We start from the raw sequence: 57671 nt of genomic DNA, 5'->3' as shown, positions 1-57671 counted from the left end.
GCGTGCGTGGCTCGACAGCTATGCGGCGCTCGTCGGCGCGGCCGCGCACGCTCCGCAGCATACGACGGCCGCGCTGCCGTGCGATGCGTCGGCTGCATCGCGCCAGCCGCGCGACGGTCGCGCGCTGCGTATCGAGCATGCCGACATCGTCGCCGCATTCGCGCGGCAGGCGGCTGCCTATCCGCATCGCGTCGCGCTGTCGGACGCATCGACTTCGCTGACGTTCGCGGAACTCGACGACGCATCGAACCGCATCGCGCGGGCACTGGCGCAACGCGGCGTGGCCGCCGAAGCGGCCGTCGTGGTCTGCATCGAGCGCTCGACACGGTTCGTCGTCGGCCTGCTCGGCGCGCTGAAAGCCGGCGCGCTCGCCGTGCTGCTCGACCCCGCCCAGCCCGCCGCGCGTCTCGCCGCGGCTGCCGCCGACTGCGACGCGCGCTGGGCGCTCGTCGCGGAACCGGCCGCGTGGCCGGCCGGCATCGACGCGCAGCCGCTCGACGTCGACGCGCTCGCGCAGGACGCGACGCTCGCTCATGCGGCCGGCGTGCGCGTTGCGCCGCACCCGGAACAGGGTGCATACCTGATCTATACGTCCGGCTCGACCGGCACGCCGAAGGGCGTCGTCGTATCGCATGGCGCGCTGGCCGACTATGTGCAGGGGATGCTCGACGAACTCGCGTTCGCGCCCGATGCGTCGTTCGCAATGGTGTCGACGGTCGCGGCCGATCTCGGCCACACGACGCTGTTCGGCGCATTGTGCGCGGGCCGTACGCTCCATCTGCTGCCGGCCGCTTGCGCATTCGATCCGGACCTGTTCGCCGACGAAATGCGCCGCCGTGAAGTCGGCATGCTGAAGATCGTGCCGAGCCATCTGCAGGCGTTGCTCGACGCGCGCGTGCCGGCCGACGTGCTGCCGCGCCACGCGCTCGTGACGGGCGGCGAAACGCTCACGTGGGCGCTCGTCGCGCGCCTGGCCGCGCTCGCGCCGGCGTGCCGCGTGATCAACCATTACGGGCCGACCGAAGCGACGGTCGGCGCGATCGCGTGCGACACGGCGTCGATTGCCGCCGACGCGCGCGATCCCGCGAGCGGCGTGCCGCTCGGGCTGCCGCTGCCGAATGCGCGCGCGCTGGTGCTCGACGCGTTCGGCGCGTGCGTGCCGGCCGGCGCGACGGGCGAGCTGTATCTGGGCGGGCCGGGCGTCGCGCGCGGCTACCTCGGACGCCCGGCGCAAACCGCCGAGCGCTTCGTGCCCGATCCGTTCACGCCCGGCGCACGGCTGTATCGCACGGGCGACCGCGTACGGCTGCGTACGGACGGACGCCTCGCGTTCCTCGGCCGGATCGACGATCAGGTGAAGATCCGCGGCTACCGCGTCGAGCCGGGCGAGGTGAGTGCGGCCGTGCGTGCGGCCGGCCCGATCGCGCAGGCCGAAACGCTCGCGATCGAGCACGATGGCCGCCTGCGGCTCGCGACCTTCGTCGTGATGCGCGACGGCGCGGCATTCGACGAAGCCGCGGTGCGCGCGGCGCTCGCCGCGAAGCTGCCCGACTACATGGTGCCCGCGCAGTTCGTCGCACTGGCGCGCCTGCCGGTGACCGCGAACGGCAAGATCGATCGCGCGGCGTTGCGCGAACTCGCAGCCGTGCCGGTTGTAGTCGCATCCAGCGATGCGCCGCAGGGCGCGGTCGAAACGGTGCTCGCCGACGTCTGGCAGGCCGTGCTGAAGGCGCCGAAGGTCGGCCGCGACGACAACTTCTTCGAACTCGGCGGCGATTCGATCCTCGTGCTGCAGGTGATCGCCCGTGCGCGCAAGCGCGGCGTGCGCTTCACGCCGAAGCAACTGTTCGACGGGCCGACCGTCGCCGAACTCGCGCGCGTGGCGAAAATCGATGACACGGCCGTTGCCGCGCAGCCGGCGAGCGCGGTTCCGACCGCGACCGCGACTGCCACGGCCTCGCCGGCTGCCGCCGCGATCCTGACGCCCGCGCAGCAGCGCTTCTTCGCGCTCGATATGCCGCACCGCGGCCACTGGAACCAGTCGGTGTCGTTCGATGTGCGGGGCGCGTTCGATGCAGACGCATTCGCCCGCGCATTCGACGCGGTGCTCACGCATCACGATGCATTCCGCCAGCGCTTCGCACGCGGCGCCGACGGCACGTGGCACGCGAGCGATGCGGCGAAACCGTACGATGCGCTGCCGTTCATGGAAGTCGCCGCACGCGACGAAGCCGACGCGCTGGCACGCTTCGACGCGCTGCAGCGCCGTCTCGACCTCGGCAACGGGCCGCTCGCGTGCGCGTGCGCGGCACGGTTGCCGGACGGTTCGACCCGGCTTTATCTCGCGATTCACCACGCGATCGTCGACGGCGTGTCGTGGCGCATCCTGCTCGACGACCTGGACAGCGCCTATCGCGCCGCATGCGAGCGCACGCCGGTTCGCCTGTCGCAGCCCGGCCTGCGCGCGGACGCCTGGGCCGCACGGCTCGCCCGCGCGGCAACGGAACCGGCGTCGCCGTTCGCGGCCGAAGCCGCCTACTGGGCCGGCATGGCACAGGGCGACGACATCGTGGCCGATCACCCCGACGCGGCGGCGACGAACGCCGATGCGGCCGTCGTCGTGCAGACGATCGACGCGGCATTGACGCGCGCCGCGCTGACCGACGCGCACGCGGCCTATCGCACGCAGACGATCGAGCTGCTCGGCGCGGCGCTCGCGCTGGCGCTGGCCGGTGCGCGCGGCGCCGCATCGTGCCGGGTCGAACTGGAAGGACACGGCCGCGAAGCACTGTTCGACGATGCGGACGCCAGCCGCACGATCGGCTGGCTGACGAGCCATTACCCGGTGACGCTGCCGGTCGAAGAGACGGCCCGCGACACGCTGTACGCGGTCAAGGACACGCTGCGCGCGGTGCCGCACAAGGGGCTAGGCTTCGGCGTGCTCGCACACTATGGCGATGCAGCCACGCGCGCGGCGCTGGCCGCCGTGCCGCGCCCGCGCGTCACGTTCAACTATCTCGGCCAGTTCGACGCGCCGCGCGAGGCGACGCTCGTGCCGCGTTTCGGCGGCACCGGCACCGAGCGCGATCCGAACGGACCGCTCGGCAACACGCTCGCGATCCATGCGTACCTCGACACGGACGGCGACGGCGCGCGCACGCTGAAGGTCCATTGGGTCTACGGTGCGCCGCAATTCGAACGCGCGACGATCGACGCATTCGCCGAACGCTTCGCGGCCGCGCTGCGCGAACTCGTCGACGCCTGCGCGTCACGCGTCGCGCATCGCGGCGCCGGCGCGACGCCGGGCGATTTCCCGCTCGCGCAGGCCGCCGGCCTCACGCAGGGCGCGATCGAACGCGCGCCGCTCGACTGGCGCACGATCGACGACGTGTATCCGCTGTCGCCGATGCAGCAGGGCATCCTGTTCCATGCGCTGTTCGCGCCCGGCCACGCGAGCTACGTGAACCAGCTCGTCGCGACCGCGACGGCGCTCGACGCCGACCGGCTCGTGGCCGCGTTCGACGCGTCCATCGCGCGTCACGACATCCTGCGCACGAGCGTGATGCCGGACGAAGCCGCGCCGCTGCAGTGCGTGCATCGTCACGCGCGCATGCCGGTCGAACAGCTCGACTGGCGCACGCGCGGCGACACGCTCGACGCCGATTTCGACGCCTGGCTCGCGGCCGACCGCACGCGCGGCTTCGACTGGCGCGAGCCGCCGCTGATGCGGCTCACGCTGATCCGCGTGACGGACGACGCGTGGCGGGTCGTCTGGACGCGTCACCACGTATTGCTCGACGGCTGGAGCACCGCGCGCCTGCTCGCCGACGTGCTGCGCGACTATCGCGACCCGGACGCCGTGTCGCCGTTCGCGAGCCGTCCGGCATTGCGCTATCGCGATTTCATCGCATGGCTCGGCACGCGCGACCGCGACGCCGACGAACGCTTCTGGACCGGGCGCCTGGCGCGGCTCGACGCACCGACGCTGATCGCGGAACGCACGGCCGACCGCGCGGAAGCCGAGATGGCCACGTGGCGCGCGACGCTCGATGCCGACACGATGACGCGCGTCGCGCAGACTGCCCGCGCGCTGAAGCTGACCGTCAACACGCTGGTGCAGGGCGCGTGGGCGCTCGCGCTGCAACGGATGACGCACCAGCCGGCCGTCGCGTTCGGCGCGACCGTCGCGGGCCGTCCCGATGCGCTCGCGGACGTCGATTCGGTGCTCGGTCTTTTCATCAACACGCTGCCGGTCATCACCGCGCCGGCGCCGCAGCAATGTGCGGCCGACTGGCTGCACACGCTGCAGCGCGAGAACGCGGCCGCCGCCGAACACGCGCACACGCCGCTCGCCGACATCCAGCGCTGGGCGCGCGGGTCGGGCGGCGCACTGTTCGACACGCTGGTCGTGTTCGAGAACTATCCGGTCGACGAGTCGGTGCGCGACGCCGATCCGCGCGCGCTGGCGTTGAGCGGCGTGCGCAGCATCGAAGCGACCGATTTCGCGCTGACGCTCGTAATCGAGAGCGGCGCCGAACTGACGATCGACTACGGGTACGACACCGCACGCGTCGATGCGCGTCAAGTCGAGACCTGGCATCGCGCGTTTGCCTGCGCGCTCGATGCGCTGGCCCGCACGCCGGACGCGCGGCTCGGCACGTTGTCGATCGCCGATGAGGCGACCCGCGACGCGCTGGTACGTGCGCAGGACACCGCGCGGACCTGGCCGCCCGGGCAACGGCAGCCGCTGCACCTGCAATTCGTCGATGCGGCACGCGCGACGCCCGACGCGATCGCACTCGAGTACGCGGACACTCACGGCCGCGTGCAGCGCGCGACCTATCGCGAACTCGACGCCGCCACGTCGCGCATCGCGGCCGCGCTGCGCCGGCGCGGCGTGCGGCCCGACACACCGGTCGCGCTGTGCGTCGAACGTTCGTTCGACATGGTGATGGCGCTCGTCGGCGTGCTGAAGGCCGGCGCCGCGTACCTGCCGGTCGATCCCGACTATCCGGCCGAGCGCATCGCATACCTGCTGCGCGACGCGCGGCCGGCCGTCGCGATCACGCAGGCGCATCTGCGCGAGCAGGTCGAGGCCGCGCTGGGCGAGGACGCCGACACGCAACTGCTGACGGTCGCGGATCTGCTGGCCGACGAAGCGGACGATGTCGCCGATGAAACCGCGGCGATCGACGACGCGCAGCTCGCGTACCTGATCTACACGTCCGGCTCGACCGGCAAGCCGAAGGGCGCAGGCAACACGCACGGCGCGCTCGCGAACCGGATCGCGTGGATGCAGCATGCGTACCGGCTGACGCGCGACGACGTCGTGCTGCACAAGACGCCGTTCGGCTTCGACGTGTCGGTGTGGGAATTCGTGTGGCCGCTCGCGATCGGCGCGAAGCTCGCGATCGCCGCGCCCGGCGACCACCGCGATCCGGCGCGTCTGGCTGCCGCGATCCACGCGCACGGCGTGACGGTGCTGCATTTCGTGCCGTCGATGCTCGCCGCGTTCGCCGCGCATCTCGACGATTTCTCGGCCGCCGCGCAATGCGACAGCGTGCGCCTGATCGTCGCGAGCGGGGAGGCGCTGGCGCCCGAGCTCGTCGCGAAGATGGCGCGCCTGTTGCCGAACGCGACGCTCGTGAACCTGTACGGGCCGACCGAGGCCGCGATCGACGTGTCGCACTGGACCTGCGGGCCCGACGACGCGCAAGCGGTCGCGGTGCCGATCGGCCATCCGATCGCGAACCTGCAACTGCACGTGCTGGATGCCGCGTGGCAGCCGGTGCCGGCCGGCGCGACCGGCGAACTGTATCTCGCGGGCGCGGGCCTCGCGCGCGGCTATCTCGGCCGTCCCGCGCTGACCGCCGAGCGGTTCGTACCCGATCCGTTCGTGCCGGGCGCCCGCATGTACCGCACCGGCGACCTCGCGCGCCGGCGCGCGGACGGCGCGCTCGACTACCTCGGCCGGGTCGACACGCAGGTGAAGCTGCGCGGTCAGCGGATCGAGCCGGGCGAGATCGAGGCGCTGCTGCGCGCGGCGCCGGGCGTCAACGATGCGGTCGTGATCGTGCGCGACGAGCAACTGATCGGCTATGTCGCCCGCGGCGAGGCCGGCCCGCTCGACCGTGCGGCGCTGCTCGACGCGCTGCGCGCGCAACTGCCGGCGTACATGGTGCCGTCGCAGCTGATCGAGCTCGACGCTTTACCGGTCACGCCGAACGGCAAGTGCGATCGCCATGCGCTACCCGCGCCGGTGCGTGAAGCGGCCGACGCCGTCGAACTCGCGACCGACACCGAGCGCGCGCTCGCTGACATCTGGCAACGCGTGCTGCACGTGGACGCGATCGGCCGCGATGGCGATTTCTTCCTGCTCGGCGGCCATTCGCTGCTCGCGACGCAGGCCCACGCGCAGGCCAACCTGCACTGGGGCCTGGCGCTGCCGCTGCGCACGCTGTTCGACACGCGCACGCTGGTGCGCTGCGCGGAAGCGATCGACGCGGCCTGCGCGGCACGCGGCGCGACCGATGCGGCGAGCGCGATCGACGCGCTGCTCGGCGAACTGGAAACCCAATAAGGACGACGGATGACGAAGGTGCAACCCGACTGGCTCGCGCTCGCGACGCGTTTCGCGCAACTGCCCGACGCGCAGCGCGCGGTCTTCATCGACAAACTCGGCGCGGCCGGCATCGACTTTCGCGTGCTGCCGATCCCGCCGCGCACGCCGCGTACCGACCGCGTGCCGGCGTCGTTCGCGCAGACGCGGCTGTGGCTGCACGCGCGGCTGATCGATGCGCCGGACGCGTATCACATCACCGAGCGCCTGGCGCTGACGGGCCCGCTCGACGTACATGCGCTGCGCCTCGCGTGCGACGCACTGATCGCGCGCCATGAAGCGCTGCGTACGACTTTCGACGAAGCGCAGGACGGCGTCGCGCAGACGATCCACGCACCGCTGCGCTGCCCGTGGCGCGAAACCGATCTCGAAGCGTTGCCGGACGCGCAACGCGTAGCGCGCGCGGAAGCCGTCGCGACGGCCGACGAGGCCGAACCGTTCGATCTCGGCACGGCGCCGCTCGTGCGCGCGCATCTGGTGCGCTTCGACGCGACGCATCACTGGCTCGCGCTGACCGTCCATCACATCGTGTCGGACGGCTGGTCGTCGGGCGTGATGCTGTCCGAACTCGCCGCGTTCTATCGTGCGTATGCGTCGGGCGAACCGGTGCCGCTCGCGCCGTTGCCGATCCAGTATGCCGACTACGCGCTGTGGCAGCGCCGCTGGCTCGATGCCGGCGAGCGCGACCGTCAGCTCGCGTTCTGGCGCGAACGGCTCGATCCGCAGCGCGGTGTGCTGACGCTGCCCGGCGCGAGCGCCCGGCCGGCCCGGCGCAGTGCGCGCGGCGCGCGTCATGTGTTTTCGCTCGACGCGCGCCTCGGCGCGCAGCTGCGCGCGTTCGCGGCCGCATCCGGCGCGACGCCGTTCGCGGTGCTGCTCGCCGCGCTCGATGCGCTGCTGGCGCGCGCGACCGGCGACGCGCGGATCTGCGTCGGCGTGCCGGCCGCGAACCGCGAGCGCGCGGAAGTCGCCGGCCTGATCGGCTTCTTCGTCAATACGCTGGCGATCGACGTCGACGTGCCCGCGCACGGCGATTTCTCGTCGCTGGTCGAACGCACGCAGCGCGCGCTCGTCGACGCGCAGATGCACCAGGACGTGCCGTTCGAACAGGTGGTCGACGCGCTCGGCGTGCCGCGCAGCGCGAGCCACCATCCGCTGTTCCAGGTGATGGCCGCGTATGGCGAACGCCGCGCGCTGCCGGCGCTCGGCGCGGCGTCGGCCGCGTTGCTGCCGTCCGGCACGCCGTCCGCGAAGTTCGACCTGACGCTGTCCGTCGAAGCGACGCCGGACGGCACCTTCGACGCCGCCTTCATCTACGCGCTCGACCTGTTCGATGCGGACGCGATCGCACGGCTGGCCGCGCGCTTCGTCACGCTGCTGACCGATGCGCTCGCGCGTCCCGACCTGCCGATCGGCGATCTCGACTGGCTGCCGGCCGACGAACGTGCGCAGCTGTTCGCATGGAACGCGCCGGCCGGCGCGACCGATGCCGAGCCGTTCGTGCCGGTGCATGCACGCATCGCCGCGCATGCGCACGCACGGCCCGACGCACGCGGCGTCGCCGACGTCGATCGCGCGTTGACGCGCGGCGAAGTCGATGCCCGCGCGGCGCGCCTCGCGCGCCATCTGGTGGCGGCCGGCGTGCGGCCCGAGATGCGCGTCGGCGTCGCGCTGCAGCGTTCGGTCGACCTGCTCGTCGCGCTGATCGCGGTGCTGAAGTCGGGCGCCGCGTTCGTGCCGCTCGATCCGGCGCATCCGCGCGAACGGCTCGCGCAGATCGTGGGCGACGCGAACATCGCGCACGTGCTGACCGACGGCGCGAGCGCCGCGTCGTTGCCCGAATTGCCGGAACTGCGCGTGTGGCGCGCGGACGCAATCGATACACTCGACGAAGCCGCGCACGTCGCGCTGCCGGACGTGCTGCCCGGCCATGCGGCGTATGCGATCTACACGTCGGGTTCGACCGGCAAGCCGAAGGGTGTGATCGTCGACCACGCGTCGTTCGCCCTGCATTGCGCGGCGATCGCCGAGCGCTACGGCGCGGGCGAGAACGACGTGTTCCTGCTGTTTCAGTCGGTCAATTTCGACGGCGCGCACGAAGGCTGGTTTTCGCAATACATGTCGGGCGCCGCGGTGTCGGTGACGGCCGACGTGCTGTGGCCGCCCGCGCAGACCTGCGCGATGATGATGCGCGACGGCGTGACGATGACCTACGTGCCGCCCGGCTGCGCGGCACAGCTCGCCGAATGGGCGCTCGCGCACGGCGCACCGCCGACGCTGCGTTCGCTGACCGTCGGCGGCGAGGCGACGTCGCGCGAGGCGTTCGCGATGCTGCGCCGCGCGCTGCCGAACGTGCGCGTGGTCAACGGTTACGGCCCGACCGAAACGGTCATCACGCCGACGCTGTGGATGTTCCGGCCCGGCGACGATCTCGCGAAACTCGGCGACGCCGCGTATCTGCCGATCGGCACGCTGGTCGGCGCGCGCACCGCGCACGTGCTCGACGCGCGGCTGCATCCGCTGCCGGTCGGCGTGATCGGCGAACTGTACCTGGGCGGCGAGGGCATCGGCGTCGCGCGCGGCTATCTCGATCGCCCGGCGCTGACGGCCGAGCGTTTCGTGCCCGATCCGTACGGCGCGCCGGGCGCGCGGCTGTACCGTACCGGCGACCTCGTGCGGCGCCGCGCGGACGGCGTGTTCGATTTCATCGGCCGCGTGGATCACCAGGTGAAGCTGCGCGGCCTGCGCATCGAACTCGGCGAAATCGAAGCGCAGCTCGCCGCGCACGACGCGGTGCGGGAAGCCTGCGCGGTCGTGCACGGGCAGGGCGCGCTCGCGCAGCTCGTCGCGTATGTCGAATTGACCGCGGAGGCGCAGGCGGCCGCGCAGCCGGTCGAAGCCGCGACGCTCGACGCGCACCTGCGCCGCACGCTGCCCGATTACATGGTGCCCGCGCAACTGATCGTGCTCGATGCGCTGCCGCGCAACGCGAACAGCAAGGTCGACCGTGCGCGGCTGCCGGCGCCGGTGCGCGTCGAACGCGCGTACGAGGCGCCGCACGACGGCGACGAAGCCGCGCTCGCGGCGATCTGGTGCGACGTGCTGAACCTGGAACGCGTCGGCCGCGGCGATCACTTCTTCGATCTCGGCGGCCATTCGCTCGCGGCCGTGCGTGTCGCGACGCGCGTGGCCGAACGGCTCGGCCGCGACGTGCCGGTGCGTGCGCTGTTCGAGGCGCCCGTGCTCGCGCAATACGCGCGGCAGGTGGCCGATGCGCCGCGCGCCGCGCATACCGGCGCCACGGCGCCAGGCGTCGCCGTGGTCAAACCGGACGCCCACGGCGTGTGGCCGCTGTCGCCCGCGCAGCTCGGCCTGTGGTTCCTGTGGCGCGCGCAGCCGGACAGCGCCGCGTACAACATTCCGGTTGCGTTGCGCGTGCGCGGGCCGCTCGATGTCGATGCGCTGCGCGCCGCGTTCGCGGAGGTGGCAGCCGGGCATCCGGCGCTGCGGGCACGGCTCGTCGTCCGCGACGGCGCGCTGCCGGGCCAACGGATCGACGCAGACGTTGCCGTCGCGCTGCCAGTGATCGACCTGTCGACGCAAGCCGATGCACTGGCCCGCGCGGCCGCGCTGACCGATGAGGATGCGCTCGCGCCGTTCGACCTCGCGACCGACGCGCCGCTGTGGCGCGCCCGCGTGCTGCGGCTCGCGGCGGACGATCACGTGCTGTCGGTGACGATCCACCACATCGTGTCGGATGGCGAATCGATCGAGCTGTGGCTCGACGCGGTGCGCGCCCGCTATGTCGCCCGCGTGCAAGGCAGCGCCGTGCCGGCCGACGAAGCCGATCAGCCGGCCGTCCGACCGGCCGTCCCGCTCGTGCTCCCCGCGCCGTGCCATCCGGCGCGTGTCGCGTACTGGCGCGATGCGCTCGCCGATCTGCCGTCGCGCGTGCTGCCACAGCGCGCCGACGCGCCGGCGGTGCCGCAATGGCGCGCGGCCCGCATCGCGTTCGAATTCGATGCGCAGCTGATTCGCGCGGCACGCGACGCCGCGTCGGCCTCGCACGCGACGCTGCCGATGCTGCTGCACGCGGCGCTCAACACCGCGCTGTTCCGCGCGACGGGCGTGGCCGACCAGCCGGTCGGCGTGCTCGCGTCGACGCGCGAGCTCACCGGCGACGCGGCCCGCGCGGCGCTCGGCCTGTTCATCAACTCGGTCGTCGTGCGCACGCGGATCGACCCGGCCGCGCGCCGCGCGGACGTGCTCGCGCAGGTGCGCGACACGGCGCTCGCCGCGTATGCGCATGCCGACGTGCCGTTCGCCGACGTCGTGGCCGCGCTGCGCGCGCCGCGCGCCGCGCAGGCCAATCCGCTGTTCCAGGTGATGTTCAACTACCTGCGCCCGACCGGTGCCGCCGCACGCGACTGGGCCGGCCTGTCGCTGACCGAATTCGACGACGTGCGCCATCGCGTCGTGTTCACGCTGGAGCTGGACGTCGTCGAGCATCCGGACGGCCGCGTGAGCGCCGCGTTCTCGTATGCGGACGAACTGCTCGCGCGCGACTTCGTCGAGGCGCTCGTCGAGCTGTACCACGACGAAGTCGCGCGTTTCGCCGGCGCGTCGGAAGCGGCGCTCGGCGCGCCTGATGCCCGTGCAGCCGCGCAGGCTGCGTTCGGCGCCCACGTCAACGCGGTAACGCGGCCCGACGCCATGCCGTCGCATGCAGCCGCCGTGCTCGCCGCGCTGTGGTCGGACACGTTCGCGACGGCCGCTCCCGAGCCCGATGCGGATCTGTTCGAAGCCGGCGCGACGTCGTTCGACGTCGTGCGCTTCGTCGACGCGGCCGGCCGCGCCGGTCATGCGCTGACGGTCGCCGACGTGTTCGCGGCGCCGACGCTCGCGGCACTCGGCGCGCGGCTCGATGCCCAGGCGGAAACGGGGCAGGAGGCGCGCCATGCTGGCTGAGGTCCGTCCGGACGGATTCACGATGCTCGATACCTACCGCCTCGCATTCGCGGACGGCCTGTTCGCCGTGCGCGACGGCGCGGAAATCCGCGTCGCGCACGGCGACGGCATCGGCGCGCAGTTGCTGCGCGCGCAGCTCGGCGACGACGGCGCGCTGCGCCTCGTCGCCTACAACCATCGCGCGGCGCCGGCCGACCAGCGGCGGGCGCTGCTGGCCGCACTGGCCGCGGCGTTTTCGGACAGCGCGTGCCACGCGGCGATCCGGCTCGACCCGGCCGCCTGGCCGGCCGTCGCGCTCGACGCGCTGCGTGCGAGCGGCGTGCTCGCCGACGGCGGCCGCTGCCTGCGCGATGGCTGGGCGCAACAGGCCGACCTGTGGCGCGTCGGTCTGCATTTGCCGTGCGCGACGCTGCCGACGATCACCGACGGCCGGCGTCATCCGCGCCGGCCGCCCGCGCCGCGCGGCGAGGTCTACGCGCGCGACCTGCCGGCGCTCGGCGTGCGCTTCACGCTGCGCGGCTGGCAGCCGGCGGAGGACGCCGAGCGGCTCGCCCGCTGGTTCGACGAGCCGCGCGTGCGCGACGGCTGGCCGGGCGCACCGCCCGCGCAACGCGGCGCGGAAGACCGGCAGCCGCAGGAAGCCGATCCGCATGTGACGCCGCTGATCGGCTGTTTCGACGGCGAGCCGTTCGCGTATTTCGAGGCGTTCTGGCTGAAGGAGGACGCGCTCGGGCCGCACGTCGCGGCGTGCGACTACGACCGCGGGCTGCGGATGCTGGTCGGCGAGTCGCGCTGGCGCGGCCCGCACCGCGTGGCCGGCTGGCTGCCGTCCGTCGTGCATTACCTGTTTCTCGACGACCTGCGTACCGAAGCGGTCGGCTGTGCCGTGCCGGCCGGCCACACGCGGGTTGCCGACCATCTCGCGCGGCATGGCTTCGCGCGGCAGCGCCGTCTCGCGCTGGCCGACGCGCAGCCGCTGTGGATGCGCACGCTGCGCGAGACGTTCTTCTCCGGCCGTCACGTCTGACGGGCCGGATTCACCGACAAGGGAGCTGAGACATGCAGAGAGAAACCGTATTCGACCTGATCGGCGTCGGCTTCGGGCCGTCGAATCTGGCGCTGGCCGTGCGCCTCGCGGAGCGCGGCGGCGCGCACACGCTCGCCCATTGCTTCGTCGAGCGTCAGCCGGCATTCGGCTGGCATCGCGGGATGCTGCTCGACGACTGCCGGATGCAGATCTCGTTTCTGAAGGATCTCGTCACGATGCGCGATCCGAAAAGCCGCTACACGTTCATCAACTACCTGTTCGAACGCGGCCGGCTGAACGAATTCGTCAACCTGAAGAACTTCTATCCGACCCGCGTCGAATTCCACGACTACCTGAGCTGGGTAGCCGACGCGTTCGACGATCGCGTCCACTATAGCGAGACGGTGCTGGGAATCGAGCCGGTGCGCGGCGACGGCGCGAGGATCGACGCGCTGCGCGTGCTGTCGCGCGACGCGGCCGGCCACGAGCGCCAGCGCGTCACGCGCGCGCTGTCGGTCGGCGTCGGCGGCACGCCGGCGATTCCCGATGCGTTCGCCGCGCTCGGCCGCGACCGCGTGATCCATTCGTCGTCGTACCTGACCGACATCGACCGGCTCGTCGCGTCGCCCGACGGCGAGCGCCGCCGCGTCGCGGTGATCGGCGCGGGGCAGAGCGCGGCCGAGGTGTTCATCGACCTCGCGCGCCGTTTCCCGCACGTCGACGCGAACCTCGTGATGCGCGCCGGCGCCCTGAAACCGGCCGACGACAGCCCGTTCGTCAACGAAATCTTCAGCCCCGAATTCACCGACGTCGTCTACGCGCAGCCGCAGGACGCGCGTCGCGCGCTGCTCGAGCGCTATCGCGACACGAACTACGCGGTGGTCGACCGGCCGCTGATCGAACAGATCTACGAAATGCTGTACCTGCAGCGCATCGACGGCACGCCGCGTCACGCGCTGCTCGCGAACAGCGCGATCGAGGCCGCGGTGCGCACCGCCGACGGCCGTATCGAGCTGACGCTGCGCGACCGGATGAGCGGCGCCACGCGCGTCGAGCGCTTCGACGCGCTCGTGCTCGCGACCGGCTACCGCCGCGACACGCATTCGGCGCTGCTCGAAGGGCTCGCGCCGCATCTGGGCGACGCGCTCACGCGCGGCGACGTGACGCGCGACTACCTGCTCGCGACGCCCGAGCACTTCGCGCCGCGCATCTACCTGCAAGGCTGCTGCGAAGACAGCCACGGCCTGTCCGACACGCTGCTGTCGGTCCTGGCGCGCCGTGCGGACGAAATCTGCGCGTCGCTCGAAAACGGGATCGCGCCCGCGCACGATGAAGGCGTGGCCCGGGCCACGCACGAAAAACGACTGAATAACGGGGTGAGCGCAGGCCGGATGGCTTTCGCTCTTTGACAAAGGCGCGGTCGGAGACCGCATGAAAAAACTGGAGCAGAAGAAGATGGAGTGGGCAACAGGCACGCGTTTGCGTGCGATCGCAGCCGCGGCAAGCGTGGCGTTCGGTACGGCGGCGGCAGGGCACGCATACGCCCAGACGGCGCCGGCCGTGAACGCGGGCGCCGCGGCGTCGGCCAGCAGTGCGCAAAACGGCGCGACGACGAATCCGTCGACCGGCGCGCAAAACGGCACGCTGCCGGCGATCACCGTCAACGCGGCCTCGGCAGGAGACGGCACGGTCGGGCTCGTCGCGAAGCGCAGCACGACCGGCACCAAGACCGACACGCCGCTCAGCGAGATCCCGCAGACGATCAACGTCGTCACCGCGCAGCAGATCGAGATGACCGGCGCCACCGACGTGAACGCGGCGCTGCGCTACGTGCCGGGCTTCTCGTCGTACGGTTCGGACAACCGCTCCGACTGGTACGCGGCGCTGCGCGGCTTTACGCCGACCGCCTACGTGAACGGGCTGCAGGTGCCGAACACGATCAACCTCGCGAGCTGGCGCGTCGATCCGTACATGATCGACAGCATCAGCGTGCTGCGCGGGCCGACCTCGGTGCTGTACGGCGCGGGCGATCCGGGCGCGATCATCGACGTGCACACCAAGCTCGCCGACGGCGAGCGCGTGCGCGAAGCGGGTGTGCAGATCGGCAACTACGCGCGCAAGCAGTTCATGATCGACGTCGGCGACAAGCTCGACCCGGACGGCAAGTATGCGTACCGGTTCGTCGGCGTCGCGCGCGACGGCAACGCGCTGACCGGCCCGAACAACGACCAGCGCGTCGCGCTCGCGCCGTCGTTCCGCTGGCGCCCGGACGCCGATACGTCGCTGACGCTGTCCGCGACCTACCTGCAGGACTGGGGCGACATCTCGTCGAACTTCCTGCCCGCGCAGGGCACCGTGCTGCCGAACCCGAACGGCCAGATTAACAAGGACATCTACGAAGGCGACGGCAACTTCAACTACTACCGCAAGAAGCAGTGGTCGATCGGTTACCAGTTCGAGCGCAACCTGACGCCGGCCTGGACGTTCCGTCAGAACACGCGCCTGATGCACCTGTCGCTCGACAATGCGTCGGTGTTCGCCAACGGCTTCGCCGGCGACAGCCTGACCGACGTATCGCGCTGGGCCGGCCTGTTCCAGATGAACTACAGCCGCTTCGACATCGACAACAACCTCGAGGGCCGCTTCGCGACGGGCCCGCTGCAGCATACGCTGCTGCTCGGCTTCCAGTACAACCGCCAAACCGCGACCGACAGCGAATGGCTCGCCGCCGCGCCGACGCTGAATCTTTACAACCCGGTGTATACGCCCGTCACGATGGGCGTGTTCTCGGATCCGGACGCCACGAGCCGCACCAACACGTACACGACGATGAACACGTTCGGGCTGTACGCGCAGGACCAGATCAAGTGGAACCGCTGGACGCTGACGCTCGGCGGCCGCGAGGACTGGGTCAACATGCGGCAGGACGACCGCGCGGCGGGTACGTCGACGAAGGCGGACGTCACGGCGTTCACCGGCCGCGTCGGCCTCACGTACCAGGGCGATTACGGGCTGTCGCCGTACATCAGCTACGCGACGTCGTTCAATCCGCTGATCGGCGTGAACCTGCTCGGCGGCGGGCTGCCGCAACCGACGCGCGGCAAGCAGATCGAAGCCGGCCTGCGCTGGCAGCCGCCCGGCAAGAACCTGATGCTGAACGCGGCGATCTACCAGATCAACCAGACCAACGGGATCACGCCGGCGCTGCCGAGCCAGGATCCGGGCGGCACGAAGTCGGTGCAGTCGGGCGAGGTGCGCTCGCGCGGGATCGAGCTGAGCGCGACCGGCAAGGTCACGCCGAACCTGTCGGTGGTCGCGTCCTATGTCTACCAGGACGTGAAGGTCATCCAGGCCAACGACGTCTCGCTGAACAACTGGCCGGTCGACATTCCGCGGCCGCGCCAGATGGCGTCGCTGTGGACCGACTGGACCTGGCACACGGGGCCGCTCGCCGGCTTCGGCCTCGGCGGCGGCATTCGCTACCAGAGCGCGTCGGCCGGTGCGGCCGACAACTCGCTGACGGTATCGAGCGTCACGCTGTTCGACGCGGGCGTGCATTACGACACGCGTAACTGGCGCTTCGCGGTGAACGGGACGAACCTGTTCAATCGCCACTACATCAGCGGTTGCCAGTCGATGAACGTCTGCATTTTCGGGACCGACCGCACCGTGATCGCGACCGCGAAATACAACTGGTGACGTCGCGCGCCGCGGCGCGCCGGCCGGCCTCGCGGCCGGTGCAGGTGGGCCGCGGCGTCTTCGTCCGCTTTTCCACGACGCATCCATGCCGAAGAAAAATCTCGTCTACATCCAGTCGCTGCGCAACGGCGCGGCCGATCGCGCCGGCCAGCCGGTCGCTTATCGCGGCGGCACGCGCTACATGAAGGCGCCGCTCGAATTCCTCGTCGAGCGCCTGAACGATTCGCCGCTCGGCGAACGCTACACGCTCCAGGGCGTGATCGTCGACGACGACGAAGGCTCGCCTGCCGACCGCGCGAAAGTGGCCGACTACGGGTTCGCACGCACGCCGGGCCGCCCGTGGATCCTGCCGGAAGGCCTGACGGTGCAGGGCCGGCCGGTCGACGCGCTGTTCTGTTCGATCCCGTCGACGTACCGGCGGCTGCCGCGCGACGCACGTGAGCGCGTGGCCGGCAAACAGGCGTTCGAGCGCCGCCTGCTCGAGCGCCTGCTGGAACTCGACGCCGACATCGTCGTGCTCGACGGGCTGCTCGTGATCCTCGACGAACTCGTGCGGCCGGGCGCGCGCTTTCACCGGCGCATCGCGAACATCCACCCGGGCATCACGGCCGACGGTTCGCCGTACCAGCGGCGCGGCGCATGGGCGACGCTCGACGCGCTGCACGGTGCGCGCGGCGAACGCGTCGACTGGGCCACCGGCGCGACGTCGTCGATCGAACCCGTGACGATGACGGGTGCGTCGTTCCACTACGTCGACAACGGTATCGATTCCGGCGAGGTGATCTGCGACGTGCTCGACACGCCGATCGCGCCGGACGACACGATTCTCGAGCTGCGCTGGAACAACTTCCAGCGCAGCCTGTTTCCGGCGCTCGAGCGCGGGCTGCACGTCCTCGCCGATCGCCATGACGCGGGAGCATGCTGATGCAAGACACGCTGACGAAACCGGCCGGCGCAACCGACGCCGTCGAAGGTGAAGTGGCCGCGGCGCTCGACAGCGCCGCGCACGGGCAGGCGGCGGCCATCGTCGAGCATGCGCTCGACGCGTGGCGGCCCGACGACGCGCCGGACGCGCTGCTCGCGACGTTCGTCGCGCTGTTCAACACCGACACGCGGCACGACGCGGCGACGATCTCGGTGCCGCTCGGCGGCGCCGATGCGACGGCCGTCGCATCGTACGTCGCGCGGGCGGTGCGCGAAGGCGTGATCGACGGCGCGCAGGTCGCGGGCGACACGCTGCGGCTCACCGTGTCGCGCACGACGTTCTGGCAGAACCCGCGGCCGTGGCTGAAGGCGCCCGCGTCGGGCGGAATGCCGCTGCGCTACGCGATCACGAACGGCCATCGGCATCCGGTGCGGCCGCCGTCGCCGGCCGGCGAGATCTATGCGCGCAGCATGCCGCAGGTCGGGATGACGTTCAGCCTGCGCACCGTCGACATCGACGCCCACGCGGACCTGTTCAGCGGCTGGATGAACCTCGACCGCGTCGCGCATTTCTGGGACCAGCGCGGCACGCGCGACGAGCACGCGGCGTATCTGGCCGAACGGCTGGCCGATCCGCACATGCACCCGATGATCGGCTATTTCGACGACACGCCGTTCGGCTATTTCGAGTTCTACTGGGCGAAGGAGGACCGCCTCGCGCCGTTCTACGACGCGCACGACTACGATCGCGGGCTGCACCTGCTGATCGGCGATTCGCGTTTCCAGAGCGCCGGCAAGCTGCACGCATGGTGGAGCGGGGTGTTGCACTACATGTTCGTCGACGAACCGCGTACGCAGCGGCTCGTCGGCGAGCCGCGCGTCGATCACGTGCGGCATATCGCGTACATGCACCGGCTCGGGTTCTACACGCTGAAGGAATTCGATTTCCCGCACAAGCGCGCGGCGCTCACGGTGATCGAGCGCGATACGTTCTTCGACACCTTCCGGTTGCCGTGACGGGGCGGGGCGCGCGGCGTCGATGCGACGGCGTGCGCGGCCTTGCAACGGGTGGCAACCATGAGTTGCCGCCGCGACGACTTTCCGTCTGCCCGGTTGCTGCCGAATCGACTATCGTTGCCTGCATGTTCCCCATCGCACATCAGGAGACGACACCGTGACGCACAGCGTGATCCCCGCAGGCCTCGCCGACGAAATGATCGAGATCCGGCATCGCATCCACGCCCATCCCGAACTGGGTTTCGAGGAATTCGCGACGAGCGATCTCGTCGCGGAGCAGTTGCAGTCGTGGGGCTACACCGTGCATCGCGGGCTCGGCGGCACCGGCGTCGTCGCCCAGTTGAAAGTCGGTGACGGCAAGCGGCGCCTCGGCCTGCGCGCCGACATGGACGCGCTGCCGATCCACGAAACGACGGGCCTGCCGTACCAGAGCACGATCGCGGGCAAGATGCACGCATGCGGCCACGACGGCCATACGGCGATGCTGCTCGCGGCCGCGAAGCACCTCGCGCGCGAACGCCGCTTCTCGGGCACGCTGAACCTGATTTTCCAGCCGGCCGAGGAAGGGCTCGGCGGCGCCAAGAAGATGCTCGACGAAGGGCTGTTCGAGCAATTCCCGTGTGACGCGATCTTCGCGATGCACAACATGCCGGGCTTCCCGACCGGCAAATTCGGCTTCCTGCCGGGCTCGTTCATGGCGTCGTCGGATACCGTCGTCATCGACGTGCAGGGCCGCGGCGGCCACGGCGCGGTGCCGCATCGGGCGATCGATCCGGTCGTCGTGTGCGCGCAGATCGTGCTGGCGCTGCAGACGATCGTGTCGCGCAACGTGTCGCCGCTCGACATGGCGATCATCACGGTCGGCGCGATCCACGCGGGCGAAGCGCCGAACGTGATCCCCGATCGCGCGCAGATGCGCCTGTCGGTGCGCGCGCTGAAGCCCGACGTGCGCGACCTGCTCGAAACGCGCATCAAGGAGGTCGTGCATGCGCAGGCGGCCGTGTTCGGCGCGAGCGCGACGATCGACTACCAGCGCCGCTACCCGGTGCTCGTGAACGATGCGGAGATGACGGCGTTCGCGCGCGGCGTTGCCCGCGAATGGGTCGGCGAAGCCAACCTGATCGACGGCATGGTGCCGCTCACCGGCAGCGAGGACTTCGCGTTCCTGCTCGAGAAGCGGCCGGGCTGCTACCTGATCATCGGCAACGGCGACGGGGAGGGCGGCTGCATGGTGCACAACCCCGGCTACGACTTCAACGATGCGGCGCTGCCGACCGGCGCGTCGTACTGGGTGAAGTTGGCCGAGGCGTTTCTGGTGTGACTGAGGATGCGAGACATGCGGCACCGGGCCGACTATCGGCCCCGCTTTGGAGTCGCGAAACGGATGAAACCCGCGACGTCATCCGTGTCCCGCATCAACCGATGGACATCGAACGACATCTGTAGCTGCGCACGTCGGCTGCCGTAATCGCTGCAAAGCGCTGCTCGATACCGACAGCATTGCGCCACGTCGACGCGGACACGGCACCGATCAGTCTAGAACGCTTCCCCGCTGAACAACGCCACGACCGCAGCCGGATTCGACGGCCAGTACATGTGCATGTACGTCGCGACGATCGCGCCGCTGCGATAGACGGCTTCGCCGCTGCCGGCCTCGCCGTCGGGGCGGGCGGCGGTCGCGACCGGCACCAGCGGCGTCTCCAGCCGCGAATAGTGAAACGTATGTCCGCGCATCGGTCCGGTGCGCGTATCGAGTCGCTGCATGCCGAGCGCCGCGAACCGGCGCTGCATCGTCGCATGGCCCCGAAGCACGCCGAGCATCGGCGTCGTCAAGCCGTCCACGTCGGTCAGCGATTCGCACAGATACACCATCCCCCCGCATTCCGCGACGATCGGCCGGCCAGCGGCCGCATGCGCGCGAATCGTCCGTGCGGGCGCGGCATTCGCCGCCAGCGTCGCCGCATGCAGTTCCGGATAGCCGCCCGGCAGGAACAGCGCGTCGCACTCGTCGGGCACGGGTTCGTCGGCAAGCGGCGAAAAGCACCGCAACTGCGCACCGAGCGCGTCCAGCAATGCGAGATTCGCCGGATAGATGAACGAAAACGCCGCATCGCGCGCCACCGCGATCCGCTTGCCGGCCAGCGCACGCGACAGCGGCGCGGCCACGTCCGGCTCCGCGAACGCGACGGCCGGCGGTAACTCGGCCAGCGCCGTCTGCGCGAGCACATCGGCCGCGCGCTCGAGCCGCGCGTCGAGATCGTCGATGTCGGCCGGCTGATGCAGGCCGAGATGGCGCTCCGGCAGCGCGATGCCCGCATCGGCCGGCACGTGGCCGAGCCAGCGCAGATCCGCGGGCAGCGCCTGTTGCAGCAGCTCAGCGTGCCGCGCCGAGCCGACGCGGTTGGCCAGCACGCCGTGAAACGGCAGCTCCGGCCGGAACCGTGCGAGCCCGAACGCGATTGCCGCGAACGTCTGCGCCATCGCCTTCGCCGAAATCACCGCGACGACCGGCACGCCGAACGCGGCCGCGAGATCGGCGCTGCTCGGCGTGCCGTCGAACAAGCCCATCACGCCTTCGATCAGGATCAGGTCCGCGTCGCGCGCGGCGTCGGCGAGCAGCGCCCGGCAACCGGCCTCGCCGACCATCCCGAGGTCGAGCGCGTGCACCGGCGCGCCGCTTGCCCGTTCGAGCAGCATCGGATCGAGGAAATCGGGCCCGGTCTTGAACACGCGTACGCGACGGCCGAGCCGGCGGTGCAGCCGCGCGAGGCCGGCCGTCACCGACGTCTTGCCCTGGCCGGACGCGGGCGCGCTGACGAACAGCGCGGGGCAGGCCGGCATGCTCAGAACTCCACGCCGCGCTGCGCCTTCACGCCTTGCTCCTTGTACGGATGCTTGACGAGCCGCATTTCGGTGACGAGGTCGGCCGCATCGATCAGCGCATCGGGCGCGTGCCGCCCGGTGACGACGACGTGCACCGACTCCGGACGTGCGACGAGCGTGGCGAGCACTTCGTCGAGCGGCAGGTATTCGTACTTGAGCACGGTGTTCAGCTCGTCGAGGATCACCATCCGGTAGTCGCCGCTTTCGATCATCCGGCGCGCCTCGTCCCAGCCCTTGCGCGCGGTCGCGATGTCGGCGTCGCGGTTCTGTGTGTTCCACGTATAGCCGTCGCCCATCGTCACGAAATCGCATTCCGCGACCGCGCCGAGGAAGTCGCGCTCGGACGTATGCAGCGCCCCCTTGATGAACTGCACGACACCGAGCCGCATGCCGTGGCCGAGCACGCGCACGGCCATCCCGAACGCGGCCGTGCTCTTGCCCTTGCCGTTGCCGGTGTGGACGATCAGCAGGCCTTTCTCCTGGGTGGCGGCGGCCTGCTTTTTCTCGTGGCCGGCGCGGCGGCGTTCGGCCATCCGCTGATGGGATTCGGAATCGGTCTTCATCGGGAATCGTCCTGTCGAAAGCGAAACAAGGGTTTTCAGAGCGGGCCGGCGAGCGCGACCGTCACGCCGTCCCGGATGGATTTGGGGCCGAGCAGCCGGCCATGCGGCGCGGCGAGCTGCGCGCACGGCTCGGCCACGCCCGCGATGCCGAAGCGGGCCAGCGCGGCGTCCGACGGGCCGCTCGCGGCCAGTTCCGGACGACTCGCGAGTTGCGCCGCGTCGAACGCGACGAGCGGCCAGCCGCGGCGCGCGCACAGCGTGCGCAGCGCACGGGCGCGAGCCTTGTCGACGAGCGTCGCGACGAGCGCCGGTTCGGCGGCCGGATAGCGCGCGAGCGCGGCGCGGATCGCGGCATCGAGTTGCGCGGCCGTGACGCCGGCGCGAAAACCGACACCGAGCGCGACGCGCATCATGCGTGGCCGCCGAGCGCCGCACGCACCGCCGGATCGTCGGCGAGCGCCGCGACGCGGCCGATCACGACAATCGCCGGCGATCCGATGCCGGTTTCGCCGACGCGCGCGACGAGCGTATCGAGCGTCGCGTGGACGTGGCGCTGTTCGGGCCGCGTGGCGTTCTCGATCGCCGCGCACGGCGTATCGCCGGGCAGGCCGCCGTCGCGCAACGCCGCGGCAATCGCGTCGAGCCGGCGGATGCCCATGTAGACCACGATCGTCATGCGTGTGGCCGCGAGCGCGCGCCAGTCGGGCTCGTCGGCCCCCGCGCCGTGGCCCGTGACGAAGATCACCCCCTGCGCGTCGCCGCGGTGCGTGACCGGGATGCCGAGCGCGGCCGGCGCGGCGATGCCCGCGGTGATGCCGCTGACGACTTCCACCGGAAAGCCCGCCGCGCCGAGCGCGATCAGTTCCTCGCCGCCGCGGCCGAACACGAACGGATCGCCGCCCTTGAGCCGTGCGACGCTGCGGCCCGCGCGCAGGTGCGCGAGCATCGCGGCGACGATCGCTTCCTGCGGCGTCGACGCATGGCCGCCACGCTTGCCGACGTGCTCGATCAGCGCATCGGCGCGCGCATGGCACAGCACGTCGGGGTTCACGAGATCGTCGACGAGCAGCACGTCGGCCGCGCCGATCGCGCGTACGGCCCTGAGCGTCAGCAGATCGGCGTCGCCGGGGCCGGCGCCGACGAGCCAGGCGCGGCTCATCGCGCGCGGCACGGCGCGCACCGTGTCGAAACAGTGGAACAGGAAAGGCGGGCGGCGCATCGGCGGCCGGCGGACAGGCAGTGCATGGCGGATCGGGCGAAACCCGCGCGAACGCGGGGGAATGCGCACCCGGTCCGTCCCCCGCGGATCGGGCGTTCGGCGAGCAGCGCGCTCGCCCCTTGCGTCGGCCGGTATCCGGGCTGGCCGCTTGCCAGACCGCAGCCTTCCCGCCCGGTTGAAGGGCAGTGGCATCGCGGGCGGCCTGGGCGCACGCGCGAGGAAGCGCGTGGCGCGGGCGGCGTACCGTTGCGGGGACAGCACAGGCCGGGCGGATGTCCGCCTCCTGTTTCCCGTTTAACTGCATGCACCGAACGCGCATGCGAGCACCGAACGCGGCGCATACGATAGCACAGGCCTGCAACGCGCAAGCCGCCCGGCGGAGCGGCTGCGCGGGGCGCCGGCGCCGCCCGCGAGGTCAGAACTTGTATGCCGCCGTCAGCGTGAACGTGCGTGGCGCGCCGGGCACGATCTGCGCGAGGCCCGTCGCATTCGCGTAGTAGCCGCGATCGGCCAGGTTGACGGCCGCCAGCGTCACCTCGAGGTCGCGCGTGCGATAGCCGGCCTTGCCGTCCCAGCGAAGGTACGCGGGCAGTTCGAGCAGGTTGTCGCGATCGGCGTAACGCGCGCCCTCGTACACGACCCCGAGTTCGGCGAAAAACCCGCGCAGCGGCGCATGGCTGACGAACAGGCTGCCGTTCGACGCCGACACGCCCGCCGAGCGCTTGCCCGCATACTTCGGCTCGGCGTCGACCACCCGCGCGTGTTGCCAGCCGATGCCGCCGCGGACGAACCAGTCGCCCGTGAGCCGGCCGGCGACGCCCAGTTCCAGGCCACGATTGCGTTCGAGGCCGGTGAGGTCGAAAAAGCCCGGGCGAACCGGGTCGGCGATGCGGCGGTTGTACAGGTCGAGCTGAAACAGCGCGAGCGTCGTGCTCAGCGCGCCATCGCGCCAGTCGCTTTTCACGCCGATCTCGTATTGGCGCGTGTATTGCGGGCCGAGATCGTTGGCGTTGCCGCGCGCGTCGGGCGTGATGCCGATCAGGTCGCCGCCGACCGGCGCGAAGTTCTTGCTGTACGACGCATACAGGCTGTGCGCGCCGACCGGCGACCACACGACGCCGAGCCGCGGGCCCCATGCCGTCGTCGTGCGCCGCGCATGCAGACCGTTCAGCGCGTTGGTCGAATCGACGTCGAAACGTTCCGCGCGCAGGCCGCCGAGCAGCTTCCACGCTCGCCCGAGGTCGACGCGATCCTGCGCGAACAGCGCGTAGTCGCTGACACGGTGGCGGTTCATCGCGTACGGGCGCGGCGTCGAGCCGACGAGGGCGAAGCGATCCGGTCCGGTCACCGGAACCGGCGCCGCGTCGGCCTGCCAGAGCGCCGGCGTGCGCTTCTGCCAGCCGTATTCGATGCCGAACAGCAGGTGATGCAGCGCCGGACCGGTCGCGACCTTGCCGCCCAGTTCGACGCCGGTTTGCACGTTGAGCTGCGTCATGTCCTGCAGGTAGCGTGCACGTTGCACGCGCCGGTAGTCGCGCGGCTTCGCGACGTAGCTTTGCGTGACGTAGGTATTGTCGAAGGTGCTGCGCAAATCCAGCACGCCGAGCGTATGGCGCAATTCCCAGTCGCCGTCGAGCGCATGCGTGAAGACCGAGCGCCAGTTCATGGTCTCGTCGCGGATCGTGTCGCGGCCCGCCGCGCCGAAGAAGGTTGCGCGTGGCGCGGACGGCAGCGAGAACGCGAACGGCTTGCCGGCCGCATCGACGGCGGCGACCGGCGCCGGCATGCCGCGATCGGGCACGCGTCGGTACGTGTCGTATTCGAACTGCAGCAGCCAGCTTCGCCGCGCGTCGTGCCACTTGATCGACGGCGCGACGAACTGACGCGTACCGTCGACGTGGTCGCGGAAGCTGCCGGCGTGTTCGTGTCCCGCATTGAGCCGCATGCTCCACGCGCTGGACAGCATCCGGTTGAGATCGACCGACGCGCCGAGCCGTCCGTAGCTGCCGGTCGTCGCCGACACATGTCCGAAGTTTTCCGGCAACGGCTGCTTGGTGATCCGGTTGATGACGCCACCGCCGCTGCCGCGCCCGTACAGCGCGGCAGCCGGCCCCTTCAGCACCTCGACGCGTTCGATGTTGCCGAGGCTGCGTACGTATTGCGCATCGTCGCGCATGCCGTCGAGCAGCAAGTCGCCCGCGCTGGAAAAGCCGCGAATGCGGAACGAATCGAAGCGCGTGTCCGACGTATTCGACACACCGGGCACGCCGGCCAGTGCGTCGGCAAGCGTGCGGCCGCCATAGGACAGCGTTTCCTCGACCGAGACGCTGTCGATGGTTTGCGGTACGTCGCGCGGATCGCTCGCGGTGCGGGTCGCCGTGCTCACGCTTTCCGCACGCGGATCATTCGGATGACGGCGGCTGTGCACCTCGACCGCTGGCAGTTCGTCGTCGAACTCGGCCGCCGCGGCAGGGCAGGAAGCAACGCCGGCAATCGAGCACAGCGACAGGGCCAGCACAGGAAAACGCCGCCCGGATATCTGTCGTTTCGACATGGAAATTTGAGGATGACTGAGTGATTGCCTCACATGGCCGTTGCGCGGTGGTTCGTGTTGTTCTCGGGTGAAGTTTATCTCGTGTAGTTGAAAACGACAATCATTCGCGTTCGTCGCCGGCCGCTCGCCTTGACGCTCCCCGCACCGCCGCCTACACTCGCACGCGTTTTGGTGCTCGCGCGCGCCGCTCCGGCGTGCGCAGTTAAACGGGAAACAGGGAGCCTGCCTGCGCCGCAGTCGAGCCAACCTGTGCTGCCCCCGCAACGGTAAGCGAACGCGTCGCGCGCAAGCGCCACGCAGCGCCGCTTCGCCGCATGCCGCGCGCATGCGGACGACCGCCACTGGATGCCGCGCGTATCCGGGAAGGCGAAGCGGCGTGTTCGTCAGCCCGGATACCGGCCTAAACGTTGGGGTTCAGCGCCGCGGGGAGGCGGCGCATCGTCCACGGCCGCCGCAGGCCCGACGCCCGGTGTTTCCCGCTGTTTGCCCCGATCCGCCCGCCGCGCGAACGCGCCCGGGCCGGCACGGCGAACGGCAGGCGACACGGGCTACGCACGCGGCAGCCGTGTTGGCATTCACGATGTCGACCGTTCGCAAGGAAGCACCATGTCCGATTCGTTGTCCCGCCCGCCGCGCGGCTGTCCGCGCGGATCACGCGGCGAGCTTCCCGCGCACCGCCCGCTGAATTGCCGCGTCGCCGCCGACGCGACGATCCCGTCCTGATTCCCTCTTCGACACCGGACCTACCATGACCCTACGCAAGCTGCCCGTCACGATCGTCACGGGCTTTCTCGGCAGCGGCAAGACGACGCTGATGCGCCACATCCTGCAGCACGCCGAAGGCCGCCGCATCGCGGTGATCGTCAACGAATTCGGCGAGCTCGGCATCGACGGCGAAATCCTCAAGGGCTGCGGGATCGGCTGCGACGATGCCGACGGCGCGCAGGGCGAGGCAACGGGCCAGCTGTACGAACTCGCGAACGGCTGCCTGTGCTGCACCGTGCAGGAAGAGTTCTATCCGGTGATGGAAGCGCTGGTCGAGCGCCGCGCGGACATCGATCACGTGCTGATCGAGACGTCGGGCCTCGCGCTGCCGAAGCCGCTCGTGCAGGCGTTCAACTGGCCGACGATCCGCAACAGCTTCACGGTCGACGCGGTCGTGACCGTCGTCGACGGGCCGGCCGCCGCGAGCGGCCAGTTCGCGGAAAACCCGCAGGCCGTCGACGCACAGCGCCGCGCCGATCCGAACCTCGACCACGAATCGCCGCTGCACGAACTGTTCGCCGATCAACTGTCGTCGGCCGATCTCGTGATCGTGAACAAGGCCGACCTCGTCGGCGACGCCGAGTTCGCGCAGATCGAAGCCGCGATCCGCGACGAAATCCCGCCGCAGGTGAAGATCGTGCGCGCGACGCGCGGCGAGCTCGACCTCGCGCTGCTGCTCGGCCTCGAATCGGCGTCGGAGGAAACGATCCACCTGCGTCACGACCATCACGGCTCGGCCGACGACGGCGATCACGATCACCATCACGACGATTTCGATTCGGTGGTGGTATCGGGCGACGCCGGCACGCGCGAAGCGACCATCGCCGCGCTGCAACGTGTCGTCGAAGCGCACACGATTTACCGCGCGAAGGGCTTCGCCGCGCTGCCCGGCGCGCCGATGCGGCTCGTGATCCAGGGCGTCGGCCGCCGCTTCGACAGCTATTTCGACCGCCGCTGGCAGGACGGCGAAACCCGCGCGAGCCGCTTCGTGCTGATCGGCGAGGATCTCGACGCGGCCGCGCTGCAACGCGCGTTCGACGCCGCGTGCGCGGCCGAGCCGCAACAGGCGTAACGCACGATGCATCTGCTGCGTACCACGCCGGGCGGCTTCGTCGACGATACGCAGGGCGTCGTCCGGATCGACCAGCAGCCGGCCGACATCGTGATCCTGAGTTCGGCCGACACGACGCTGTCGCTGCTCGCGAGCGTCGTGCCGCACTTGCCCGAAGGGTTCCCGAGCGTGCGGCTCGCGAACGTCACGTTCCTGCGCCAGCCGGCGTCGGTCGATTTCTACGTCGACGACGTGCTGCGGCACGCGAAGACGGTCGTGATCGATCATCTCGGCGGCGAAGCGTACTGGCCGTACGGGATCGAGCAGGCCGTGTCGCTCGCGTCGAAGCGCGGGCAGCAGCTTGCGATGTTCTCGGGCGACCTGCAGGAGGACCCGAACCTCGTCGCGAAGAGCACGGTCAGGCCCGAGCTGTGCCGGCTGTGGTGGCGCTATCTGCGCGAAGGCGGCGTGCACAACGCCGACGCGCTGTTGCGCAGCATCGCGTTTCACACGTTCGGCTTCGGCGACGAACCCGAACCGCCGCGGCCGCTGCCCGCCGCCGCGCTGTATCACCCGGCGCGCGACCGCGCGAGCGTCGACGACTGGCGACCGCGCTGGACGCCCGGCGCGCCGGTCGTCGCGATTCTGTTCTATCGCGCGCACTGGCAGGCCGCCAACACGGCGGTGTTCGACGCGCTGGCCGACGCACTGATCGACCACGGGCTGAATCCGCTGCCGATCGCGGTGACGTCGCTGAAGGACGCGGTGAGCCGCGAGGTCATCACGCAGCTCTGCGACACGCACGGCGTCGCGCTCGTGCTGAATACCACCGCATTCGCTGCCGGCGCGATCGACAGCCCCGAGCCCGACGTGCTGGCCGGCGACGCGCCGGTGCTGCAGGTGATCCTGTCCGGCGGCAATCGCGACGCGTGGGTGGCCGACAACCAGGGCCTGCACGCACGCGACATCGCGATGCACATCGCGCTGCCCGAAGTCGACGGGCGCATCGTCACGCGCGCGGTGAGCTTCAAGGGGCTCGCGTATCGCTGCCCGCATACCGAGGTCGACGTCGTGCGCTACCAGCCGGATGCGGAACGGATCGCGTTCGTCGCGGCGCTCGCGCGCGGCTGGTGCCGGCTGCGCACGCTCGATAACGCCGACAAGCGCATCGCGCTGATCCTCGCGAACTATCCGCAAAGCGAAGGGCGGATCGGCAACGGCGTCGGGCTCGATACGCCGGCCTCCGCGCTGCGCGTGCTCGCGGCGCTGCGCGACGCGGGCTACACGGTGGCCGACCTGCCGCCCGACGGCGACGCGCTGATCGCGCAACTCACCGAAGGCGTGACCAACGATCCCGCCGTGCGCACGCTGCGTCCCGCGTTTCAGAGTTACGCGCTGGCCGACTACGTCGCGCGTTTCGCGCGGCTGCCGGCCACCGTGCGGGATGCGCTAAACGCACGCTGGGGGCCGCCTGAAGCCGATCCGACGCTGAGGCAGCAGCGCTTCACGATCGCCGGCTGGCGCGCGGGCAACGTGTTCGTCGGCATCCAGCCGTCGCGCTCGCGCGGCGAGAACGACTACGCGAGCTACCACGATGCGGATCTCGTGCCGCCGCATGCGTATCTCGCGTTCTATTTCTGGCTGCGCGATGCGTATCGCGTCGACGCGGTCATCCATCTCGGCAAGCACGGCAATCTCGAATGGCTGCCGGGCAAGAGCGTCGCGCTGTCCGACGCGTGCTGGCCCGACCTGACGCTCGGGCCGCTGCCGCACCTGTATCCGTTCATCGTCAACGATCCGGGCGAGGGCAGCCAGGCGAAGCGCCGTGCGCAGGCCGTGATCGTCGATCACCTGATGCCGCCGCTCACGCGCGCGGAAAACTACGGCCCGCTGCAGGATCTCGAACGGCAGGTCGACGAATACTACGAAGCGCTGATGGTCGATGCGCGGCGCGCGAAGCTGTTGCGCAAGACGATCCTCGCGACGATCGCCGAGCATCGCCTGCACGACGAACTGAGCGTATCGCCGCCGCGCGATGCGGGCGACGAGGATGCACTGCTCACGCGGGTCGACGCGTGGCTGTGCGAGTTGAAGGAAGCGCAGATTCGCGACGGGCTGCACGTGTTCGGCGCGTCGCCGGTCGCGCGCCAGCGGCGCGACACGCTGCTCGCGCTCGCACGCTTTCCGGTCGGCGACGGCAAGGGCGAACGCGCCGGGCTGATCGGCGCACTCGCGCGCGATCTCGCGCTCGGCGACGCTTTCGATCCGCTCGCGGCCGACTGGGCCGCGCCGTGGACCGGGCCGCGGCCGGCCGTCCTGCAAACGCTCGACGCGTCGCCGTGGCGGCATGCGGGCGATACGCGCGAGCGGCTCGAACGGCTTGCGCAGCATTGGCTCGACGCCGTGTGCGGAGCCGCGTCCGATGAACCCGGTATCGACATGCCGCCGCCCGGCGCATGGCCGCATACGCTCGCGGTGCTCGAACGCGTGCGCACGATGCTGCTGCCCGCCCTCGACGCGTGCGGCGGCGAGGAAATGCGTCAGCTGCTGCGCGGGCTCGACGGCCGCTTCGTGCCGCCGGGGCCGAGCGGTTCACCGTCGCGTGGCCGTCCCGACGTGCTGCCCACCGGCCGCAACTTCTACTCGGTCGATACGCGCGCGGTGCCGACGCAGGCCGCGTGGTCGCTCGGGTTGAAATCCGCGCAGCAGCTGATCGAGCGTCATCTGCAGGATCACGGCGACTATCCGCGCGCGATCGGGCTGTCGGTGTGGGGGACGGCGACGATGCGCACCGGCGGCGACGACATCGCGCAGGCGTTCGCGCTGATCGGCGTGCGCCCGAAATGGGCGCACGGCAGCCATCGCGTGACCGACTTCGAGATCCTGCCGATCGAGATCTTCGACCGGCCGCGCATCGACGTGACGCTGCGCGTGTCGGGCTTCTTCCGCGACGCGTTCCCGAACCTGATGCACCTGTTCGACGCGGCCGTGCAGGCCGTTGCCGCGCTCGACGAACCCGAAGCGTTGAACCCGATTCGCGCACGCATCGAGCGCGAACGCGGGAAGTGGATCGCGCAGGGCGTGGCGCCCGACGAAGCGCGCCGGCGCGCCGGCTGGCGCGTGTTCGGCGCGCGGCCGGGCAGCTACGGCGCGGGCCTGCAGGATCTGATCGACCAGCGCCGCTGGCAGACCGACGCCGATCTCGCGGACGCCTACCGTCAATGGGGCGGCCATGCGTACGCGCAAAACAGCGCGGGCGACGCCGCGGCCGACGTGTTCGGCGAGCGGCTGGCGACGATCGACGTCGTCGTGCAGAACCAGGACAGCCGCGAGCACGACATCCTCGATTCGAACGACTACTACCAGTTCCAGGGCGGGATGACGGCGGCCGTGCGGCACCTGTCCGGGCAGCAGCCGAGCATCTACCACGGCGACCATGCGAACCCGGTCGCGCCGAAGATGCGCACGCTGCGCGAGGAAATCGCCCGCGTGATCCGCTCGCGCGTCGTCAACCCGAAATGGCTCGACGGCGTGAAGCGTCACGGCTACAAGGGCGCGGCCGAGCTGGCCGCGACCGTCGACTACCTGTACGGCTATGACGCGACCGCGCGCGTGCTGTCCGATCACCAGTACGCGCTCGTCGCCGACGCGTACCTGTTCGACGACGCCACCCGCGCGTTCCTCGAACGGCACAACCCGAAGGCGCTGCACGGCATCTGCGAACGCTTCGTCGAAGCGATGCAGCGCGGGCTGTGGCAGCAGCCGGGCCCCTATCGCGAGCGGATCGAAGCGGTCTGGCTCGCCAGCGAACAACGCCAGGAAGGAGGACGGCGATGACCGATCCGACGACGCCCCGCGCCCGCGCGGTTTTTCCGTTTGCGGCGCTCGTCGCGCAGGACGCGTTGCAGCAGGCGCTGCTGCTGGCCGCGATCGACCCGTCGCTCGGCGGTGTGCTCGTCAGCGGCCCGCGCGGCACCGCGAAATCGACGGCCGCGCGCGGCCTCGCCGAGTTGCTGCCGGAAGGGCAGTTCGTCACGCTGCCGCTGTCGGCGAGCGACGAGCAGGTGACGGGCACGCTCGATCTCGCGCATGCGCTGGCCGAAAACGGCGTGCGCTTCCGGCCCGGCCTGCTGGCGCGCGCGCATCTCGGCGTGCTGTACGTCGACGAAGTGAACCTGCTCGCCGACGGGCTCGTCGATACGCTGCTCGACGTCGCCGCGAGCGGCGTGAACATCGTCGAGCGCGATGGCGTGTCGCACGCGCACGATGCGCGTTTCGTGCTGGTCGGCACGATGAATCCCGAGGAGGGCGAGCTGCGCCCGCAGTTGCTCGACCGCTTCGGGCTGATGGTCCAGCTCGAGAACTGCTTCGACGCCGCCCAGCGCGAGCGGATCGTGAAGGCGCGGCTTGCGTTCGATCTCGATCCGGATGCGTTTCGCGCGCGTCATGCGGCGGCCCAGCGGGCGCTCGCGGACCGGATTCATGCGGCGCGCGGGCGGCTGCCGGCGCTGGATTTCGACGATGCGGTCCATGCGCGCGTCAGCGCGCTGTGCATCGACGCGGCCGTCGACGGGTTGCGGGCCGATCTCGTGATGCTGCGCGCCGCGCGCGCGCTGGCCGCGCTGGAGCAGGCCGACGCGGTGACGGTGTCGCATGTGGCGCGCGTGGCCGAAGCCGTGTTGCGGCACCGGCGCCATGCGGGGCCGCCGTCGTCGCACCCATCGTCGCAGCACGATGACGAACGCGACGATCGTTCGCCGCCGAACCCGCGCCAGCGGCCCGACGACCGGCCGGGCGAGACCGGCGACACGAAAGGCGATGCGTCCGCATCGCAGGGCGACTGGGGCTACCTGCCGCCCGAACCGGCCGGGCTGCGCGACGTGAAAAGCGTGGTGCCGCTGCCGCTAAAAAAACGCTGAGCCATCGAGCCGGCGCCGCCGCGAACGCGATTCGCGGTCCTCGATGGCAGTCAGGCGCAGCCGCACGCGTGCCGGGCGCGGTGCGCGCCGGCACGGCCGTCGCGTGGCCGGCGACGCTCGCCGCGAAACGCGGCGGCCCGCTGCATCGCGAGCATCTGCGCTTCGGGAAACGCGCGGGCACGCCGCGTGCGCTGCATTGCTTCGTGCTCGACTGTTCGGCGTCGATGTTGTCGCACGAGCGGCTCGCGCTCGCGAAGGGGCTGATCGTCGCGTATTTCGATCAGGCCGCGCGGGCGCGGGTCGAAACCGCGCTGATCTGCTTCGGCGGTCAAGGCGCCGCGCGGCGCTTCGGCCCGGCCGTGCCGCGCTGGTGGAACGCGCGCTGGCTCGAGCCGGTCGACGGCGGCGGCGGCACGCCGCTCGCGGACGGCATCGCGGCCGCCGCACGCTTGCTGGCCAGCGCTGCGCGCCGCGAGCCCGGCAAGCAGCGCTGGCTGTGGGTGCTGTCCGACGGGCGCACGCGCGAGATGCCGGCCAGGCCGGCGGCGGCCGATCACGTCGTGTTCGTCGACTTCGACGACGCGGCCGTGCGGATCGGGCAGGGCGCGCGGCTCGCCGCGGCGTGGGGCGCGCAGTGGGTGACGGCCGACGCGCTTGGCACGGATCGCGCCGGCTGATGGCCGGCACGGCGGTGCGCTATGATCGCCGCTTCTGCTTTTGCCCACTGGAAACCCCCGCCATGCAAGTACTGGTCGATGCCGACGCGTGTCCCGCCGTCATCAAGGACATGCTGTTCCGCGCCGCGCGTCGTGCCGAGATCTGCGTGACGCTGGTCGCGAACCAGTTTCTGCGCACGCCGCCGTCGCCGTTCATCAAGGCCGTGCAGGTGCCGGCCGGCTTCGACGTGGCCGACGCGCGCATCGTCGAGCTGGCGGAGCCCGGCGATCTCGTGATCACCGCCGACATCCCGCTGGCCGCCGCCGTGCTCGACAAGGGCGCGCATGCGCTCGACCCGCGCGGCAACTGGTTCAGCCGCGAAAACATCGAGGAGCGCCTGTCGACGCGCGCGATGATGGACCAGTTGCGCAGCGCCGGCATCGACACGGGCGGGCCGGCGCCGTTCAGCGCGCGCGACGGCAAGACGTTCGCGTCGCAGCTCGACCGGTTCCTGGCGCGGCACGGCAAGCCGTAACGGCACACGTCGGCGCCCGGCCAGGATGCAGGTTCGCGCCGACGCTGCTATCGTGGGGCGAGAACCCCAACACAGGAGCGCATGCGTGTCACCCACCCAACTTCTGGTTCCGACCTACACCCAGATGCTGCGCGCGCAGTCCGCGTGGCTCGACAAGGCCGTCGCACACCGGCAGGCCGCCGGCGACGACCCCGACGCGGCGATGACGCTGAGGCTGGCGCCCGACATGTATCCGCTCGCCGCCCAGGTGCGCTTCTCGTGTTTCCAGGCGATGGAGCCGGTTCACCGGCTGCGCGGCGAACCGCTGCCGGCGGCGTTGCTGGCCTTGCGCGAGGCGGGCTGGAATGCGGATGCGCAACCCGGTTCGCCGGCCGATGCGCAGGCGATCATCGCCGGCACGCTCGCCTTTCTCGGCGAACTCGCCCCCGATGCGCTCGATGGCGGCGCAGCGCTGCCGATCGCGCTCGAACTGCCGAACGGGATCGCGTTCGACATGACGGGCGAACAGTACGCGCGCGACTGGGCGCTGCCGCAGTTCTACTTCCACGCGATCGCCGCGTACGCGATCCTGCGCCATCACGGTGTCGAGCTCGGCAAGGCCGATTACGTGCCGCACATGCTCGCGTACGTGCGGCCGGGCACGATTCCGCAAGGTTGAGCCCCCTCGGGCGCCGCGCAGCGACATGACACGGGCACTGTTCATCTGCAGCCGCAACCGGCTGCGCAGCCCGACGGCCGAAGCGGTGTTCGCCGCGTGGCCCGGCATCGACACCGACTCCGCGGGCCTCGCGCCCGATGCGGACGTGCGGCTCTCGGCCGAGCAACTCGATTGGGCGGACATCGTGTTCGTGATGGAGCGTGCGCACAAGGCGCGACTGTCGGCGCAATTCGGCGCGCATCTGAAGCACCGGAAGATCGTCTGCCTCGACATTCCCGATCGCTACGCGTTCATGCAGCCCGAACTCGTCGCGCTGCTCGAACGCAAGGCCGGCCCGTTCCTGCGCGCGTAGTCGCCGCAATCGGAGCCCGAGCCGGCGTCGACCTCAGCGAAGCGGCCCGCTCGCGAACGCCGAAAAACAGTCGAGCCGCAGCAGCTCGATGATCTTGCGCGTCGGCACGCTCGCCCGCAGCGTGTCGAGCCGGTCGATGGTGAACCACTTGCAGCGGGCGATCTCGTTGCTCGCCCGCGGCGTCAGGTGTGCCGGCACGTCGGCCACGAACACGTGATGCAGCTTCGTCAGCCCGCCGAACTGCACCGCGTAGTCGAGCGCGAGCCCCTCCAGCCGCGTCTCCTCCGCGAGTTCCCGCCGCGCGGCCTCGAGCGGCGTCTCGCCGCGCCGGATCGTGCCGCCGGGCAGCGACCAGCGCGCCGCGGTGCGGGCGACCAGCAGCACGCTGCTGCGCTGGCGGCACACGATCGTGGCGCGTTCCTTGATGACGGCGACGGTATCCGGCCCGATGCTCATGTTCGGCAAAACAGGTACTGAATCGTGGAGAAAAAGGCGCGTCGGCCGCGCGAGGGTCGGCGGCCGGCTGCCACGGCATGCACGCCGCCGCGCCGACGTTACCGGCCGTTCGTGACAGTTGCGTGCACCGCGGTCGCGCCACGGGCGACGGCTCACGCGTGCGTATGGATCCCGCTGCGCGCAGGCCTCGCGTGGCGCGAATGACGGCGCTTGTGAACGGCACGCCGGTGATGCGGCGACGGCGCGGTGACGTGCCGGCGTGCGGGCGCGGGCCGGGCCACCGGCGCGGCAGCATGCGGCGCGGCGCCCGATACCCCGGTTTGTCCCTCGCCGAAGTGGAAAGTCTGGTTTTGCGCGTGCGCGATGCCCAGCGTCGATGCGAGCAGGAAGGCCGCCAGCCACAACCGTTTCATGAATATTCCGCCTCGTTACTGATGGGGGTGAACGTTGCCCGCCAGCTTAGCGAACGGCGGGGCGCCGCCGCAACCGCCCGCGTTCGGTGTCGTTCCCCCTTGCGCGCGACGACGTTCTCCGCGCGGCAGCCGGGTCCCATCCGGGCTTGACAACATAATTCTTGAGTGTGAATATAAATTCACATACAAGAATTATTCGCCGAATCCGGAGAAGCCCAGCGCCAGTGCCGGGCCGCCGGAACCGGCCGTCCGATCAACCGGAACCAGGAGCGAGACGCATGGCGGAACACGAGCAGCAGGGCGCGCTGGCGGGATTGCGCATCATCGATCTGTCGCGGGTGCTGGGCGGCCCGTACGCGACCCAGATCCTCGCCGATCACGGCGCGGAGGTGATCAAGGTCGAACCGCCGTCCGGCGACGAGACGCGCACGTGGGGCCCGCCGTTCGACGGCGACACCGCGTCGTACTTCCTCGGCGTGAACCGCAACAAGCTCGGCATCGCGCTCGACCTGACGCAGCCGGCGGATCGCGAGCGGCTGCTCGGGTTGCTCGAACACGCGGACGCGGTCGTCGAGAACTTCAAGATCGGCACGATGGAGCGCTGGGGGCTCGGCTTCGACGCGCTGCATGCGCGGTTTCCGCGCCTCGTCTATTGCCGCGTGTCGGGTTTCGGCGCGGACGGCCCGCTCGGCGGGCTGCCAGGCTACGACGCGGCCGTGCAGGCGCTCGCGGGGCTGATGAGCGTCAATGGCGAAGCCGGCGGCGCGCCGCTGCGAGTGGGCGTGCCGATCGTCGATCTCGTCACGGGGCTGAACGCGGCACTCGGCGTGCTGATGGCGCTGCGCGAGCGCGACGCCAGCGGCCGAGGCCAGTTCGTCGAATCGACGCTGTTCGACTGCGCGCTGTCGATCCTGCATCCGCATACGCCGAACTTCTTCCATTCGGGCAAGGCGCCCGTGCGCACCGGCAACGCGCATCCGAACATCACGCCGTACGACAGCTTCCCGACGGCGGGCGTCGACATCTTCCTGGCAGTCGGCAACAACGGACAGTTCGCCGCGCTGTGCGATGTGCTCGGCACGCGCGACTGGCTCGACGATCCGCGTTTCGCGGACAACCGCGCGCGCAGCCAGCATCGCGCCGCACTGCGCACGCTGCTCGAAACGGCGCTGGCCGCGCACGACGGCGCCGCGCTCGCCGAACGACTGATGCGCCGCGGCGTGCCGTGCGCGCCCGTGCTCGGGCTCGACGCGGCGCTCGACCATCCGCATGTCGCGCATCGGCAGATGAAGGTCGAGCTGGGCCGGCATCGCGGCATCGCGTCGCCGATCAAGCTCGGCCGCACGCCGGCCACGTACCGGCGGCCGCCGCCCGCACTGAACGAACATGCGGCGCAGGTGTTCGCGGACGGCGACGATCACGACCACCGCCGGCGCTGACCGGCATCGCGGCCGCCGGCCGTGCCGCATCGCGGCGCCCGGCCACGCGCCGCGCACACCATCATTCGGACATCACGCCGGCCCGCGCATCGGCACGCCCTGCGCACCGGCTGCAGAGGAGACGCATCATGCTCGCATGGATCGGCGCGGTCGCCATCGTCGCGCTGTTCGGCCTGATCATCACGAAGCGGTTGTCGCCGCTCGTCGCGCTGATCGTCGTGCCGGTGGCCGCGTCGCTCGCGGCCGGTTTCGGGCTGCAGACCGGCAAGTTCGTCGTGCACGGCGTACAGAACATCGGCCCGATCGCCGGCATGTTCGTTTTTGCGATTCTATTTTTCGGAATCCTCACCGACGCGGGGATGCTCGATCCGATCATCGCGGGCGTGCTGCGCGTGATCGGCTGTCATCCGCCGCGCATCGTGATGGGCTCGGCGCTGCTCGCGCTGCTGATCCATCTCGACGGCTCGGGCGCCGTCACGTTTCTCGTCACGCTGCCCGCGATGATGCCGCTCTATACGCGGCTCGGGATGGATCGCCGCATCCTCGCGTGCGTCGCATCGATGGCGGCCGGCGTCAACTTCCTGCCGTGGGTCGGGCCGATGCTGCGCGCGTCGGCCGCGCTGCACATTCCCGGCTCGGCGATCTTCACGCCGATGATTCCGGTGCAGATCGTCGGGCTCGCGTTCGTGTTCGGCACCGCGTACGTGCTCGGCGCGCGCGAGGCGAAACGGCTCGGGCTCGACCGCGCCGGCGCGGCTTCGCTCGCGATCGCGCCGCGCGAGCTGACCGACGCCGAACGCGCGTTGCGTCGGCCGGGCCGCTTCGGGATCAACGTCGTGCTCACGCTCGTCGTGCTCGTCACGCTGGTGTCCGGCATCGTCGATCCGATGGTGATGTTCATGCTCGGCACGGTCGCCGCGCTCGTGATCAATTACCCGGACGTGCAGGCCCAGCGCGAACGGATCGACGCGCATGCGAAGGCCGCGCTGATGATGGCGAGCGTGCTGCTCGCGGCCGGCGCGTTCACCGGCATCATGTCCGGCACCGGGATGCTGAAGGCGATGGCCGAGGTCGTCGTCGCGCACGTGCCCGTCGAACATGCGCGCCACATGCCGTTCGTGCTCGGGCTGCTGTCAATGCCGCTCAGCCTGCTGTTCGATCCCGATTCGTTCTACTTCGGCGTGCTGCCGGTGCTCGCGGAAAGCGGCAAGCTGCTCGGCGTGCCGCCGATCCAGATGGCGCAGGCCGCGCTGCTCGGCCAGATGACCACCGGCTTTCCGGTGAGCCCGCTCACGCCCGCGACGTTCCTGATCGTCGGGCTGACTGGCGTCGAGCTCGCCGAGCACCAGAAATTCACGATTCCGTTCCTGTTCGCCGCCACCGTGCTGATGGTCTTCGCCGCGGTCGCGACGGGCGTGTTTCCATTGTGAGCGGCGCGGCCGTTCACGCTTCCCGGGAGAGCAGTCCATGCAGTTCGACCTGACCGACGACCAGCGCGCGATCGAAAGCGCGATCGAGAAAATCTGCGAGCGCTTCGGCGACGACTACTGGCTCGAACGCGATCGCGCGGGCGGATTTCCGGCCGATTTCCACGCGGCGCTCGCCGAGGCCGGCTGGCTCGGCATCGCAATGGACCCGGCCTACGGCGGCGCCGGGCTCGGGATGACCGAGGCGGCGCTGATGATGCGCACGATCAGCGCGTCGGGCGCCGGCCTGTCCGGCGCGTCGGCCGTTCACATGAACATCTTCGGGCTGAACCCGGTGCAGGTGTTCGGCAACGACGCGCAGAAGACGCGCTTCCTGCCGCCGCTGATCGCCGGGCACGACAAGGCGTGCTTCGCGGTGACCGAACCCGACGCCGGGCTCGACACCACGCACCTGAGCACGCAGGCGCGCCGCGACGGCGATCACTACGTGCTGAGCGGGCGCAAGATCTGGATCTCGACCGCGCAGGTCGCGAACAAGATGCTGATCATCGCCCGCACGACGCCGCTCGACCAGGTCGCGAAGCCGACCGACGGGCTGAGCCTGTTCTATACCGACCTCGACCGTTCGCGCGTCGAAGTGCGCGAGATCGAGAAGATGGGCCGCAAGGCGGTCGATTCGAACATGCTGTTCATCGACAACCTGCGCGTGTCGCGCGACGACCTGATCGGCAACGAAGGCGACGGCTTCCGCTATCTGCTGCACGGGCTGAACCCGGAACGCATCCTGATCGCCGCGGAGGCGATCGGGCTCGGGCAGGCCGCGCTGCGCCGCGCGACGCAGTATGCGTGCGAGCGCGTGGTGTTCGGCCGGCCGATCGGGCAGAACCAGTCGATCCAGCATCCGCTCGCGCAGGCGTGGATGCAGCTCGAGGCCGCATGGCTGATGGTGATGAAGGCCGCGACGCGCTACGACGCGGGCCAATCGTGCGGCGCGGAGGCGAACGCGGCGAAATACCTCGGCGCGGAAGCCGCGTTCCAGGCCTGCCAGACGGCGATCGCGACGCACGGCGGGATGGGGTACGCGAAGGAATATCATGTCGAGCGCTATCTGCGCGAGTGTATGATTCCGAGGCTCGCGCCCGTGAGTCCGCAACTGATCCTGTGCTACATCGCGGAGAAGGTGCTCGGGCTGCCGAAGTCGTACTGACCGTAGCGACCCGGCGGCTCGCCCGGCGCGCGGTTTCCCGTTCCGAATCAAGCGCTCGTCATGGACGTCAAACTCGTTGCCCGCACGCTCGACCTGTTCGAGCTGTTCGCCGCCGAACGGCGGCCGCTGCCGCTCACCGAACTCGCGCGCCTGCTCAACGTGCCGGCGTCGAGCTGCCTCGCGATGGCGCGCACGCTCGTGAGCCGCGGCTACCTGTACGAAGTGCGCAAGCGCGGTGGCTACTATCCGACGCGGCGCCTGCAGACGATCGCCGCGGCGATCGACGCGCCCGATCCGGTCGTCGACATCGTGCATCCGCACCTCGTCGCACTGCGCGACGCGAGCCGCGAAACCGCCGTGCTCGGCAAGATCCAGGGCGCGTCGGTCACGTATCTCGACGTCGTCGAATCGGAGCAGGCGATCCGCTATACGCGCCAGCCGGGCGAGCTGCGCCCGCTGCACGCGAACTCGATCGGCAAGGCGATCTTCGCGGAACTCGCGGGCGACGCGCAGCAGGCGCTCGGCGGGCAACTGCCGTTCGAGCGCTTCACCGACGCGACGGTGGCCGACCTGCCGGCGCTCGTCGCGCAGACCGCGCGGTTTCGCGAACTCGGCTGGGCCGAGAACTTCGGCGAGAGCGCGCCCGAGCTGTCGGCGATCGCGGTGGCGCTGATGCTCGACGGCGACTGGTACGGGCTGTCGGTCGTCGGGCCGACCGAGCGGATTCGCCAGCATCGCGACACGCATGCGGCGCTGCTCGTCGACGCGAAGGCGCGGCTGCTGGCCGAGCACGCGCGCGGGTAGGGCAGCGGCGCGCGACGGCGCAGGCAGCGGGCCGTCGCCGGCGTTCGGTGCTGACACGCCGGAAACGGCCCGCCGCGCGTCACGCGCGAGCGCGTCGCAGCGTCACGACTTCACCCACACGCCGCCCGCGCTCGGGTTGTCGCCCTGCGTCCACCATTTCGCGCAATACTTCGCGCCCTGGTACGTCACGCACGTGCCGCCCTGGTAGGCGGTCGTCGCCGACCACGCGGGCGTGCCGCCGCCGATCGGCTTCCACACGGCCGCCTGGCCGGGCACGTCGCCCTGCGTCCACCACTGCGCCTGATACGTCGTGCCCTGGTAGGTGACCGTCGCGCCGGCCGTATAGACCTGGCCGGCCGCCCACGGTGCGCCCGGCTGCGGCGTGCCGCCGTCCGAACCGCCGCCGTAGTTCGGGTCCTGCGTGACGCCCGCGCCCCACTTGCCGTCGAGCTTCTTGAAGATCGTCGCGAACGCGTACGGTTGCTGCGCGACGCCCGAGCAGGTCGGCGACGCATACGTGCCGCCGGACGGGCACGCCTGATCGCGGCCGACCGACCAGTTGCCGAAGAAGCCGTAGCCGTTCGCGATTGCCGCGTTCAGCACGGTCTGCGCATTCGCGAGCGTGAACGTTTCGCCTTGCACGTCGTTCACGCCGATCATCGGCGTCACGCCGACCATCTGCCACAGCTGCGCATTGGTCTTCGGCTGCCCGGCCGACTTGAACGCCGTGTCGAGCTGCGAGTAGAGCGCCTGCGCGGCGCTGATCGCGGCGGCGCCCATGTCGAGGTTCGCGGGGCCGTAATCCATCGCCATCACGTTGACCGCATCGAACGTGGCCTTGTTCGCGATGGCCGCGTTGACGACGTTCACGCCGTCCTGCGTGAGCCCGGTCGGCATCGTCGGCAGCGTCAGCGTCACGTGCAGCGGCTTGCCCTTCGCCGCGTAGTCGGCCTGCAGTTGCGCGACCGCCTGGAAGTTGCGCGCGACCGCAGCCGTGTCCTGCTGCGACGCGCCCTCGATGTCGAAGTCGATGTGCGTGAGGCCGTACGTGTCGATCACCGTCTGGTACGCGCTCTTCAGCGCGGGGACCGTCGAGCATGCCTGCATCAGCGGCGTGCCGTTCGCGCCGCCGAACGACACGGCGACTTCGCCGCCTTTCGCACGATAGCTCGCGATCGACGTGGACAGCGCGGTCAGCAGGCCGCCGCTCGCGCCGTTGCCGATCGGCTGGACGCCGCCCCACGACGGCACGCAGCCGTTGCCCGCGACCACGAATGCGAGCGTGAACTGCTGGATGCCCTGGCGCACGCCGATCTGGTCGACCAGCGGTGTCGGATAGAGCGTCACGTCGACATAGGGTGCATAGACGCCGGCACCGTGCGACACGCTCGCCATCGCGAGCAGACAACCCGCGGCAAACGCACGCGGAACGAAACGCGGCAACACATTGTTGTTCATTCTGTGTTCTCCAAGTGGAAGAGGGATACGCTGGCCTGCGTATCGCCGCCGGCGGGACAGGCACGTGTCCCGTCGGCGGCGTGCCTATCTTGGAGGATTCAGGTCGAATAGGGAATTTAGGTGTTCTTCTTTTTGTTATTCGATTCCCGATACGTAACGATCTTGCCGATTCGGTCGCGTTGCGAAACGCGGAGCGGGCACTTTTTCCGGCTGACCGGGAGGCAGCGCGTGCATGGACCGGTTCCAGCGAACCGGCGACGCGCCGGCGTGCCGGTCAGCGGCTCGCAGGCATGCGCATTCGCGCGAGCGCCGCCGGATTCGGTACGCGCGCCGCGACGTTCAGCGATACCAGCGCGGCGTGTAGACCCATTCGCGTGCGTTGCCGATCGCGAAGCGCCGCGTCGTCGACGAGCCGACGATCACCATCGTGCGCATGTCGACCTGGTCGCTGCGCAGTGCGCCGAGGGTCGTCGTCGCAAGCGTCGCGCCCGGCCGGCCGATGTCGCGGCCGAGCACGACCACCGTATCGGCCGCGCGATGCGCACGCACGATGTCGAGTGCACGGTCGAGCTGCCACGGCCGCGCGCGCGAAATCGGGTTGTAGAACGCCATCACGAGATCGGCTTGCGCCGCGTGTTGCAGGCGCGTCTCGATCACGTCCCACGGCTTCAGGTTGTCCGACAGCGAGATCGCGCAGAAGTCGTGGCCGAGCGGTGCGCCGGCCTGCGCGGCCGTCGCGAGCGACGCCGAGATGCCGGGCTCCACGCGCAGGTCGACCGCGGCCCATTGCGGGTCGCGCGCTTCGTCGAGCGCTTCGAGCACGGCCGCGGCCATCGCGAACACGCCCGGGTCGCCCGACGACACGACCGCGACGCGCCGGCCCTCGGCCGCCAGTTCGAACGCATGGCGCGCGCGCTGCATTTCCTCGCGATTGTCGGTGCCGTGCACGCGCTGGTCCGCCCGAAACGGGCCGGCCATGTTCACGTAGGTCGTATAGCCGAGAATGTCGGTCGCGTCCGCGAGCGCCGCGCGCGCGGCCGGCGTGAGCCACGCGGCGGCGCCCGGGCCAAGGCCTAGCACCGTCAGGCGGCCGCGTGCGCGGCCGAGCGTGGCCGGGTCGACCGGCTGCGATGCGACCGCGCACGCCAGACCGTGCGATTCGCCACGAAGCGTATGTGCGACGCGCAACGCACGACCGAGCAGCGTGGCGGCGTCGGCTGCCGCGTTGCCGTCGCGATCGCTATCGACGAAACGCAGCGGCACGTCGAGCGTGCTCGCCGCGGCTTCCAGCGCGGCGTCGCCGATCGCCGACGCCGGCGCGACGATGGCCGCGAGCGCCAGCCGCGCGAGGCCCTGTGCGTCGAGCATGGCGTCGATGCGCGCAGCAAGCGCTTCGCCTGCATGCACGGCATCCGCGGCAACACCGACCACCACGCTGCGCGGATGAATCACAAGCTCGTCGCGCGCGCCGCGCCACGCATCGGGCGTCACGCGAATCGCGTGCGCGGCCGCGGCATCACGGGGCAGCGCGACGTCGTCGAGCCACGGCGCCGCGCCGTCGATGCGCGTCGACGCGCCCGCGAGCAGGTCGGACACGAAGCGCTTGCCCTGCGCGAGATCGGCGAGCGCATAGCCTTCCGGCGGATTGAGCACGCACGCGCCGAAGCGCAGCTCGCCGCTCGTCGTGATCGCCGGCGCGACACCGACGCATTCGGCGATCTCGCGCGCGATCACGTTGACGCCCGTCAGCCCGCCGAGCAGCGGCACGACGGCCGAACCGTCCTCCGCGACCGCGAGCACCGGCGGCTCGATGCCCTTGTCGGCAAGCGCGGGCGCGAGGCAGCGGATCACGATGCCGGCCGCGCACAGCGCGACGATCGGCAAGCCGCGTGCATAGAGTTCGCGCAGGTGCGCGCCGAGCTCGTCGAACGGCACGTCGGCGTCGACGCGCGACGCGAGACCGTGCACACGGGCGCCCGGGTAACGCGCCTGGATCCGCCGCGCGGTATCGAGCGCGCCCGCGCCGAGGATCACGATCGCGGGCGGCGTCATCATCCTTGCCATTTTTCCCCCGGCACGACGAGCAGCGAGAAATACGGCGACGCCATCGGATCGACCTCGTCGAGCGGCACGATGCGCTGGTTGGCCATCGTCGCGCGCTCGACGTACCGCGCGCGCTTCGCAAGCCCGAGTTCGTCGAGCACGCGTCGCACCTTGTCGAAATTGCGGCCGAGCTTCATCACGACGGCCGCGTCGGCCCGCGCGAGCCGCTCGCGCAGTTCATGCTCGGGCAGCACGCCCGACAGCACCGACAGGCTCTGGTTGCGATAGACGAGCGGCTGGCCGAGCACGGCCGTGCCGCCGAGCATCGCGCACACGCCGGGGATCACCTCGGTGTCGTAACGCGGCGCGAGGCGGTCGTGCAGGTACATGTACGAGCCGTAGAAGAACGGGTCGCCTTCGCAGATCACCGCGACGTCGCGGCCCGCATCGAGGTGCGCCGCGACGATCTCGGCCGCGGTGTCGTAGAAATCGGCGATCACCGTCTCGTAGCAGAGCGGCGGCGGCAGCACCTCGGTCGTCACCGGGTAGACCAGCGGCAGTTGCGTCTGCCTGTCGAGCAGGTGCGCCTCGACGATGCCGTACGCGTTGCCTTTCTTGCCCTTCGCGACGAAATACGCGACCACGGGCGCGGCCTGCAGCACGCGCAGCGCCTTGATCGTCATCAGCTCGGGATCGCCGGGGCCGACGCCCACCCCGAACAGCCGTCCGCGCGCGGTCGTCATTCGACCTCCGTTGCAAGCGCATTGACCGCGGCGGCCGCCATCGCGCTGCCGCCGCGCCGGCCGAGCAGCGCGACGTACGGCACGCCGCGGCTGTCGGCGTCGAGCATCGCCTTCGATTCGGCCGCGCCGATGAAGCCGACCGGGAAACCGAGGATCAGCGCGGGGCGCGGCGCGCCGGCGTCGATCATGTCGAGCAGGTGGAACAGCGCGGTCGGCGCATTGCCGATCACGACGACGCTGCCCGCGAGATGCGGGCGCCACAGTTCGAGCGCGGCGGCCGAACGCGTGTTGCCGAGCCGGCGCGCGAGCTCGGGCACCTCCGGCTCGCCGAGCGTGCAGATCACGCGGTTGGCCGCAGGCAGCCGCGCGCGCGTGATGCCTTCGGCGACCATCCTCGCGTCGCACAGGATCGGCGCACCGGCCGCGAGCGCCGTGCGGCCGGCCGTGCCGGCGCCGGCCGAGAAGCGCAGGTCGTACACGACGTCGACCATCCCGCACGCGTGGATCACGCGCACCGCGAGTTTCTCGAGATCGGGCGGAACCTGCGACAGGTCGGCCTCGGCGCGGATCGTCGCGAACGACTGGCGGTAGATTTCCTGCCCGTCGCGAATATAGTCAAGCATCGGTGGTGTCCTGGCTGTGCCGCACGTCCATGAGTCGGACCGCGGCCTGGTCAATCGTCAGATGGCGCGCGAGCAGGGCGCCGAGGCCCGTGGTCGCGTCGCGCCGGTAAAGGTCGTAGTGTGCGGGCGCCACCGCGACGAGCGTATGCGTCGCGGGATGCGGCAGCGCGCAGTGGCGCGTGCAGCCGGTCAGGTGCACGTCGAGCGGCCGGCCGATGCGGGCGGCGAGCGCGAGTGCGTCGTGTTTCGTGTCGGCGTGCGCTTTCGCGCAGCCCGCGCTGCCGGTACAGGCGACGAGCGCCGCCAGCGGCTCGGACGCCGCGCCTACGAGGCCGAGCGACTTGAGTGCTTCGCGCATCGCCACCGCACGTTCGTTCGGCACGCCGTGCATGAATACGCCTTGCCACGGCGTCATCGACAGCGTGCCGTCGCCGTCGGCTTCGGCCAGCGCGGCGAGCCGTTCCAGTTGCGCCGCGTCGAGCCGCCCGAGCGCGAATTGCGCGCCGACGCTGCAGCGGGCCGCGGCGCGCGACGGCTGCGCGCCGAAACGCAACGCCGGGTCGGCGTGCGTGCGCCGCCAGCCGGCAAGCGCCGGATCGGCCGCGAGCGGAAAGGGCAGGTAGCGCCGGGCGCGTTCGAACAGCGTGCGTTCGCCGCACGTCGCGAGCAACGCGCGCATCCGCGTGACGTCGGCCGGCGCGAGATCGAGGAACGCACGCAGCAGCGCCCGCACCAGCGCGACGCCCTGATCGGGCGACACGTCGACCGACGCGGGCCGGTCGCCGGGCGCCACCGGCGGACAGCCGGCCAGCCCCGCCGCAAGACGTACCGCGCCGTCGGCGCGGCGCCACGCGGCGAGCCAGATGTCGTGCGGATGATCGAGCGCCGCGACCGCTTCGCCGCCATCGAGCTGGATCGAGAATTTCGGCGACAGTTCGCCGCGGCGCGGCTCGTTCGCCAGCATGTCGAGCAGCGGCACGGCGAGCGCGTGGCTATCGACGAGCGCGGCCGGGTCGTGCCCGGCGAGCGGGCTGAGCAGCACGTTGCGGACGTCGTCGCTCGCCGCGAGCGCGGCCGCCTCGGCGGCGGTGTCGCCGGCGCTTGCGCGCGGGCCGAGCCCCGCGTCGAGCAACGCGTGGGTCAACGCATCGGCCGCGCCGTCGCGAATGCCGCGCAACTGGAGATTCGCACGATTGGTCGCATCGATCGCGCCGGAACCGTACCGGCGCGCGGCGGCGGCGATCGCACGCGCCTGGCGCGCGTCGAGCCGGCCGCCCGGCAGCTTGATCCGGCACAACCCGCCGTCGGCGGCCGCGACCACGCGCACGAGCCCCGGGCAGGCCGACGGGCGCACGACGGGCGACGCAGGAATCGAATCGGGGGCGGAACTCAACGGGATACCGGAACAGTGTGGCGCCGCGGCCAACGCATCGGTACACCCCGCCCGACGCCGACTGGCACGCACGCACTTTCTGGCCGGCAGGTCTCCTGGCTGACAGGTCGGCGCCGACTCCCGGCCTTCCCGGTGAAACCAGTGGCATGAGGAGGGAGATCGGCTCGCTGTCTACAGTTGCGGGGGCAGCCACAGCGGCGCGCGGGGCGCCCTGTGTTCCCTCTTCGGCCCCGAAGGGCACCGGCGAACGAACGGCCGTAGGATACCCGATTTCGGTCGCGATTCGCGACCGGCTGGCGGTTCGCGGCGGGCGAAGCGGGCAACGGCCGCGCGCGAGCGGGCGGGCAGGTGAAACGCGGGGTGGAACACGGTACCATGCCGTTTTTTGCAACGCGGACGGCTGCACCGGCGCTTTCACGGCCGCGCGGCGACACGATGAAATCGAACGATGGGGAAGGGTGCATGACGGCGTGGCTGACGGTAGTGGGCATCGGCGACGACGGTTACGCGGGGCTCGGACGCCACGCGCGGCGCGCGCTGCTCGATGCGGCGCACGTGGTCGGCGCGAAGCGGCAGCTCGACATGCTGCCCGCGCGACTGCGCGCGACGCGCGAAGCATGGCCGTCGCCGTTCGACCTGTCGGGGTTGCTCGCGCGCCGCGGCGCGCCGGTGTGCGTGCTCGCGAGCGGCGACCCGATGCTGTTCGGCGTCGGCGCGACGCTCGCCCGCCAGCTTTCTCCCGACGAATGGCGCGTGCTGCCCGCGCCGTCGTCGCTGTCGCTCGCCGCGGCGCGCCTCGGCTGGGCGCTGCAGGACGTCGGCGCGGTCTCGCTGGTCGGGCGTCCGCTCGCGACGCTGGCCCGCCACCTGCTGCCGGGCCGGCGCCTGTTCGTGCTGAGCGCCGACGGCCGCACGCCGGCCGCCGTCGCGGCCGAACTCGCCGCGCGCGGCTTCGGGCCGACGCGCATCAGCGTGTTCGAACACCTCGGCGGCCCGCTCGAGCGACGGATCGATGGCCTCGCGCAAGACTGGCACGTCGACGAAACCGCCGCGCTCAATCTCGTCGCGCTCGACTGCCAGGCGGGCCCCGACGCACCGCGCCGCGCGCTCACGCCCGGCCTGCCCGACGATGCGTACCGCCACGACGGCCAGCTCACCAAGCGCGACCTGCGCGCGATGACGCTCGGTCGCCTCGCGCCCGCGCCCGGCGAACTGCTGTGGGACGTCGGCGCCGGCAGCGGCTCGATCGGCATCGAATGGATGCGCGCGCATCCATCCTGCCAGGCGATCGCGATCGAAGCGCATGCCGAGCGTCAACGCTTCATCGAACACAACCGCGATACGCTCGGCGTGCCGGGCCTGCAACTCGTCGCGGGCCGTGCGCCTGCAGCGCTTGCGGGGCTCGCCGCGCCCGACGCGATCTTCATCGGCGGCGGCGCGACGGCGCCCGGCGTGCTCGACGCGTGCTGGGCGTCGCTGAAACCCGGCGGGCGGCTGGTCGCGAACGCGGTCACGCTGCAGGGCGAGATGGCGCTCGCCGCCTGGCGCGATGTGCACGGCGGCACGCTTACGCGCGTATCGTTCGCGCATGCCGAACCGCTCGGCCGCTTCGACACGTGGCGGCAGCCGCTGCCGGTCACGCTGTACGACGCGCGCAAGCCCGATGCCGCGGATGCGGCTGCCGTGGCCGGCGCGTCGCATCCGTCGAACCCAACGGACGCGTGATGCGCGACGAAACCCCCGAACAGCCCGCGCCGCTGCGCTTCGGCTACACGACCGGCAGTTGCGCGACCGCGACGTCGCTCGCGGCCGCGCGGCTGCTGCTCGCGGGTCACGCGGACGACGCGGTCGAGATCGTGCTGCCGAAGGGGCAGCGCGTGATGATGCGGCTCGAGTTCTGCCGCACGACCGCCGACGGCGCCGAAGCCGGCACGATCAAGGATGCCGGCGACGATCCGGACGTCACGCATGGCGCGCTGATCTTCGCGCGCGTCGCGCTCGCGGCGGCGCCCGGCGTGCGCTTTCATGCCGGGCCGGGCGTCGGCACGGTCACGCGCGCGGGGCTGACGCTGCCGGTCGGCGAACCGGCGATCAATCCGGTGCCGCGCCAGATGATGACCACGCACCTGGAGGCGCTTGCGGCTGGGCACGGCTACGCGGGCGGCTTCGACGTGACGATCGGCGTCGAAGGCGGCGAGGCGCTCGCGCTGAAGACGATGAACCCGCGGCTGGGCATCGTCGGCGGGCTGTCGATCCTCGGCACGACCGGCATCGTGCGGCCGTTCTCGTGTTCGGCCTATATCGCGTCGATTCATCAGGGCATCGACGTCGCGCGCGCGAACGGCATCGCGCACATCGCGGCCTGCACGGGCAACGCCAGCGAGGACGCGATGCGCGCGCACTACCAGCTGCCCGACATGGCGCTGATCGAGATGGGCGATTTCGCGGGCGCGGTGCTCAAGCATCTGCGGCGCGCGCCGGTCGCGCGCCTGTCGATGTGCGGCGGCTTCGGCAAGCTGAGCAAGCTCGCGGCCGGCCATCTCGATCTGCACAGCCGCCATTCGAGCATCGACCTGCCGCTGCTCGCGCAATGGGCGGCCGAAGCCGGTGCGAGCGACGCGCTGCAGGCCGCGATGCGCGCGGCGAACACGAGCCAGGAAGCGTTGAAACTCGCGCAGGCCGACGGCGTGCCGCTCGGCGATCTGGTCTGCGCGCATGCGTTGCAGGTGGCGCGCGACATCGTGCCGCCGTCGGTCGCGGTCGAGATGTTCGCGATCGACCGGCAGGGCCGCTTCGTCGGGGCGGCGCGATGAGCGCGCGCATCCTGCTGCTCGGTGGCACCGGCGACGCGCTGAAAATCGCGCGCGCGCTCGGCCCGCATCATGTCTACAGTCTCGCCGGCCTCGGCAAGACGCCCGACGATCTGCGCTGCGACGTGCGCGTCGGCGGGTTCGGCGGCGCAGCCGGGCTCACCGCGTATCTGCGCGACGCCGGCATCGGCCTCGTGATCGACGCCACGCATCCGTATGCCGCGCAAATCAGCGCGAACGCCGCGGCGGCGACGCGCGACGCGGGCGTGCCGCTGTGGGCGCTGCGCCGCGCGCCGTGGACGCCGCAGCCGGGCGACGATTGGCGGATGGTCGACGACTGGGCCGGCATCGAGGCCGCGCTCGCGCCGTTCCGGCGCCCGCTGTTCACGCTCGGACGCGAACCGCTCGCGCATCTCGATGCGATCCCGCCGCACCAGTTCTGGCTCGTCCGCTGCCTCGACGCGCATCCCGGCAACGCCCGTGCGCAGGTCATCGCCGCGCGCGGGCCGTTCACGCTCGACGGCGAGCGCGCGCTGTTCGCGCTGGCGGGCATCGACGTCGTCGTCAGCAAGAACAGCGGCGGCGCGGCCACCGAGGCCAAGCTCGACGTCGCGCGCGAACGCGGGCTGCCGGTCGTGATGCTGCGCCGGCCGCCGCTGCCCGATGCCGACCGCGCGTTCGACTCGGTCCCGGCGCTCATCGACGCACTCGATCCGGCCGCGCGCGCGTGACGCGACGCAGCGGCCACTCAACGAATTGACGGAGAAATTTCGATGACGGTGTATTTCATCGGCGCGGGCCCCGGCGACCCGGAGCTGATCACGGTGAAGGGCCAGCGCCTCGTGCGCACGTGCCCGGTGATCCTGTATGCGGGCTCGCTCGTGCCGGCTGCCGTGCTCGACGGTCATCGCGCGGAGCAGGTCGTCAACACGGCCGAGCTCGACCTCGACGCGATCGTCGCGCTGCTCGCCGCCGCGCACGCGAACGGGCAGGACGTCGCGCGCGTGCATTCGGGGGACCCGTCGCTGTACGGCGCGATCGGCGAGCAGATCCGCCGCCTGAAAGCGCTCGGGATTCCGTACGAAATCGTGCCGGGCGTGACGGCCACGGCCGCGTGCGCGGCGACGCTCGGCGTCGAGCTGACGCTGCCCGGCATCGCGCAGACGGTGATCCTCACGCGCTTCGCGGGCAAGACGACACTGCCGGAAGGCGAGGCGCTCGGCGGGCTGGCCGCGCACCGCGCGACGCTCGCGATCCATCTCGGCGTGCGCCATCTCGCGCGCATCGTCGACGAAGTGCTGCCGCATTACGGCGCCGATTGCCCGGTGGCGGTGATCTATCGCGCGAGCTGGCCCGACGAGGCGCGCGTGACGGGCACGCTGGCCGACATCGTCGGCAAGGTGCAGGGCACGCAGATCGAGCGCACCGCGCTGATCCTGATCGGGCGCGTGCTCGACGCCGAAGGGTTCGCGGATTCGACGCTGTACGCGAGCGCAGGCTGAACACGCCAGCGCCGTGGAGCCGAGTATCTGGACGGGCCGCGAGGATATTGCCGGTGCGCGAGCGAGCATGACCGGGACGACACCGGGCATGCAGACACCCGCGCCGCTGGTCCGCGATGTCGCTCAGGCTCGCGCCATCTGCCGCACCCGTTTCGGCGCGAACCCGGCCGCGAGCACGAACAGCACGACACAGAGGCACGCCATCGCCATCCATGCGGGTGTCAGGTCGGCGAGATGCTGGCGCACGATGCCGGCCGCGAACGGGAACAAGCCGGCGATCAAGTAACCGATACCCTGCACGAACCCCGTCAGCGACGCGGCATCGGCCGGCGTTGCCGCATGGTCGACCGTGACGATCAGCGACAGCGGAAACAGCGCGCCGATTCCCGCGCCGAGGAGCAGCGCGGCCGGCAATGCGAGCGCTTCCGGTGCGGCCAGCATCACCAGCAACCCGACGAACAGCGACGCGATCGCCGCATGCAGCGCGGGCCGGCGATCGGGCAGACGGTCGATCGTCGCGGAGATCGTCAGCCCCGCGACGACTTCCGCGAGCGTCACGCCGCCGAGCAGGCTGCCGGCCGCGGTCGGCGACCAGCCGAGCCGCATGTAGTACGGCGGCAGCCACGCGAGCACCAGCGTGTATGCGCCGGTCGCGATGCCGAAGAACAGCGCGAGCCGCCATGCGCGCGGCGAACGCGACGGCCGCGCATTCGATACCGACGCCGGCCCGGCGGCAAGCGCGTCGCCACCGCGGCTCGCCAGCGGCCAGGCCAGCGCGGCGAGCGCCGCCGGCAACGCCCAGCCTGCAAGCGCGGCGAGCCAGCCCCAGCGCGCCGCGGCAAATGGTGCGATGACGCTCGCGAGCACCGCACCGCCCATGATCGACGTCGAGTAGACACCCATCGCCCCGCCGATGCGGGTTGCGAAATGCGCCTTCACGAAGCCGGGCAACAGCGCCTGCACCATCGCGATCCCGACGCCCGCGCAGCACGCACTCGCGAGCAGCAGCCACGCATGCTGCGCACCGACGCGCGACGCGCAAGCCAGCCCGATCAACGCGACGCCGAGCCACACGCCGCCCGCGATCCCGGTGAGGCGCTGCAGGCGCGGCGCACTCAGAGCGCCGAGCCCCATCAACAGGATCGGGATCGTCGTCAGCAGGCTGGCCGCGCCGTCGCCGATCCCCGTCGCGCGCTGGATCATGTCGAGCAGCGGGCCGACCGCGGCGAGCGCCGGCCGCAGGTTCAGCCCGACGAGCACGATCGCGGCGAGCCGCCATCCGGGGGAAGTGAAGCGATTCATTGCAAGGCCCTCTCTATCGGTACGCGGCTGCCAGCGAGGCGCCGCGCGTTTTTCAGGTAAAGTATCTCGACATCAAGATAAACGCCGATTTATCTCGACGTCAAGATAACTGGCAGGCCGAGGAGGGTTAATGGATCGAGCCGAGCATGCGCTCGCGCAATGGCGCGCCGAGCGTCCGGATCTCGACGCAACGTCGATGGTGGTAATGGGGCGGTTGCAGGAAGCCGCGCTCGTGATCGCGCGCGACCGTCTCAATCCGCTGTTCGCGCGCTACGGCATGCAGCCGGGCGAATTCGACGTGCTGGCGACGCTGCGGCGCAGCGGTGCGCCTTTCGCGCTGACGCCGACCGCGCTGTACGACGCGCTGATGATGTCGTCGGGCGGGATGACCGCGCGCATCGATCGGCTGCAGAAGGCGGGGTGGGTCGAGCGCCGGCCGAACCCGGCCGACGGGCGCGGCACGCTCGTCGCGCTGACGGATGCCGGGCGGGCGCTGATCGATGAAGCGGTTGTTGCGCACATCGACAACCAGCGTGCGCTGCTGGCGGCGCTGTCGGAGGCGGAACAGGTGCAGTTGTCGGAACTGCTGGGGAAGTTGCTGGCGGGGCTGAAAGGCGCAGCGGCGGACGCGTGACGCCGGCGCACCACGCGGGCAAAAAAAAGCCCGCCGCGTAATGCGGCGGGCCCGAGCCGACGGCAGGCCGCACACGGCGGCCCGCTTGCTCAGCCGCGCGCCGGAATATTGAGCCCGCGCTCCACTGCCGGCCGCGCAACGAACGCGTCGAGCACCCGCTTGACGTGCCGGAATTCACTGAACCCGACCAGATCGCCCGCCTCATAGAAACCGACCAGATTGCGCACCCACGGGAAGATCGCGATGTCGGCGATCGTGTAGGTATCGCCCATCACCCACTGGCGGTTCGCGAGATGCGCGTCGAGCACGCCGAGCAGGCGCTTCGACTCGTCGACGTAGCGCTGGCGCGGACGCTTGTCCTCATAATCGCGGCCGGCGAACTTGTGGAAGAAGCCGACCTGGCCGAACATCGGCCCGATGCCGCCCATCTGGAACATCACCCACTGGATCGTCTCGTAGCGGCCCGCGAGATCCTTCGGGATCAGCTGACCCGTCTTGTCCGCGAGATAGATCAGGATCGCGCCCGATTCGAACAGCGGCAGCGGCTGGCCGTCGGGGCCGTTCGGATCGATGATCGCGGGAATCTTGTTGTTCGGGTTCAGCGACAGGAATTCGGGCGAAAACTGGTCGTTCGTGTCGAAGCGCACGAGGTGCGGCTCGTACGGCAGGCCGGTTTCCTCGAGCATGATCGACACCTTGACGCCGTTCGGCGTCGGCAGCGAATAGAGCTGGAGACGGTCGGGATGCTGGGCCGGCCATTTTTTCGTGATCGGGAAGGCGGACAGGTCGGGCATGAAGGTTCGCTCGTCGAAGTGGATGATCCGCGCAGCGTTCGCGCTGCCGCGCCCGAACACGTTCCACGGCGCGGCGGCGGGCCGGAGCGCGCCGAAAAACGCCCACTGTAGCCGATCCGCGGAATCGATGCAGGGCTCGACCGCGCGCCCCGGTGCCGCCTCGCCCGACGCCGTCAGAAGTTGTGCCGCAGCCCGACCATCGCGGCCGTGGTGCCGACGCCCGGTGCGACCGGCTGCCCGTACACGAGCATCTGGTCCATCGTGCCGCGATTGTTCACGTGGCCGACCTGCGCATAGACCATCGTCCGTTTCGACAAGCTGTAGTCGGCCGCGAGCACGACCGCCGTCGAGCGGTTTTCGGAACGGTTGCGATCCTTCAGGTAGTACATGGCGGACGTGACCTGCAACGCGGGCGTGAAGCGATAGCCGACGCCGGCCGACAGCATGTCGAGGTTCACCTTGTCCGCATGCGACGGATTCCGGCCGTTGCCGTACGACGCCGACACCGAGAAATCGCGGATCGTGTATTTCGCGCCGGCGTAGACGAAGCGATTGTTGTCGACGCCGGTCGGCGCGACGCCCGGCGCCGGATTCGTGTCGTGACCGTTGTAGTAGACGGCCGACAGGTTCAGCCCGTCGTTCGCATACCTGAGCACGACCGATTCGCGCGTGCCGCCCTGAAACTGCCCGGCGACGCCGCCCGGCGCGTATTCGAGCGCGATCGACGCACCCGCGAACGTCGGCGACTGGTAGACGAGCGCATTGCTGTCGTACAGCGCGCCGATCGCGCCGTTGGTGCTCGTGCCCGGCCAGCCGGCGGCCGTGTTCAGGCCGAGCCACGCGGTCAGCACGCTGCCGAAGAACTGCGCATTGCGCACGTCGGTGTCGGCCATCGCGTAGATCATCGGCACGATCTGGCGGCCGGCCGTGAACGTGCCGAACGGGCCCGACACGCCGAGCGACGCGACCTGGTTGAAGATCGCGACGGCGCCCGGCGTGTCGCTCAGCTGCAGCTTGCCGGTACTGCTGTCGAACGAACCCTGCAGCTTGAAGTTGATCTTGTAGCCGCCGCCGATGTCCTCGCTGCCCCGGATGCCCCAGAAGCTCGAATAGATGCCGCCGTCCTTCATGCGGAACACCTTGCCGGTGTTCGGCGCGCTCGGGCTGAACGACGCGGCCGACGTGCTCTGGTACAGCAGGCCCGTGTCGATCACGCCGTACAGCGTGACGGAGGATTGCGCGTGCGCGAGCGCCGAACAGCCGGCAAGCGCCGCGAGCGCGGCCAGTTTCGTCTTCATCGAAGTCTCCAGAATCGTCATGGACCGGACGGGATCGAGCCCGGCCGGGTGAAGCGGGGAAGCAGCGGGGCAGGCGGGAACGCGCGACATGCGCGCCGCCGCGAGCCGTGCGGAAAGACTACGCAACGACGGGCGGCCGCTCCCCCCCATGCGCGGGGGGCAGGGTTGCGGAGAATCGAAAGGGGATGGACAGGCGACTGCGCAGCCGCGGGCGACGGGTTCAGGCCGGCATCAGGGCGCGCTTTCGAGCAGCCCGAGCACCAGCGCGCGGCGCACCGCATGCTTGCGCGAGCTGGCGTCGAGCTTGCCGAACAGGTTCTTCAGGTGCCATTTCACGGTTTCCTCGCCGACGGCGAGCGCGACCGCGATCTCCTTGTTCGACAGGTTGCGCGCGAGCAGCTCGAGGATCGCGCGCTCCTTCGGCGTCAGCACGACGCTCGGCACCGCGCGCGGGCTCGCCGCGCCGCGCGGGGCCGGCGGCACGATGCGCGGCTGCGGCAGCGCGTGCCGCGCGGGGCCGTCGCCGGCGGCCGCCTCGTCGCCGGCGCGGCGCGCCCAGTCGGCAACGGCCGGATGCGCGTCGGCGAGCGTGCGCGTGAGCCCGAACATGTCCGCGAGGTTCATCGCCTCGTCGAGCAGCGCACGGCCGCCGCGCCCCGACTGTTCGAGCGCGAACGCGCTGAGCGCCATGATCTCGATGCGCTCGCGGCCCATGCTCATTTCGCGGGCCAGCACGGCGGCTTCGTCGAGCGCCGCACAGGCGTCGTCCCAGCGGCGCGCGGCGAGCGCCGCGTACGCATGCGCGCTCGCCTGCAGCAGCACGACGGGGCGCCGCCACAGCGGCCCGTGCGCCGGAAATTCAACCGCGGCGATCGTGTCGATCCGCTCGACCAGCGCATGGCAGGTTGCCTCGCGGTAACGCGCCGCGTGAATGCGCACCTGCTCGGCAAGGCTCGCGACCGACAGGCGCGGCAGCCGGCGGGCAACGCCCATCGCGTCGAGCGCCTCCAGCAAATCGATCGCGCGATGCTCGACGCCGCGCAGCAACGCGATGCGCGCGGCCGTGCGATAGCCGAGCAGCACGGTGTCGGGCGTGCCCGCGTGTTCGAGCACGTCGAGCCGGTTCGCGAGCAACGCGGCGGCCTGGTCGACGCGATCGGCCTCGTACGCGAGCGCCGCGCACATCGCCGCGAGCATGCAGGTCAGCGGATGGCGCCGCCCGAGGTCGGCTTCCGCGCGCGCCAGCGCCGGCGACAGCACGTCGTCCGCGAGCCGGATCTGGCCTTCGCGCAGGTAGCTCAGGCCGGTGATCAGCTCGCCCCAGCGCGCGACGTAGCCGAACCCGGCCGCCGTCTCGCCGCGTGGCGCCGCCTGCTGGAACCGGCGCGCCTGCGCCGGTTCGCCGACGATGATCGCGCGCGCCGACAGCCGGTTCGCGTGCATTTGCGCGAGCCACGTCGCCGCCGGCGGCGTGAAGTCGGCCCACGGCTCGAACAGCGCGACGAAGCGGTCGATCTCGTCGGCGTAATACGCGGCCGCACTGAGGATCAGCGCGCATTCGTAGCGCATCGCGGCCGGCGTGCCGTCGTCGGCCAGGATGCCCGCGATCTGACGTTGCGCCTCGACATGGCGCTCGCCGAGCGCCAGCGCCCACGCGACCGCAATCCGCAGCGTCGGGCGCTTGTCGAGCTCCGTATCGGGCAGCAGCGCGAGCCAGTCGAGCACGTCGTTGATGCGGCCCTGCTTGATCGCATCCTCGAGGCAGCGCTGCGCGAGCGCGTACGCAGTCTCGAACTGGCCGGCCGCGTACGCGTGGCGCGCGGCTTCCTCGGTCATCCCGTGCGCGTCGAGCCAGGCGGCCGCGCGGGCGTGCAGCGTGCTGCGCTCGGCGTCGGGACGCGCAGCCAGCCGATCGCGCAGCGTGTCGCGCACGAGCGGGTGCAGCCGGCACCAGTCCGAATCGTCCGACGCGGTGAACAGCGGCGTGTCGCGGGCGAGCCGCGCGAGGCGCTCGGGCGCGTGCACGTCGTCGAGCAACGCCGCGCACAGCGACGGATGCAGCCGATCGGCGACGCTCGTGCGCGTCAGGAACGCGGTGTCGTCGGCCGACAGGTTCGCGAGCAACAGCTCGACGAGCCGGTCGCGCGTGCCGTCCACCCGTTGGGCGAGCGCGTCGACCGCCTGGCGCGGATCGGCCGAGCGCGCCATCGCGGCCATCGCGAGCTGCAGCCCGAGCGGCCAGCCGTCGACGCGCTCGAACAGCCGCGCGCACGCGTCGGCATCCACCCGTTGCGCGAAGCGCGCGCCGACCAGCGCGATCGTCTCGTCGAGCGTGAAACGCAGCCAGTCGGCGCCCGCCAGCGTGCATTGGCCGCCCGCGAGCAGGTCGCCGGCCGCGTGATCGAGCCCGCGTCGCGCGGCGACGACGACATGCAGGTTCTGCGGCGCGTTGTGCAGCACGTAGGTGAGCGCGTCGAGGCCGGCGGGCGGCAGCCGCTCCGCGTCGTCGACGATCAGCAGCGCCTCCATCGACAGTTGCGCGACCTCGGCCAGCCACGCGGTCAGGCCGTCGAGCGCACGCGCCGCGCCGGCCGGGATCAGCCGCCCGAAACCGGGCCGCGCGCAGCCGGTCCGCACCGCCTGCACGAGCCCCTGCAGCAGCCGCGGCGCGTCGTCGCGCTCGTCGGCCGACAGCCACACGACCGCGCGGCCGAGCGCGACGGTTTCGCGGCGCCATTGCGCGAGCAGCGAGGTCTTGCCGTAACCGGCCGGCGCCTGCACCAGCGTGACCGGGCGGCCGTCGAACGCCGGCGCGGCGAGGCTCAGCCGTGCGCGCGCGAGCAACTGCGCCGGCACGCGCGGCGCGGTCGTCTTCAGGACCAGTTCGGTGGGGGGCGCGTCGGCGCGATCGGGTG

General features: G+C 71.0%; 40 protein-coding genes and 3 riboswitches (1 of these 43 running past the window's edge). Of the genes, 24 read left to right on the top strand and 16 right to left on the bottom strand.

Going from position 1 to position 57671, the window contains the following annotated elements; translation table 11 throughout:
* The 8 genes from H0X91_RS21240 to H0X91_RS21205 form a co-directional block, all read left to right on the top strand.
* Nucleotides 1-6580: the 3' portion of a non-ribosomal peptide synthetase gene (locus H0X91_RS21240; RefSeq protein WP_196433312.1), read on the top strand. It extends 3089 nt beyond the left edge of the window; the window shows 6580 of its 9669 coding nt (coding positions 3090-9669); its start codon lies off the left edge, out of view; the stop codon is at nucleotides 6578-6580.
* Between the two features lie 9 nt (nucleotides 6581-6589).
* Nucleotides 6590-11587: a non-ribosomal peptide synthetase gene (locus H0X91_RS21235; protein WP_196433311.1), complete on the top strand. Its 4998-nt coding sequence runs from the start codon at nucleotides 6590-6592 to the stop codon at nucleotides 11585-11587.
* Complete coding sequence (locus H0X91_RS21230; RefSeq protein ID WP_046337228.1) at nucleotides 11577-12614, top strand: GNAT family N-acetyltransferase; 1038 nt, start codon at nucleotides 11577-11579, stop codon at nucleotides 12612-12614. The genes H0X91_RS21235 and H0X91_RS21230 overlap by 11 nt, the downstream gene beginning before the upstream one ends.
* A gap of 32 nt (nucleotides 12615-12646) precedes the next feature.
* The gene (locus H0X91_RS21225) at nucleotides 12647-14023 is read left to right on the top strand and encodes a lysine N(6)-hydroxylase/L-ornithine N(5)-oxygenase family protein (RefSeq protein ID WP_062910648.1); all 1377 of its coding nucleotides are present in this window, start codon (nucleotides 12647-12649) and stop codon (nucleotides 14021-14023) included.
* 22 nt (nucleotides 14024-14045) lie between these two features.
* Entirely contained in the window at nucleotides 14046-16313 is a 2268-nt protein-coding gene (locus H0X91_RS21220; RefSeq protein WP_062910647.1) for a TonB-dependent siderophore receptor, read from the top strand.
* Nucleotides 16314-16398: 85 nt separating this feature from the next.
* On the top strand, nucleotides 16399-17238 hold the full coding sequence (locus H0X91_RS21215; RefSeq protein ID WP_034201792.1) for a N(5)-hydroxyornithine transformylase PvdF: 840 nt from the start codon (nucleotides 16399-16401) through the stop codon (nucleotides 17236-17238).
* The gene (locus H0X91_RS21210; protein WP_062911432.1) at nucleotides 17238-18254 is read left to right on the top strand and encodes a GNAT family N-acetyltransferase; all 1017 of its coding nucleotides are present in this window, start codon (nucleotides 17238-17240) and stop codon (nucleotides 18252-18254) included. Before H0X91_RS21215 ends, H0X91_RS21210 begins: the two co-directional genes overlap by 1 nt.
* Before the next feature lie 157 nt (nucleotides 18255-18411).
* Nucleotides 18412-19575, top strand: coding sequence for a M20 aminoacylase family protein (locus H0X91_RS21205; protein ID WP_034201791.1), 1164 nt, complete (start codon nucleotides 18412-18414; stop codon nucleotides 19573-19575).
* 215 nt (nucleotides 19576-19790) lie between these two features.
* On the opposite strand, the gene H0X91_RS21200 is transcribed toward H0X91_RS21205, so the two are convergent.
* The 5 genes from H0X91_RS21200 to H0X91_RS21180 form a co-directional block, all read right to left on the bottom strand.
* Nucleotides 19791-21095, bottom strand: coding sequence for a cobyrinate a,c-diamide synthase (locus H0X91_RS21200; protein ID WP_062910646.1), 1305 nt, complete (start codon nucleotides 21093-21095; stop codon nucleotides 19791-19793).
* A 2-nt stretch (nucleotides 21096-21097) separates the two neighbouring features.
* Nucleotides 21098-21700 (bottom strand): cob(I)yrinic acid a,c-diamide adenosyltransferase, encoded by a 603-nt coding sequence (gene cobO / locus H0X91_RS21195; protein WP_006476035.1) that lies wholly within the window; start codon nucleotides 21698-21700, stop codon nucleotides 21098-21100.
* A 35-nt stretch (nucleotides 21701-21735) separates the two neighbouring features.
* Nucleotides 21736-22113, bottom strand: a complete 378-nt coding sequence (locus H0X91_RS21190; protein ID WP_006496449.1) for a cobalamin biosynthesis protein — start codon at nucleotides 22111-22113, stop codon at nucleotides 21736-21738.
* Nucleotides 22110-22919, bottom strand: coding sequence for a uroporphyrinogen-III C-methyltransferase (gene cobA / locus H0X91_RS21185; protein WP_226245011.1), 810 nt, complete (start codon nucleotides 22917-22919; stop codon nucleotides 22110-22112). The genes H0X91_RS21190 and cobA overlap by 4 nt, the downstream gene beginning before the upstream one ends.
* A 109-nt stretch (nucleotides 22920-23028) precedes the next feature.
* Nucleotides 23029-23266: riboswitch (cobalamin riboswitch) on the bottom strand.
* A gap of 68 nt (nucleotides 23267-23334) precedes the next feature.
* Nucleotides 23335-25473, bottom strand: coding sequence for a TonB-dependent receptor (locus H0X91_RS21180; protein WP_062910645.1), 2139 nt, complete (start codon nucleotides 25471-25473; stop codon nucleotides 23335-23337).
* Nucleotides 25474-25625: 152 nt separating this feature from the next.
* Nucleotides 25626-25891, top strand: a riboswitch (cobalamin riboswitch).
* A gap of 330 nt (nucleotides 25892-26221) precedes the next feature.
* Here H0X91_RS21180 and cobW point away from each other — a divergent pair.
* The 7 genes from cobW to H0X91_RS21145 all read left to right on the top strand — a co-directional run bounded on the left by cobW (nucleotide 26222) and on the right by H0X91_RS21145 (nucleotide 34410).
* Nucleotides 26222-27310, top strand: coding sequence for a cobalamin biosynthesis protein CobW (gene cobW / locus H0X91_RS21175; protein ID WP_062910644.1), 1089 nt, complete (start codon nucleotides 26222-26224; stop codon nucleotides 27308-27310).
* A gap of 6 nt (nucleotides 27311-27316) precedes the next feature.
* The gene (gene cobN / locus H0X91_RS21170) at nucleotides 27317-31126 is read left to right on the top strand and encodes a cobaltochelatase subunit CobN (RefSeq protein WP_062910643.1); all 3810 of its coding nucleotides are present in this window, start codon (nucleotides 27317-27319) and stop codon (nucleotides 31124-31126) included.
* Nucleotides 31123-32208, top strand: a complete 1086-nt coding sequence (locus H0X91_RS21165) for an ATP-binding protein (RefSeq protein ID WP_062910642.1) — start codon at nucleotides 31123-31125, stop codon at nucleotides 32206-32208. Before cobN ends, H0X91_RS21165 begins: the two co-directional genes overlap by 4 nt.
* 68 nt (nucleotides 32209-32276) lie before the next feature.
* The gene (locus H0X91_RS21160) at nucleotides 32277-32885 is read left to right on the top strand and encodes a vWA domain-containing protein (protein ID WP_006496442.1); all 609 of its coding nucleotides are present in this window, start codon (nucleotides 32277-32279) and stop codon (nucleotides 32883-32885) included.
* A gap of 62 nt (nucleotides 32886-32947) precedes the next feature.
* Complete coding sequence (locus tag H0X91_RS21155; RefSeq protein WP_006492939.1) at nucleotides 32948-33400, top strand: YaiI/YqxD family protein; 453 nt, start codon at nucleotides 32948-32950, stop codon at nucleotides 33398-33400.
* Between the two features lie 25 nt (nucleotides 33401-33425).
* Nucleotides 33426-34058: a DUF1993 domain-containing protein gene (locus H0X91_RS21150; protein WP_020979853.1), complete on the top strand. Its 633-nt coding sequence runs from the start codon at nucleotides 33426-33428 to the stop codon at nucleotides 34056-34058.
* 25 nt (nucleotides 34059-34083) lie between these two features.
* Complete coding sequence (locus tag H0X91_RS21145) at nucleotides 34084-34410, top strand: low molecular weight protein tyrosine phosphatase family protein (RefSeq protein WP_006496440.1); 327 nt, start codon at nucleotides 34084-34086, stop codon at nucleotides 34408-34410.
* A 33-nt stretch (nucleotides 34411-34443) separates the two neighbouring features.
* Here H0X91_RS21145 and H0X91_RS21140 read toward each other — a convergent pair whose 3' ends face one another.
* Both H0X91_RS21140 and H0X91_RS21135 read right to left on the bottom strand, forming a co-directional pair.
* Complete coding sequence (locus H0X91_RS21140; RefSeq protein ID WP_034178420.1) at nucleotides 34444-34866, bottom strand: NUDIX hydrolase; 423 nt, start codon at nucleotides 34864-34866, stop codon at nucleotides 34444-34446.
* 152 nt (nucleotides 34867-35018) lie between these two features.
* Nucleotides 35019-35279 carry a hypothetical protein gene (locus H0X91_RS21135; RefSeq protein WP_006492940.1) on the bottom strand — a complete coding sequence of 87 codons (261 nt, stop codon included), beginning with the start codon at nucleotides 35277-35279 and terminating at the stop codon, nucleotides 35019-35021.
* A 278-nt stretch (nucleotides 35280-35557) separates the two neighbouring features.
* Here H0X91_RS21135 and H0X91_RS21130 point away from each other — a divergent pair, with 278 nt between their 5' ends.
* From H0X91_RS21130 to H0X91_RS21115, 4 genes are all read left to right on the top strand, one after another.
* Nucleotides 35558-36718 carry a CaiB/BaiF CoA transferase family protein gene (locus H0X91_RS21130; RefSeq protein WP_034201784.1) on the top strand — a complete coding sequence of 387 codons (1161 nt, stop codon included), beginning with the start codon at nucleotides 35558-35560 and terminating at the stop codon, nucleotides 36716-36718.
* Nucleotides 36719-36846: 128 nt separating this feature from the next.
* Nucleotides 36847-38148, top strand: coding sequence for a CitMHS family transporter (locus H0X91_RS21125; protein ID WP_048986544.1), 1302 nt, complete (start codon nucleotides 36847-36849; stop codon nucleotides 38146-38148).
* 37 nt (nucleotides 38149-38185) lie between these two features.
* Nucleotides 38186-39352, top strand: a complete 1167-nt coding sequence (locus H0X91_RS21120) for an acyl-CoA dehydrogenase family protein (RefSeq protein ID WP_062910641.1) — start codon at nucleotides 38186-38188, stop codon at nucleotides 39350-39352.
* A gap of 60 nt (nucleotides 39353-39412) precedes the next feature.
* Nucleotides 39413-40156: an IclR family transcriptional regulator gene (locus H0X91_RS21115; RefSeq protein WP_006496436.1), complete on the top strand. Its 744-nt coding sequence runs from the start codon at nucleotides 39413-39415 to the stop codon at nucleotides 40154-40156.
* 102 nt (nucleotides 40157-40258) lie between these two features.
* On the opposite strand, the gene H0X91_RS21110 is transcribed toward H0X91_RS21115, so the two are convergent.
* The 5 genes from H0X91_RS21110 to cobG form a co-directional block, all read right to left on the bottom strand.
* Nucleotides 40259-41614: a chitinase gene (locus H0X91_RS21110; RefSeq protein WP_034201783.1), complete on the bottom strand. Its 1356-nt coding sequence runs from the start codon at nucleotides 41612-41614 to the stop codon at nucleotides 40259-40261.
* Nucleotides 41615-41953: 339 nt separating this feature from the next.
* Entirely contained in the window at nucleotides 41954-43669 is a 1716-nt protein-coding gene (cobJ, locus tag H0X91_RS21105) for a precorrin-3B C(17)-methyltransferase (protein ID WP_062910640.1), read from the bottom strand.
* Complete coding sequence (locus tag H0X91_RS21100) at nucleotides 43666-44400, bottom strand: precorrin-2 C(20)-methyltransferase (protein ID WP_084750298.1); 735 nt, start codon at nucleotides 44398-44400, stop codon at nucleotides 43666-43668. The genes cobJ and H0X91_RS21100 overlap by 4 nt, the downstream gene beginning before the upstream one ends.
* Entirely contained in the window at nucleotides 44397-45023 is a 627-nt protein-coding gene (locus tag H0X91_RS21095; RefSeq protein WP_006491059.1) for a precorrin-8X methylmutase, read from the bottom strand. The genes H0X91_RS21100 and H0X91_RS21095 overlap by 4 nt, the downstream gene beginning before the upstream one ends.
* Nucleotides 45016-46377 (bottom strand): precorrin-3B synthase, encoded by a 1362-nt coding sequence (cobG, locus tag H0X91_RS21090; RefSeq protein ID WP_172843429.1) that lies wholly within the window; start codon nucleotides 46375-46377, stop codon nucleotides 45016-45018. Before cobG ends, H0X91_RS21095 begins: the two co-directional genes overlap by 8 nt.
* A gap of 107 nt (nucleotides 46378-46484) precedes the next feature.
* Nucleotides 46485-46676, bottom strand: a riboswitch (cobalamin riboswitch).
* Between the two features lie 202 nt (nucleotides 46677-46878).
* Here cobG and H0X91_RS21085 point away from each other — a divergent pair.
* From H0X91_RS21085 to cobM, 4 genes are read left to right on the top strand one after another with little or no spacing between them, the layout of a single operon-like run.
* A complete protein-coding gene (locus H0X91_RS21085; RefSeq protein ID WP_034195700.1) occupies nucleotides 46879-48141 on the top strand; it encodes a bifunctional cobalt-precorrin-7 (C(5))-methyltransferase/cobalt-precorrin-6B (C(15))-methyltransferase in 1263 nt (420 codons plus the stop codon).
* A complete protein-coding gene (locus H0X91_RS21080) occupies nucleotides 48141-49229 on the top strand; it encodes a cobalt-precorrin-5B (C(1))-methyltransferase (RefSeq protein WP_048986539.1) in 1089 nt (362 codons plus the stop codon). Before H0X91_RS21085 ends, H0X91_RS21080 begins: the two co-directional genes overlap by 1 nt.
* Complete coding sequence (locus H0X91_RS21075) at nucleotides 49226-49957, top strand: cobalt-precorrin-6A reductase (RefSeq protein WP_062910637.1); 732 nt, start codon at nucleotides 49226-49228, stop codon at nucleotides 49955-49957. Before H0X91_RS21080 ends, H0X91_RS21075 begins: the two co-directional genes overlap by 4 nt.
* 42 nt (nucleotides 49958-49999) lie before the next feature.
* A complete protein-coding gene (cobM, locus tag H0X91_RS21070; RefSeq protein ID WP_058901464.1) occupies nucleotides 50000-50728 on the top strand; it encodes a precorrin-4 C(11)-methyltransferase in 729 nt (242 codons plus the stop codon).
* A 123-nt stretch (nucleotides 50729-50851) separates the two neighbouring features.
* Here the strand turns inward: cobM and H0X91_RS21065 are convergent, their stop codons facing one another.
* Complete coding sequence (locus H0X91_RS21065) at nucleotides 50852-52030, bottom strand: MFS transporter (protein ID WP_058901465.1); 1179 nt, start codon at nucleotides 52028-52030, stop codon at nucleotides 50852-50854.
* A gap of 130 nt (nucleotides 52031-52160) precedes the next feature.
* Here H0X91_RS21065 and H0X91_RS21060 point away from each other — a divergent pair, with 130 nt between their 5' ends.
* On the top strand, nucleotides 52161-52664 hold the full coding sequence (locus H0X91_RS21060; RefSeq protein ID WP_006496425.1) for a MarR family winged helix-turn-helix transcriptional regulator: 504 nt from the start codon (nucleotides 52161-52163) through the stop codon (nucleotides 52662-52664).
* Between the two features lie 89 nt (nucleotides 52665-52753).
* Here the strand turns inward: H0X91_RS21060 and H0X91_RS21055 are convergent, their stop codons facing one another.
* The 3 genes from H0X91_RS21055 to H0X91_RS21045 all read right to left on the bottom strand — a co-directional run.
* Complete coding sequence (locus tag H0X91_RS21055; RefSeq protein WP_034178376.1) at nucleotides 52754-53458, bottom strand: glutathione binding-like protein; 705 nt, start codon at nucleotides 53456-53458, stop codon at nucleotides 52754-52756.
* 173 nt (nucleotides 53459-53631) lie between these two features.
* Nucleotides 53632-54756 carry a porin gene (locus H0X91_RS21050; protein ID WP_006496423.1) on the bottom strand — a complete coding sequence of 375 codons (1125 nt, stop codon included), beginning with the start codon at nucleotides 54754-54756 and terminating at the stop codon, nucleotides 53632-53634.
* 231 nt (nucleotides 54757-54987) lie between these two features.
* The coding region (locus H0X91_RS21045) for a LuxR C-terminal-related transcriptional regulator (protein ID WP_196433310.1) at nucleotides 54988-57671 on the bottom strand (2684 nt) is incomplete at its 5' end.

It is taken from the genome of Burkholderia sp. 9777_1386, assembly GCF_015712265.1.
GTDB classification, from domain to species: Bacteria; Pseudomonadota; Gammaproteobacteria; order Burkholderiales; family Burkholderiaceae; genus Burkholderia; species Burkholderia cenocepacia.
The sequence above is the reverse complement of the archived record's forward strand: the minus strand, read 5'-3'. Positions and strand labels throughout refer to the sequence as shown.

Coding starts and splice junctions, on each gene's coding strand:
- H0X91_RS21085 (WP_034195700.1), top strand. CDS start 46,879: ATGACGGCGTGGCTGACGGTAGTGGGCATCGGCGACGACGGTTACGCG.
- H0X91_RS21080 (WP_048986539.1), top strand. CDS start 48,141: ATGCGCGACGAAACCCCCGAACAGCCCGCGCCGCTGCGCTTCGGCTAC.
- H0X91_RS21135 (WP_006492940.1), bottom strand. CDS start 35,279: ATGAAACGGTTGTGGCTGGCGGCCTTCCTGCTCGCATCGACGCTGGGC.
- H0X91_RS21215 (WP_034201792.1), top strand. CDS start 16,399: ATGCCGAAGAAAAATCTCGTCTACATCCAGTCGCTGCGCAACGGCGCG.
- H0X91_RS21190 (WP_006496449.1), bottom strand. CDS start 22,113: ATGATGCGCGTCGCGCTCGGTGTCGGTTTTCGCGCCGGCGTCACGGCC.
- H0X91_RS21230 (WP_046337228.1), top strand. CDS start 11,577: ATGCTGGCTGAGGTCCGTCCGGACGGATTCACGATGCTCGATACCTAC.
- H0X91_RS21050 (WP_006496423.1), bottom strand. CDS start 54,756: ATGAAGACGAAACTGGCCGCGCTCGCGGCGCTTGCCGGCTGTTCGGCG.
- H0X91_RS21200 (WP_062910646.1), bottom strand. CDS start 21,095: ATGCCGGCCTGCCCCGCGCTGTTCGTCAGCGCGCCCGCGTCCGGCCAG.
- H0X91_RS21120 (WP_062910641.1), top strand. CDS start 38,186: ATGCAGTTCGACCTGACCGACGACCAGCGCGCGATCGAAAGCGCGATC.
- H0X91_RS21140 (WP_034178420.1), bottom strand. CDS start 34,866: ATGAGCATCGGGCCGGATACCGTCGCCGTCATCAAGGAACGCGCCACG.
- H0X91_RS21155 (WP_006492939.1), top strand. CDS start 32,948: ATGCAAGTACTGGTCGATGCCGACGCGTGTCCCGCCGTCATCAAGGAC.
- cobO (WP_006476035.1), bottom strand. CDS start 21,700: ATGAAGACCGATTCCGAATCCCATCAGCGGATGGCCGAACGCCGCCGC.
- cobA (WP_226245011.1), bottom strand. CDS start 22,919: ATGCGCCGCCCGCCTTTCCTGTTCCACTGTTTCGACACGGTGCGCGCC.
- H0X91_RS21125 (WP_048986544.1), top strand. CDS start 36,847: ATGCTCGCATGGATCGGCGCGGTCGCCATCGTCGCGCTGTTCGGCCTG.
- H0X91_RS21210 (WP_062911432.1), top strand. CDS start 17,238: ATGCAAGACACGCTGACGAAACCGGCCGGCGCAACCGACGCCGTCGAA.
- cobJ (WP_062910640.1), bottom strand. CDS start 43,669: ATGATGACGCCGCCCGCGATCGTGATCCTCGGCGCGGGCGCGCTCGAT.
- H0X91_RS21235 (WP_196433311.1), top strand. CDS start 6,590: ATGACGAAGGTGCAACCCGACTGGCTCGCGCTCGCGACGCGTTTCGCG.
- H0X91_RS21095 (WP_006491059.1), bottom strand. CDS start 45,023: ATGCTTGACTATATTCGCGACGGGCAGGAAATCTACCGCCAGTCGTTC.
- H0X91_RS21180 (WP_062910645.1), bottom strand. CDS start 25,473: ATGTCGAAACGACAGATATCCGGGCGGCGTTTTCCTGTGCTGGCCCTG.
- H0X91_RS21115 (WP_006496436.1), top strand. CDS start 39,413: ATGGACGTCAAACTCGTTGCCCGCACGCTCGACCTGTTCGAGCTGTTC.
- H0X91_RS21225 (WP_062910648.1), top strand. CDS start 12,647: ATGCAGAGAGAAACCGTATTCGACCTGATCGGCGTCGGCTTCGGGCCG.
- H0X91_RS21060 (WP_006496425.1), top strand. CDS start 52,161: ATGGATCGAGCCGAGCATGCGCTCGCGCAATGGCGCGCCGAGCGTCCG.
- H0X91_RS21065 (WP_058901465.1), bottom strand. CDS start 52,030: ATGAATCGCTTCACTTCCCCCGGATGGCGGCTCGCCGCGATCGTGCTC.
- H0X91_RS21165 (WP_062910642.1), top strand. CDS start 31,123: ATGACCGATCCGACGACGCCCCGCGCCCGCGCGGTTTTTCCGTTTGCG.
- H0X91_RS21130 (WP_034201784.1), top strand. CDS start 35,558: ATGGCGGAACACGAGCAGCAGGGCGCGCTGGCGGGATTGCGCATCATC.
- H0X91_RS21100 (WP_084750298.1), bottom strand. CDS start 44,400: ATGACGACCGCGCGCGGACGGCTGTTCGGGGTGGGCGTCGGCCCCGGC.
- H0X91_RS21075 (WP_062910637.1), top strand. CDS start 49,226: ATGAGCGCGCGCATCCTGCTGCTCGGTGGCACCGGCGACGCGCTGAAA.
- H0X91_RS21110 (WP_034201783.1), bottom strand. CDS start 41,614: ATGAACAACAATGTGTTGCCGCGTTTCGTTCCGCGTGCGTTTGCCGCG.
- cobN (WP_062910643.1), top strand. CDS start 27,317: ATGCATCTGCTGCGTACCACGCCGGGCGGCTTCGTCGACGATACGCAG.
- H0X91_RS21145 (WP_006496440.1), top strand. CDS start 34,084: ATGACACGGGCACTGTTCATCTGCAGCCGCAACCGGCTGCGCAGCCCG.
- H0X91_RS21150 (WP_020979853.1), top strand. CDS start 33,426: ATGCAGGTTCGCGCCGACGCTGCTATCGTGGGGCGAGAACCCCAACAC.
- cobW (WP_062910644.1), top strand. CDS start 26,222: ATGACCCTACGCAAGCTGCCCGTCACGATCGTCACGGGCTTTCTCGGC.
- cobM (WP_058901464.1), top strand. CDS start 50,000: ATGACGGTGTATTTCATCGGCGCGGGCCCCGGCGACCCGGAGCTGATC.
- H0X91_RS21055 (WP_034178376.1), bottom strand. CDS start 53,458: ATGCCCGACCTGTCCGCCTTCCCGATCACGAAAAAATGGCCGGCCCAG.
- H0X91_RS21220 (WP_062910647.1), top strand. CDS start 14,046: ATGAAAAAACTGGAGCAGAAGAAGATGGAGTGGGCAACAGGCACGCGT.